Annotated in this window: 32 protein-coding genes and 1 pseudogene; 21 read left to right on the top strand and 12 right to left on the bottom strand. The window is 70.5% G+C overall.

Features of this window, described 5'->3' with window-relative positions; translation table 11 throughout:
- Positions 1-143 precede the first annotated feature (143 nt).
- Positions 144-486 (top strand): annotated as a pseudogene (locus HW130_RS24435) (DUF6584 family protein); the annotation flags it as partial.
- A gap of 225 nt (positions 487-711) precedes the next feature.
- Here the strand turns inward: HW130_RS24435 and HW130_RS24430 are convergent.
- Entirely contained in the window at positions 712-2241 is a 1530-nt protein-coding gene (locus tag HW130_RS24430; protein ID WP_177151838.1) for a UDP-N-acetylglucosamine 1-carboxyvinyltransferase, read from the bottom strand.
- 564 nt (positions 2242-2805) lie between these two features.
- Here HW130_RS24430 and acnA point away from each other — a divergent pair.
- Positions 2806-5523, top strand: a complete 2718-nt coding sequence (acnA, locus tag HW130_RS24425) for an aconitate hydratase AcnA (protein WP_177151837.1) — start codon at positions 2806-2808, stop codon at positions 5521-5523.
- A gap of 76 nt (positions 5524-5599) precedes the next feature.
- Here the strand turns inward: acnA and HW130_RS24420 are convergent, their stop codons facing one another.
- Together HW130_RS24420 and HW130_RS24415 are read right to left on the bottom strand one after the other, a co-directional pair.
- Positions 5600-6535 carry a VCBS repeat-containing protein gene (locus tag HW130_RS24420; protein WP_309140552.1) on the bottom strand — a complete coding sequence of 312 codons (936 nt, stop codon included), beginning with the start codon at positions 6533-6535 and terminating at the stop codon, positions 5600-5602.
- A gap of 146 nt (positions 6536-6681) precedes the next feature.
- Positions 6682-10524, bottom strand: coding sequence for a GH92 family glycosyl hydrolase (locus HW130_RS24415; RefSeq protein ID WP_177151835.1), 3843 nt, complete (start codon positions 10522-10524; stop codon positions 6682-6684).
- A gap of 503 nt (positions 10525-11027) precedes the next feature.
- Between HW130_RS24415 and ngcE the strand changes: the two genes are divergently transcribed.
- The 10 genes from ngcE (at position 11028) to HW130_RS24365 (ending at position 23836) form a co-directional block, all read left to right on the top strand.
- Positions 11028-12470 (top strand): N-acetylglucosamine/diacetylchitobiose ABC transporter substrate-binding protein, encoded by a 1443-nt coding sequence (ngcE, locus tag HW130_RS24410; RefSeq protein WP_177151834.1) that lies wholly within the window; start codon positions 11028-11030, stop codon positions 12468-12470.
- Positions 12471-12500: 30 nt separating this feature from the next.
- Positions 12501-13433, top strand: a complete 933-nt coding sequence (locus HW130_RS24405) for a carbohydrate ABC transporter permease (RefSeq protein WP_177151833.1) — start codon at positions 12501-12503, stop codon at positions 13431-13433.
- 14 nt (positions 13434-13447) lie between these two features.
- Positions 13448-14392 carry a carbohydrate ABC transporter permease gene (locus HW130_RS24400; RefSeq protein ID WP_256356303.1) on the top strand — a complete coding sequence of 315 codons (945 nt, stop codon included), beginning with the start codon at positions 13448-13450 and terminating at the stop codon, positions 14390-14392.
- 247 nt (positions 14393-14639) lie between these two features.
- Positions 14640-15839, top strand: coding sequence for an ROK family transcriptional regulator (locus tag HW130_RS24395; RefSeq protein WP_177151832.1), 1200 nt, complete (start codon positions 14640-14642; stop codon positions 15837-15839).
- 169 nt (positions 15840-16008) lie between these two features.
- Positions 16009-17073: a substrate-binding domain-containing protein gene (locus tag HW130_RS24390; protein ID WP_177151841.1), complete on the top strand. Its 1065-nt coding sequence runs from the start codon at positions 16009-16011 to the stop codon at positions 17071-17073.
- 210 nt (positions 17074-17283) lie between these two features.
- Complete coding sequence (locus HW130_RS24385) at positions 17284-18072, top strand: ATP-binding cassette domain-containing protein (protein WP_177151831.1); 789 nt, start codon at positions 17284-17286, stop codon at positions 18070-18072.
- Positions 18069-19358, top strand: a complete 1290-nt coding sequence (locus HW130_RS24380) for a sugar ABC transporter permease (RefSeq protein ID WP_177151830.1) — start codon at positions 18069-18071, stop codon at positions 19356-19358. The genes HW130_RS24385 and HW130_RS24380 overlap by 4 nt, the downstream gene beginning before the upstream one ends.
- Before the next feature lie 215 nt (positions 19359-19573).
- Positions 19574-21481 carry a 1-deoxy-D-xylulose-5-phosphate synthase gene (gene dxs, locus HW130_RS24375; RefSeq protein ID WP_177151840.1) on the top strand — a complete coding sequence of 636 codons (1908 nt, stop codon included), beginning with the start codon at positions 19574-19576 and terminating at the stop codon, positions 21479-21481.
- Between the two features lie 149 nt (positions 21482-21630).
- Positions 21631-23142, top strand: a complete 1512-nt coding sequence (locus tag HW130_RS24370) for an amino acid permease (RefSeq protein WP_177151829.1) — start codon at positions 21631-21633, stop codon at positions 23140-23142.
- A gap of 199 nt (positions 23143-23341) precedes the next feature.
- A complete protein-coding gene (locus tag HW130_RS24365) occupies positions 23342-23836 on the top strand; it encodes a hypothetical protein (protein ID WP_177151828.1) in 495 nt (164 codons plus the stop codon).
- A gap of 48 nt (positions 23837-23884) precedes the next feature.
- Here the strand turns inward: HW130_RS24365 and HW130_RS24360 are convergent, their stop codons facing one another.
- Both HW130_RS24360 and HW130_RS24355 read right to left on the bottom strand, forming a co-directional pair.
- On the bottom strand, positions 23885-24283 hold the full coding sequence (locus HW130_RS24360; protein ID WP_177151827.1) for an NTP pyrophosphohydrolase: 399 nt from the start codon (positions 24281-24283) through the stop codon (positions 23885-23887).
- A 41-nt stretch (positions 24284-24324) separates the two neighbouring features.
- Positions 24325-25425, bottom strand: a complete 1101-nt coding sequence (locus HW130_RS24355; protein WP_177151826.1) for an LCP family protein — start codon at positions 25423-25425, stop codon at positions 24325-24327.
- A gap of 199 nt (positions 25426-25624) precedes the next feature.
- Here HW130_RS24355 and galU point away from each other — a divergent pair, with 199 nt between their 5' ends.
- The 7 genes from galU to HW130_RS24320 all read left to right on the top strand — a co-directional run bounded on the left by galU (position 25625) and on the right by HW130_RS24320 (position 37701).
- Complete coding sequence (gene galU / locus HW130_RS24350; RefSeq protein ID WP_218183930.1) at positions 25625-26545, top strand: UTP--glucose-1-phosphate uridylyltransferase GalU; 921 nt, start codon at positions 25625-25627, stop codon at positions 26543-26545.
- 161 nt (positions 26546-26706) lie between these two features.
- Entirely contained in the window at positions 26707-28425 is a 1719-nt protein-coding gene (locus HW130_RS24345; protein ID WP_177151824.1) for a PIG-L family deacetylase, read from the top strand.
- Between the two features lie 195 nt (positions 28426-28620).
- The gene (locus HW130_RS24340; protein WP_177151823.1) at positions 28621-30240 is read left to right on the top strand and encodes a stealth family protein; all 1620 of its coding nucleotides are present in this window, start codon (positions 28621-28623) and stop codon (positions 30238-30240) included.
- 15 nt (positions 30241-30255) lie between these two features.
- Positions 30256-31878 (top strand): sugar phosphotransferase, encoded by a 1623-nt coding sequence (locus HW130_RS24335; protein WP_177151822.1) that lies wholly within the window; start codon positions 30256-30258, stop codon positions 31876-31878.
- Entirely contained in the window at positions 31875-33638 is a 1764-nt protein-coding gene (locus tag HW130_RS24330; RefSeq protein WP_177151821.1) for a stealth family protein, read from the top strand. The genes HW130_RS24335 and HW130_RS24330 overlap by 4 nt, the downstream gene beginning before the upstream one ends.
- Complete coding sequence (locus HW130_RS24325) at positions 33635-35731, top strand: glycosyltransferase family 4 protein (protein ID WP_177151820.1); 2097 nt, start codon at positions 33635-33637, stop codon at positions 35729-35731. Before HW130_RS24330 ends, HW130_RS24325 begins: the two co-directional genes overlap by 4 nt.
- Entirely contained in the window at positions 35728-37701 is a 1974-nt protein-coding gene (locus HW130_RS24320) for a PIG-L family deacetylase (protein ID WP_177151819.1), read from the top strand. Before HW130_RS24325 ends, HW130_RS24320 begins: the two co-directional genes overlap by 4 nt.
- A gap of 68 nt (positions 37702-37769) precedes the next feature.
- Here the strand turns inward: HW130_RS24320 and HW130_RS24315 are convergent, their stop codons facing one another.
- From HW130_RS24315 to HW130_RS24295, 5 genes are all read right to left on the bottom strand, one after another.
- On the bottom strand, positions 37770-39899 hold the full coding sequence (locus HW130_RS24315; RefSeq protein ID WP_177151818.1) for a 3-hydroxyacyl-CoA dehydrogenase NAD-binding domain-containing protein: 2130 nt from the start codon (positions 39897-39899) through the stop codon (positions 37770-37772).
- On the bottom strand, positions 39896-41122 hold the full coding sequence (locus tag HW130_RS24310; RefSeq protein ID WP_177151817.1) for an acetyl-CoA C-acyltransferase: 1227 nt from the start codon (positions 41120-41122) through the stop codon (positions 39896-39898). Before HW130_RS24310 ends, HW130_RS24315 begins: the two co-directional genes overlap by 4 nt.
- A 579-nt stretch (positions 41123-41701) precedes the next feature.
- Complete coding sequence (locus HW130_RS24305; protein ID WP_177151816.1) at positions 41702-42988, bottom strand: ribonuclease D; 1287 nt, start codon at positions 42986-42988, stop codon at positions 41702-41704.
- Between the two features lie 79 nt (positions 42989-43067).
- Positions 43068-43730, bottom strand: a complete 663-nt coding sequence (locus HW130_RS24300; protein WP_177151815.1) for a response regulator transcription factor — start codon at positions 43728-43730, stop codon at positions 43068-43070.
- Between the two features lie 264 nt (positions 43731-43994).
- Positions 43995-44666 carry a DUF3000 domain-containing protein gene (locus tag HW130_RS24295; RefSeq protein WP_177151814.1) on the bottom strand — a complete coding sequence of 224 codons (672 nt, stop codon included), beginning with the start codon at positions 44664-44666 and terminating at the stop codon, positions 43995-43997.
- Between the two features lie 113 nt (positions 44667-44779).
- Here HW130_RS24295 and hemE point away from each other — a divergent pair, with 113 nt between their 5' ends.
- Positions 44780-45862: a uroporphyrinogen decarboxylase gene (hemE, locus tag HW130_RS24290; protein ID WP_177151839.1), complete on the top strand. Its 1083-nt coding sequence runs from the start codon at positions 44780-44782 to the stop codon at positions 45860-45862.
- Between the two features lie 75 nt (positions 45863-45937).
- On the opposite strand, the gene HW130_RS24285 is transcribed toward hemE, so the two are convergent.
- On the bottom strand, positions 45938-47320 hold the full coding sequence (locus HW130_RS24285) for an FAD-dependent oxidoreductase (protein ID WP_177151813.1): 1383 nt from the start codon (positions 47318-47320) through the stop codon (positions 45938-45940).
- A 28-nt stretch (positions 47321-47348) separates the two neighbouring features.
- A complete protein-coding gene (locus HW130_RS24280; RefSeq protein WP_177151812.1) occupies positions 47349-48275 on the bottom strand; it encodes a DUF4349 domain-containing protein in 927 nt (308 codons plus the stop codon).
- A 141-nt stretch (positions 48276-48416) separates the two neighbouring features.
- Between HW130_RS24280 and hemG the strand changes: the two genes are divergently transcribed.
- Positions 48417-49257 (top strand): protoporphyrinogen oxidase (hemG, locus tag HW130_RS24275; RefSeq protein ID WP_177151811.1); only part of this gene is annotated, 841 nt, incomplete at its 3' end.

The following is a 49257-nucleotide window of genomic DNA, read 5'->3' as shown; positions in this document are numbered from 1 at the left end:
GCGGCGTGGACGCCTGGGTCGCGGGCGCCGTCGTCGAAAGCGACAGCATCGAGCGCGGTGACCGTGCCGTGGGCGCCGAGCTGACCGGCGACTACGCGAGCTGATCGCAACACCGGTTGCGTCTGCTTGAATTTGCAGACTCCCGATACCGGCTCTACGGCGACGCCGCCGAGGCTGGACGCTGGATGTACCTTGAAGAGGACCGGAAACGCCGACGAGACCGCCGCCTTCGAGGCGCGGTACGGGTCCCCCGGGTGGCGGATGAAGGCCCTCGCCTGGCACGGCCCTGAGGCGAAGGCCGCCACCGCCTTCGCGGAGGAGCAGCTGGTCGCGGTGCGGACCGCCTGCGCCGAGGAGTTGGGGCACCCCGTCGACTGGGACGACCCCGCCTCCTACCGGGACGACCTGGAAGGGGAGTACGAGGCGCCCTCCGAGCCGTGGACGGTCGGCGGTGTGCTGGCGGGCGTCGGCTGCCTGGTCTTCTAGCGGCGGCCACCGTGCTTGACCTCTACATGCGGGTGATGCACCGCTGAACCAGTGCGAGTGGCTTCCAGCAGGCGGTGCTGCTGGAAGCCACTCGTTTTTCCTTGTTTCGACGCCGTACTTGCCACACAGGAGTGGTGCCGGCGGAACGTCTTCCGCAAGGGCGACGACACGGCCGACGGCCCACAGACGGCCCAGGTTGGAGAAAAGGCCCTGACCGGGGATGCCTCAGATGTCCCGGAAGATCTCGATCTGCGCCCCCACCGTGTTCAGCCGCTCCGCCAGGTCCTCGTACCCCCGGTTGATGACGTACACGTTCCGCAGCACCGACGTGCCCTCCGCCGCCATCATCGCGAGGAGGACGACCACCGCGGGGCGCAGTGCCGGCGGGCACATCATCTCCGCCGCGCGCCAGCGGGTGGGGCCCTCCACCAGGACCCGGTGCGGGTCGAGCAGCTGGAGCCGGCCGCCCAGGCGGTTGAGGTCCGTGAGATAGATCGCACGGTTGTCGTAGACCCAGTCGTGGATCAGCGTCTGGCCCTGCGCCACGGCCGCGATCGCCGCGAAGAACGGCACGTTGTCGATGTTCAGGCCGGGGAACGGCATGGGGTGGATCTTGTCGATCGGCGCCTCCAGCTTGGACGGCCGCACGGTCAGGTCCACCAGACGGGTGCGCCCGTTGTCCGCCGCGTACTCGCCGGAGCGGTCGTGGTCGAGGCCCATCTCCTCCAGGACCGCCAGCTCGATCTCCAGGAACTCGATGGGCGCCCGGCGGATCGTCAGCTCCGACTCGGTCACCACGGCGGCGGCGATCAGGCTCATCGCCTCGACCGGGTCCTCGGAGGGGGAGTAGTCGACGTCCACGTCGATGTTCGGCACGCCGTGCACGGTCAGCGTCGTGGTGCCGATGCCCTCGACCTTGACGCCCAGCGCCTCCAGGAAGAAGCACAGGTCCTGGACCATGTAGTTGGAGGAGGCGTTGCGGATGACGGTCACGCCGTCGTGGCGCGCGGCGGCCAGCAGCGCGTTCTCGGTCACCGTGTCGCCGCGCTCGGTCAGGACGATCGGCCGGTCCGGCGATGTCGAACGGTCCACCCGGGCGTGGTAGATGCCCTCGGTCGCCGTGATGTCCAGGCCGAAGCGACGCAGGGCGATCATGTGGGGCTCGATGGTCCGGGTCCCGAGGTCGCAGCCACCGGCGTACGGCAGGCGGAACGTGTCCATCCGGTGCAGCAGCGGCCCGAGGAACATGATGATCGAACGCGTGCGGCGCGCGGCGTCGGCGTCCATGGAATCCATGTCGAGACCGGCGGGCGGCACGATCTCCAGGTCCATGCCCTCGTTGATCCAACGGGTACGCACACCGATCGAGTTGAGCACTTCGAGCAGGCGGTAGACCTCTTCGATGCGGGCCACGCGCCGCAGCACGGTCCGCCCCTTGTTGAGCAGCGAGCCGCACAGCAGCGCCACGCACGCGTTCTTGCTCGTCTTGACGTCGATGGAACCGGAGAGACGGCGTCCGCCGACGACCCGGAGATGCATGGGCCCCGCGTAACCGAGCGAGATGATTTCACTGTCGAGCGCCTCACCGATGCGCGCGATCATCTCAAGGCTGATGTTCTGATTGCCGCGCTCGATACGGTTGACGGCGCTCTGGCTGGTGCCGAGCGCCTCGGCGAGCTGACTCTGTGTCCAGCCACGATGCTGACGGGCGTCACGGATGAGCTTGCCGATACGTACGAGGTAGTCGTCTGCCATGGCTGGAGGCTATCTCACATATGAGATGTGATCGTGCGGGCGTGGGCTGTTGGAGTGATGCCGCCCTCCGGGTGGCCGTTCGCCTGTTGGCGTGTATTCGGGGTGAGTTCATCCTCTTGTGCCCGAAATCTGACAGAACACACCGGAAACGTCCGCGTAGTCGGCGTCGACTGCGCCGGGAGCGTCGCTGCGCAGGCCACGACGCGCGGTCCAGCGCCTGGCGCCTCGGCGGGCCGGCCGGGGCGGGCGATGTCTGACGGGGTGTCGGTTGCGTGCCAAGGGGCGCGTCGGGGCCGGCCCCCTCGTGGGCGGAGCATGTACCGGAGAGTTTCTCCGGTACGGGGGCTGGTCAGTAGCTGGTCGGCGGCCGGGAGGAGGGTGTCCGGGCATGACCGCGCGGCGGTCATGTACTAGAGTTATCTCGACATCGAGATATCTGCCGAAGGCGTACCGCAAGCCGCCTATCGGTAAGGGTTACCTAACTAAGCCTTACCTTAGCGGATCGGCGAGGAGCCGTGGCGGCAGCATTGAGGTAGTACGCGCACATTGATGAAGGAGACTGTCGTGTCGGCGAACAGCTTCGACGCCCGCAGCACGCTGCGCGTGGGCGACGAGTCGTACGAGATCTTCAGGCTGGACAAGGTCGAGGGCTCCGCGCGCCTCCCCTACAGCCTCAAGGTCCTCCTGGAGAACCTGCTCCGCACCGAGGACGGCGCGAACATCACCGCCGACCACATCCGGGCCCTCGGCGACTGGGACTCCCAGGCCCAGCCCAGCCAGGAGATCCAGTTCACGCCGGCCCGCGTGATCATGCAGGACTTCACCGGTGTTCCCTGTGTCGTCGACCTCGCCACCATGCGCGAGGCCGTCAAGGAGCTCGGCGGCGACCCTGCGAAGATCAACCCGCTGGCCCCGGCCGAGCTGGTCATCGACCACTCCGTCATCGCCGACAAGTTCGGCACCGCGGACGCCTTCGGCCAGAACGTCGAGCTCGAGTACGGCCGCAACAAGGAGCGCTACCAGTTCCTGCGCTGGGGCCAGACCGCCTTCGACGAGTTCAAGGTCGTCCCGCCCGGCACCGGCATCGTCCACCAGGTGAACATCGAGCACCTGGCCCGCACCGTCATGGTCCGAGGCGGCCAGGCGTACCCGGACACCCTCGTCGGCACCGACTCGCACACCACCATGGTCAACGGCCTCGGTGTGCTCGGCTGGGGCGTCGGCGGCATCGAGGCCGAGGCCGCCATGCTCGGCCAGCCGGTCTCCATGCTCATCCCGCGCGTCGTCGGCTTCAAGCTGACGGGTGAGCTGCCCACCGGCACCACCGCCACCGACCTCGTGCTCACCATCACGGAGATGCTGCGCAAGCACGGCGTCGTCGGCAAGTTCGTCGAGTTCTACGGCGAGGGCGTCGCCGCCACCTCGCTCGCCAACCGCGCCACCATCGGCAACATGTCGCCGGAGTTCGGCTCCACCGCCGCCATCTTCCCGATCGACGGCGAGACCCTGAAGTACCTCAAGCTCACCGGCCGCTCCGAGCAGCAGGTCGCGCTCGTCGAGGCGTACGCCAAGGAGCAGGGTCTCTGGCTCGACCCGGCCGCCGAGCCCGACTTCTCCGAGAAGCTGGAGCTCGACCTCTCCACGGTCGTCCCCTCGATCGCCGGCCCGAAGCGCCCGCAGGACCGTATCGTCCTCGCGAACGCCGCCGAGCAGTTCAAGCAGGACGTCCGCAACTACGTCGACAGCGTGGACGAGGCGGGCCAGGAGTCCTTCCCGGCCTCCGACGCCCCCGCCGTCGCCCCGAACGGCGCCCCGAGCAACCCGGTCACCGTCACCGCCCCCGACGGCTCGACCTACACGATCGACCACGGCGCCGTCACCGTCGCCGCGATCACCTCCTGCACCAACACCTCGAACCCGTACGTCATGGTCGCCGCCGCGCTGGTGGCCAAGAAGGCGGTCGAGAAGGGCCTGACCCGCAAGCCGTGGGTCAAGACCACCCTCGCCCCGGGCTCCAAGGTCGTCACCGACTACTTCGACAAGGCGGGCCTGACCCCCTACCTCGACAAGGTCGGCTTCAACCTCGTCGGCTACGGCTGCACCACCTGCATCGGCAACTCCGGCCCGCTGCCGGAGGAGGTCTCCAAGGCGGTCAACGACCACGACCTCGCGGTCACCTCGGTGCTGTCCGGCAACCGCAACTTCGAGGGCCGGATCAACCCCGACGTCAAGATGAACTACCTCGCCTCCCCGCCGCTGGTCGTCGCGTACGCCCTCGCCGGTTCGATGAAGGTGGACATCACCAAGGACGCGCTCGGCACCGACACCGAGGGCAAGCCGGTCTACCTGGCCGACATCTGGCCGACCGAGGCCGAGGTCAACGACGTCGTCGCCAACGCCATCGGCGAGGACATGTTCTCCAAGTCCTACTCCGACGTCTTCGCGGGCGACGCCCAGTGGCAGGCGCTGCCGATCCCGACCGGCAACACCTTCGAGTGGGACCCGCAGTCCACCTACGTGCGCAAGCCCCCGTACTTCGAGGGCATGACGATGGAGACCACCCCGGTCGCCGACATCGCCGGCGCGCGCGTCCTCGCCAAGCTCGGCGACTCGGTCACCACCGACCACATCTCCCCGGCCGGCGCCATCAAGGCCGACACCCCGGCCGGCAAGTACCTCACGGAGCACGGCGTCGAGCGCCGCGACTTCAACAGCTACGGCTCGCGCCGCGGCAACCACGAGGTCATGATCCGCGGTACGTTCGCCAACATCCGCCTGCGCAACCAGATCGCGCCGGGCACCGAGGGCGGCTTCACCCGCGACTTCACGCAGGACGGCGGCCCGGTGTCGTTCATCTACGACGCCTCGCAGAACTACCAGGCCGCCGGCATCCCGCTGGTGATCCTGGCGGGCAAGGAGTACGGCTCCGGCTCGTCCCGTGACTGGGCCGCCAAGGGCACCGCGCTCCTCGGCGTCAAGGCCGTCGTCGCCGAGTCGTACGAGCGCATCCACCGCTCGAACCTCATCGGCATGGGCGTCCTGCCGCTCCAGTTCCCCGAGGGCGCCTCGGCCGAGTCCCTCGGCCTGACCGGTGAGGAGACCTTCTCCATCTCCGGCGTCACCGAGCTGAACAACGGCACCACGCCGCGCACGGTCAAGGTCACCACCGACACCGGTGTGGAGTTCGACGCGGTCGTCCGCATCGACACCCCCGGTGAGGCGGACTACTACCGCAACGGCGGCATCATGCAGTACGTGCTGCGCAACCTCATCCGTGGATGAGCACAGCCGCGGCTGACGCCGCGGACAGGCCGAAGGGCCGCACTCCTCACCGAGGAGTGCGGCCCTTCGCATTCCGTCAGAACAGCAGGCGGTAGGTGTTCCAGCCGCTGGTGCCGATCTTCACGCGGGGCTTGAACGGGGCCGCCGCGCTGCCGGTGCCCTTGTACAGGTAGAGGGCACCGAGCGTGTCCCGGGCGATCAGGTCCGTCCGGCCGTCGATGTCGATGTCACCGACGGAGACGAGGGCGTTGAACTGGTTCCAGCCCGTGCCGATCCTGGTGCGGGTGGCGAACGGCGCCGAGTGGCTGCCGGTGCCCTTGTAGAGCCACAGCGTGCCGGAGCCGTCGCGGGCGACGATGTCGGCCTTGCCGTCGCCGGTCAGGTCGCCCTTGCCGGTGATCTGGTTGTAGATCTGCCAGCCGCCGCCGACCTTCTTGCGGGTGTTGACCTTGCCGTTGCCGTAGCCCAGGTAGATCCACAGCGCACCGGAGCCGTCCCGCGCGATCAGGTCGTCGGCCACGCCGCCCGCGAGATTGCCGGGCGAGACCATCTTGTTGTAGATGTGCCAACCGGATCCGATGGAGAAGGGCTGCTGGCCCCAGCCGCCGTAGTACACACCGCCGGTGCCGGTGATCTGCCAGAAGCCGTCGGAGTTGCCGTCGGCGTCGTTGTCCACCTGGGTGGCGTGCTTGATGATGTCCCAGCCGTCCCCGCTCCAGATGCGGCTGTCCAGGCCGCCGCTGCCGTTCGGCGGGTAACCGTACACGTCGCCCGGGGAGTTGACGCCGTAGAGGGCGTTGACCGGGGCGTCGCCGGGCTCGGCCTGGATGCCGAAGGCGGAGCCGCCCGACGAGGGCGTGCTCACGGCGTTGGCGGCGGGCGCCGGAGTCGGCCTGTCGGCGGCGGAGGCGGCACCGGCGGCCGTGCCGGTGACGAGCAGGGCGACAGCGGTCGCCGCGGCGGCGAGGCGGATTCGTGCCCGGCCGCGCTTGAGGCCAGAAAGTTCGGCCACGTAGTTCTCCCAACGGAAAGATCGACAGAAGTGGCTCGCCCCGCGAGGCGAGGCGAGCCACAGGATCACCATAGACCTTCCACCGGACATTCACGTATGAATACGTGTCGTGGCGCAAGGAGTTGTACGCGACAGGTGAGCCCTCCCTACCGGCCGAGCAGTTCCACCTCCGCGAGCGACACCTCGTCCTGGGCCACCAGCCGGTAGTGCGCGTACGCCCCCGGCTTCTCGACCGTGAACACCCGTGTCTGCCGGTCCCAGCCGAACGACTCGCCCGACCGCTTGTCCAGGTCCGTCCACGACCGGCCGTCGGCCGAGCCCTGCAGGACCCAGCCCGTCGGCGCCTTGTCCTTCGCCGCCGACGTCAGCGTGTACTCCACCGCCCGGGTTCCCGGCGCCACCGGCAGGTCGACCGACGTGAAATCCGCCGACGTGCGCGAGGTGTTGTCGAGGAGCGGGCCGCCGGCCGTGGTCATGTCGCGCCGCGGGGCGGGGACCTTGTCGTCCTTGGTGAGGGAGACGGGCGCGGCGTCCTTGCCCGTGCCCCACGTGGACGGCTCGGCGCCCATCGCGAACTCCAGTGTGCCGCCCTCGGCGATCACCTCGTGCGGCAGCGACGTGGAGTCCCACTTCTCGCCGTTGACCTTCAGGCCCTGTACGTAGATGTTCCGCGCGCTGTTCCTCGGGGCCTTCACGACCAGTTCGCGCCCGTTGTCGAGGTGCACGGTCGCCTTCGTGAACAGGGGGGAGCCGATGGTGTACTCCCCGCTGCCCATCACCAGCGGGTAGAACCCGAGCGCGGAGAACAGGTACCAGGCGGACTGCTCGCCGTTGTCCTCGTCGCCGTGGTAGCCCTGGCCGATCTCGCTGCCCGTGTACAGGCGCGACAGCACCTCGCGCACCTTCTCCTGCGTCTTCCACGGCTGGGACGCCGCGTTGTACATGTAGGTGACGTGGTGGGCGACCTGGTTCGAGTGGCCGTACATGCCCATCCGCACGTCGCGCGCCTCGGTCATCTCGTGGATGACGGAGCCGTACGAGCCGACGAACTCCGGCGACGCCGTCTCGGGCGTGGCGAAGTAGGTGTCGAGCTTCTTGCCGAGGCCCGAGCGGCCGCCGTAGAGGTTGGCGAGACCACGCGAGTCCTGGGGCGCGGTGAAGGCGTAGCCCCAGCCGTTGGTCTCGGTGTAGTCGTAGCCCCACACCCGCGGGTCGTACCGGTCCGACGGAACGCGCCAGTCGCCCTTGAGGTTGCGGCCCTGGAAGAAGCCGGCCTCGGAGTCGAAGAGCGTGACGTAGTTGCGGGCGCGGTTCAGGAAGTACTCCGACTCCTCCCGGTAGCGCGCCTTCTTCGTCTTCTCGTACAGCGCCTTGCCCATCTCGGCGAGCCCGTAGTCGTTGAGGTAGCCCTCCAGCGACCAGGACAGGCCCTCGTGGGTCTCGGTGGAGGCGTAGCCGAGGAACGGCGAGGTCTCCATGCCCTTGCGGCCCACGCCCGACGACGGCGGGACCACGGTCGCGTTCTTCAGCGCGGCCTCGTACGCCGCCTCCGCGTCGAAGTCCACGCCCTTGACGTAGGCGTCGGCGAAGGCCACGTCCGAGCTGGTGCCGGTCATCAGGTCCGCGTAGCCCGGGGAGGACCACCGGGAGATCCAGCCGCCGTCCTTGTACTGCTGGACGAAGCCGTCCACCAGCTCGCCCGCCTTCTTCGGCGTCAGGAAGGAGTACGCGGGCCAGGTCGTACGGTAGGTGTCCCAGAAGCCGTTGTTGACGTACACCTTGCCGTCGACGATCTTCGCGCCGGTCCGGGTCGGGGTGTCGGGCCCGGGCATCGGCGAGAAGGGGCTCGCGTACTGGTACCGGGGCTTCTGCTTGCTGCCGGTGTTCTCGAAGCCCGAGTTCGGGTACAGGTACAGCCGGTACAGGCTGGAGTAGAGCGTGGTCAGCTGGTCGTGCGTGGCGCCCTCGACCTCGACCCTGCCCAGCAGGTCGTCCCACGCGTCCTGCGCCTTGCCGCGGACGCGCTCGAAGCCGGTGCCCGCCGGGATCTCGTCGGCGAGGTTCTTCTTCGCCTGGTCCACGCTGATCAGCGAGGTGGCGATGCGCAGGGTCACCGTGCGGTCGTCGCCCGCGTCGAAGCGGAGCCTGCCGCTGACGCCGTCGGCCGCCGAGTCCGTGACCGGCGCGTCGAAGACACCGTGGACGAACAGCCGCGTGGCACCCGTGGACAGACCGCTCTTGACGTCGGAGAAACCGGTGAAGGACCGGTTCGCGGGATCGAGGGTGAGACCGCCCTGCTTGGTCACGTTGTCGAAGATCACGCTCGCGTCGTCACCGGGGTAGGTGAACCGCATCATCGCCGCGTGGTCGGTCGGCGTCATCTCGGCCTTGAGGCCGTTCTCGAACGTCACGCCGTAGTAGTGCGGGCGCGCCGTCTCGTTCTCGTGCCGGAAGGGCAGCGCCCGGCCGGTGCGCGAGGTGTCCGGGGTGCCCGCCGCGGCGGACGGCATCAGCTGGAACGTCTGCCGGTCGCCCATCCACGGGCTCGGCTCGTGGCTGGTGCTGAACGCCTGCACGGTCGGGAGGTTGTCCGCGTTGTTGCCGCGCGCGTACTCGTAGAGCCAGCTCTGGGAGCCCGCGTTGGTGACCGGCGTCCAGAAGTTGAAGCCGTGCGGGACCGCGGTGGCGGGGAAGGTGTTGCCGCGGGAGAAGGAACCGCTGGAGTTGGTGCCGCGCGTCGTGGAGGCGTAGTCCGACAGGTGCTCCAGCCGCTTCTCGGGCACCTTGGGCCTGATCGTGACGTCGTCGATCCAGCCCTGGAACTTCGCCGGCCCCTTGGGGGAGTCGTACGCCACCAGGACGCGGTCGACGGTCTTGCCGGCCGCGACCGTGCCGATGCCGGAGGCGACGGCGTTCCACTGGTTGACGTACAGCCGCTTGGCGGCGCCCTGGCCCTGAGGGGTCAGCAGCCCGCCGTGCGAGTCGACGGCCTTCAGGTCGCTCAGGTAGGTGCCGTCGGTGAAGGCGAGGTCCACGGCCACGTTCGTGGCGGGGTAGCCGAGGTCCGTCTCCGCCATGGCCGGGAAGACCTTGTACGACAGCTCGGTGTCGCGCCGCACGGCGATGTCGACGTCGAAGACCTTGTTGTACGAGTAGGCGCGGCCGTCCGGCGTGTGGGTGCCCGCGTACCGCAGCGCCCGCTTGCCGGTGAAACCGGCCCCGGCCTTGGCGGTGGGGGAGCCGCCGGGACCGCGGTCGACCTGGGTGCGCATGTCGTCCGGAACGGGGGTGCTCGTGTCGCCGTTCGAGAACTGGACGTCCGCGAGCTGGGTGATCCCGGACGCGCCGTTGTTCTTCGTGATCTCCAGGCGGTAGTGCGCGTACGCCGTCACCTCGGACGGCGAGCCGATGTCGTACGTCTTGGTCTCGAAGCGCTTGGCGAAGGTCTCGCCCGCACGCGTGTCGAGGACGGTCCACGTCTTTCCGTCGGCCGAACCCTTGAGCGTCCAGTCCCTGGGGTCGCGCTCGGCGAAGTCGTTGGCGGACGTGAGGGCGTAGGTGGCGACCTTGACCGGCTCGTCCGTGTCGAACTCGACCCATCCCGTGGGCTCGAAGGTGAGCCACTTGCTGCCCGGCAGGAGGTCGACGAGATTTTCCTTCGTCTCGCCGGCGCCGGTGTTCTCACCGCTGGCGCGCAGTTCGATCACCTTGTCGGTGACATTGCCCGGTATTCCGCTCGAGAATCCGCCGTCCACGCCCGACGACCGCTTCTTTCCGTCGGTGCCGACTTCGACGGTATTACGCCAATTGGGCTGTTTCTCATCCGCTTCGAAGGACGAGGTGAATTCCCGGTCCGCGGCGGGGGATTGCCCGGGCTGAGCGGGAAGGGCGACGGCGGCGGAGGGAGCCGTCAACATGAGGAGTGAGGCGCTCACCGCGAGGGTGACCGCGTGGACTGGTCTCTGCCGGGGTCGGAGTCTGGGCTGCATCCCGGGTCATTCCTCCAGGGGAAAGGCGCGTTGGACAACGTTGTCAGGCGCGAGGCGCAGGATCCAGTAGGGAGCCAAGCTTCCTTCGGTGTCAAGGGTGTTGGCGATGCGCACGGGTCGGAATATGGTGTTCCGCGAAGATTGCAGCGGTCGTAAGGGTGTGCAGGGGTCGTATGTATCCGCGAGGTCTCAACTCGGGAAAGACTGCCGGCCAACCTTGCATTCGATCTTGCTCACTTGGCGGGAAGTGGACTATACCTGTCGGCGTCCGTAAAGCAGTTACAGGTTGCGGGCAGGGGGGACGAGCGGCGGTCGGGGCCACGCGGACCGGCGGCCGTGAAACGGTCCGTTCCCGCTGCCGGCCGGTGCACGACCCGAGCTTCACTGGGTTTCCCTTCGGGAAAACACAGCAACCGACAGCGGTAACGGGGCCCTTCGCCTGAGGCGAGCAGTACGGGCGACCGGTACGCCGCCTGAGTCCTGGAGAAGGCGAGGACTTGAGCATGGGATCCACCTCCGCCCACGACAACAATGAGGGCCTCAGCCGTCGAAATCTGATCAAGCGGTCGGCCGCACTCGGTCTGATTGCCGTCCCGACGATGAGTTTCCTGTCCGCGTGCGCCAGCAGCGGCAGCGGTGACGACCAGGAGAAGCAGAAGGGCGAGGTGACGAAGGACAACCCGTTCGGCGTCGCCAAGGGCGGCACGCTTGACGTCGTCATCTTCAAGGGGGGCTTCGGCGACCAGTACGCCATCGAGTGGGAGAAGCTGTACCAGGCCAAGTACGGCCCGAAGATCAGCCACCTGGGCACGCAGGAGATCACCGGCAAGCTCCAGCCGCGCTTCAACGCGGGCAACCCGCCGGACGTGGTCGACGACTCCGGCGCCCAGCAGATCAAGCTCGACGTGCTGCACAAGAACGGTCAGCTCGCCGACCTCACCGAGCTCCTCGAGGCGCCGTCCGTCGACGACCCGAACAAGAAGGTCAAGGACGTCCTGATCCCGGGCACCGCCGACAAGGGCTTCATCGGCGGCAAGATGCACGCGCTCAACTACGTCTACACGGTCTGGGGCGTCTGGTACTCCGGCAAGCTCTTCAAGGAGAAGGGCTGGGAGGTCCCGAAGACGTGGGACGCCTTCCTGGGGATCATGCAGGAGGCCAAGAAGGACGGCATCGGCGGCCTCGCCCACCAGGGCAAGCACCCCTACTACATCAACGTCATGATCATGGACCTGATCGCCAAGACCGGCGGTCTGGACGCCATGAAGGCGATCGACAACCTCGACCCCAAGGCCTTCGTCGGCAGCGACGTGGCCAAGCAGTCCATCGAGGCGATCTACGAGATCGTCGACAAGGGCCTGCTCATGCCCGGCACCAACTCCCTTGACCACATCGAGTCGCAGACCGCGTGGAACGAGGGCAAGGCCGTCTTCATCCCCTCCGGCTCCTGGCTGGAGAACGAGCAGCTGAAGCAGACCCCGGCGGACTTCGACATGAAGTTCCTGCCGATGCCGCTGCTGCCGGACAGCAAGCTGCCCTTCGAGGCCATCCGGGCCGGTGCGGGTGAGCCGTACATCGTCCCGGAGAAGGCCAAGAACAAGGCGGGCGGCCTGGAGTTCCTCCGGATGATGCTGTCCAAGGAATGGTCGACGAAGTTCGCCCAGGTGGCCAACTCCCTGACGATCCTTCAGGACGGTGTCGACAAGAGCGTGTCCCTGCGCCCCGGCACCAAGTCGGCCGTCGAGGCCGTCGACGCCTGTCCGGTCGAGCAGCGCTTCGACTACTTCTACACCACCTGGTACAGCGAGATGGACGAGTCCATCCGCACCGCCTCCGCCGAGCTCATGGCCAAGCGCATTCAGCCGAACGAATGGCTCAAGCGGGCGCAGGCCGCGGTCGACAAGGCGGCCAAGGACCCGGCGAGCAAGAACAACAAGCGTCAGTAGCCGAGGCCGGGAAACCAGGGACAGGGTGCCATGCAACAGGGAAAGTACCGGTTCGTCACCGGATTTCTGATCGTTCCGGTCGTGCTGTACGCGGTCTTCATGATCTGGCCGTATCTGCAGACCTTCGGATACTCCTTCACGAACTGGCAGGGCCAGTCGCAGGAGATGAGCTTCGTCGGACTCGACAACTACACCGCGCTGTTCTCCGACGAGGTGTTCCTGAAGGCCCTGTGGCACAACATCCTGCTCCTGATCTTCCTGCCGATCGCGACCATCCTGCTCGCCCTCTTCTTCGCCTTCATGGTGAACGTGGGCGGGCGGGGTGGCTCCGGCGGAATCCGCGGAGTGAAGGGATCGGGCCTCTACAAGATCCTGTTCTTCGTCCCGCACGTGCTCTCGATCGCCATCCTCGCCGTGCTCTGGCGGGCGATCTACCGCGGTGACGTCGCCGGCCTGATCAACGGCATCTTCGTCAAGCTGGGTCTGTCCGACCCCGCGCATCCGATCGAATGGCTCAACGAGCCCGATCTCGTGCTGTGGTGCGTGGCCTTCGTACTGCTGTGGTGGGGCGTCGGCTTCTACCTCGTGCTGTTCTCCGCCGCGATGCAGTCGGTGCCGAAGGAGATCTACGAGGCCGCGCTGCTGGACGGCGCGAGCCGGACGCAGTCCTTCTTCCGGGTCACGCTGCCCCTGCTGTGGGACACGGTGCAGACGGCCTGGGTGTACCTCGCGATCCTCGCCATGGACTGCTTCGCCCTCATCTCCGTCATGACACCGGGCAACAGCTACGGCGGCGGCCCCGACCACAACAGCGAGGTCATGGCGACCTACCTGATGCGTAACTTCCTCTCCTTCGGAAAGAGCGGTTACGCCTGCGCCATGGGCGTCGTCATCCTCGTCCTCACGCTGATCCTGTCCCTCGTCACGCTGCGGGTCAGCCGCCGCGAGCGCATCGAATACTGAGCGGGGAACACGCCATGTCGAACACCCGGTTGATCCCCGGCGTCGAGAAGGACGCCGTGCCCGGCCCGCGCCGATCGCAGAACGGTGTGGACGGCCGCACCGGATCCGTCGGCGGCGACGGCGAGGGCAGGGTCCTCAACGTCTTCTCGCACGGCTTCCTGATCCTGTGGGCCGTGATGATCGTGCTGCCGCTCTTCTGGCTGCTGATCGGCTCCTTCAAGACCGACACGGAGATCGGCGCCAGCGCCTGGTCGTGGCCGTCGAACTGGAACTTCGACGCCTTCGGCCGCGCCTGGGAGAAGGGGATCGGCGACTACTTCGCCAACACCCTGATCGTGCTCGCCTTCTCCATCCCGCTGACGATGCTGCTCGGCGCGATGGCGGCGTACGTGCTCGCCCGCTACGAGTTCCCGGGCAACCGCTTCTTCTACTACTTCTTCGTCGCCGGCGCGATGTTCCCGGTCTACCTGGGCCTGGTGCCGCTGTACTTCCTCGTCGACATGCTCGGCATGCTCAACACGTACCAGGGTCTGATCCTGGTGTACGTCGCCTACTCGCTGCCGTTCACCGTCTTCTTCATGCACGCGTTCTTCCGGACGCTGCCCACGGCCATCCACGAGGCCGCGGTCATCGACGGCGCCTCCCACAGCCGGATCTTCTTCCAGGTCATGGTCCCGATGGCCAAGCCCGGCCTGCTCAGCGTCGGGATCTTCAACGTGCTCGGCCAGTGGAACCAGTACATCCTGCCCATGACCCTGATGCAGCAGCAGAGCGGCTTCGACAAGGACCGTTCGGTGCTCACCCAGGGCCTGGTGCTGCTGAACCAGCAGCAGGGATACGAGGGCGACCTGCCGGTGATCTTCGCGGGCATGACGATCGCCATGCTCCCCGTGATCGTCGTGTACCTGTCCTTCCAGCGGCAGGTCCAGTCCGGTCTCACCGCGGGCACGCTCAAGTAACGAAGACGACTCCGCCGCCTGCCGCGGTACGCGCCCGGGCCCCGTTCGACGCCGCGTCGAACGGGGTCCGGGCGTTGGTGCGCCCTGGTGCCGGGCCCTGCCGCCCTTGCTCAAGGTCTTGACGCGAAAGGCCCCCGAGAGTTGAGCTTAGGGTTCACAAGTTGGAGAGATGTCGGGGTTCCCTCGCGGTTGCCCCGGCCGGGGGCGGTCGTCGTGCCGCCCACCGGGGGCAGGAGTGGATGGGTCAATGGAGACTCCGGGATCGCAGACATCACTGCACCGGGCCAACCTCGAGCGGGTCGTGCGCGCGGTGCGCATGGCCGGCTCGCTCACGCAGGCGGAGATCGCCAGGAGCACCGGCCTCTCCGCGGCCACGGTCTCCAACATCGTCCGCGAGCTCAAGGACGGCGGCACGGTCGAGGTGACGCCCACCTCCGCGGGCGGCAGGCGCGCCCGCAGTGTCTCCCTGAGCGGCGACGCGGGCATCGTGATCGGGGTCGACTTCGGCCACACCCACCTGCGGGTCGCGGTCGGCAACCTCGCCCACCAGGTGCTGGCGGAGGAGGCCGAGCCGCTGGACGTGGACGCCTCGTCGGCCGAGGGCTTCGACCGGGCCGAGGCGCTGGTCAACCGGCTCGTCGAGGCCACCGGCATCGGCCCCGGGAAGATCATCGGCGTCGGTCTCGGCGTACCCGGCCCCATCGACGTGGAGTCCGGCACGCTCGGCTCCTCGGCCATCCTGCCGGGCTGGACCGGCATAAACCCCAGTGACGAGCTCTCCGGGCGCCTGGGCGTCCCGGTCTACGTCGACAACGACGCCAACCTCGGCGCGCTCGGCGAGCTGGTGTGGGGCAGCGGACGCGGGGTCAAGGACCTCGCCTACATCAAGGTGGCCAGCGGTGTGGGCGCCGGGCTGGTCATAGACGGTCAGATCTACCGCGGGCCCGGCGGCACCGCGGGGGAGATCGGGCACATCACGCTGGACGAGTCGGGTCCGGTGTGCCGCTGCGGCAACCGGGGCTGCCTGGAGACCTTCGCGGCCGCCCGGTACGTGCTGCCGCTGCTGCAGCCGAGCCACGGCGACGGGCTGACCATGGAGAAGGTGGTGCGGCTCGCCCGCGAGGGGGATCCCGGCTGCCGGCGCGTGGTGGCCGACGTGGGCCGCCACATCGGCAGCGGCGTGGCGAACCTGTGCAACCTGCTGAACCCGAGCCGGGTGGTGCTGGGCGGCGATCTGGCGGAGGCTGGAGAGTTGGTACTGGGACCCATCCGCGAGTCCGTCTCGCGCTACGCGATCCCCAGCGCGGCGAGGCAGCTCTCGGTGGCGCCGGGAGCGCTCGGCGGACGCGCCGAGGTCCTTGGAGCCCTCGCCCTCGTGCTCAGCGAAATGGGTGATTCGACCCTTCTGGAGAGCGCGATGCCCACCCGGACTCCTGCCTTCACTTAGATAACGGATGGCACCGTTGTCATCTCGTTAAGGATTTACTCCTTGACGCTGGCGGCGGGGCCGAGTTGACTTCCAGCCACCTCGGCCGCAGCGACGCGGCCTCGTCAGGGAGGTTTACATCGTGAACGCACATCTGCGTCGTGCCGCCATCGCTGCCGCTGCCACCGCAATGGCCGTCTCGCTCGCCGCCTGCGGCCAGGCGGGGGAGTCGGGCGACGCCGCCGACGAGACCGGCGCGAAGAAGGGCGACGACCTCACCATCGGACTGCTCCTGCCGGAGAACCAGACCGCGCGCTACGAGAAGTTCGACAAGCCGCTCATCGAGAAGAAGATCAGCGAGCTCACGGGTGGCAAGGCCAAGGTCGTCTACGCCAACGCCAAGCAGGACGCCACGCTGCAGACGCAGCAGGTCGACACCATGATCACGAACAAGGTCGACGCCCTGATCGTGGACGCCGTCGACGCGAAGGCCATCGCCGGCAGCGTCAAGAAGGCCAAGGACGCCGACATCCCGGTCGTCGCCTTCGACCGCCTGGCAGAGGGCCCGATCGACGCCTACACCTCGTTCGACAACGAAGAGGTCGGCCACGTCCAGGGCAAGGCCCTGCTGGAGGCCCTCGGCGACAAGGCCAAGGACGGCCAGATCGTCATGATGAACGGCGCCATCACGGACCCGAACGCCGCGCTGTTCAAGAAGGGCGCCCACGCCGAGCTCGACGGCAAGGTGAACATCGGCAAGGAGTACGACACCAAGGAGTGGAAGCCGGAGAACGCCAACGCCAACATGGAGGCCGCGATCTCGGCCCTCGGCAAGGACAAGATCATCGGCGTCTACTCCGCGAACGACGGCATGGCGGGCGGCATCATCACCGCCCTCAAGGCCGGCGGCTTCTCCAAGCTCCCGCCGGTCACCGGCCAGGACGCCGAGCTCGCCGGTGTGCAGCGGATCGTGGCGGGCGAGCAGTTCATGAGCGTCTACAAGCCGTACGCGCCGGAGGCCGCCGCCGCGGCCGAGATGGCCGTGGCGCTCGCCAAGGGCGAGTCGCTCGACTCGATCGCCAAGGAGAAGGTGGACAGCCCCACCAACCAGGGCATCCCGTCGGTGCTCGTCCCGGTCGTCTCGCTGACCAAGGACAACATCAAGGACACGGTGATCAAGGACGGCGTCTACACCGTCCAGGAGATCTGCACCCCGAAGTTCAAGGCCGCGTGTGACCAGCTCGGCCTGAAGTAAGGCCGCACGCCGGAGCACCGGTCCCCGGCGCTCCGGCCTCTGCCCGGGGACGGTCCCGTCCCCGCAGAAACCTTCCGGTGCCTTCTCCCGCCATTCAGCCCCCGCTGCGGGAGGGGCACCGGTCGGAACACTTCTGCATATCTGCTCTGCTCAGCCTCCGCGCCGCCTACCCCGTGGCGCGGCATCCCCGCCGGTCAGGCGGCGAAGGAGATGGTTCACGTGTCCGCTACGCCCGTGTTGGCGTTGCGCGGGGTCTCCAAGCGGTTCGGTGCCGTCCAGGCGCTCACCGACGTAGAGCTCGAGATCCACGCCGGTGAGGTGGTCGCCCTGGTCGGCGACAACGGCGCCGGAAAGTCCACGCTGGTCAAGACGATCGCCGGCGTGCATCCCATCGATGAAGGCGTCATCGAATGGGAGGGCAGGGGCGTGTCGATCAACCGCCCCCACGACGCCCAGAACCTCGGCATCGCGACGGTCTACCAGGACCTCGCGCTGTGCGACAACATCGACGTCGTCGGCAACCTCTACCTCGGCCGCGAGCTCCGCAAGCGCGGTGTGCTCGACGAGGTCGAGATGGAGCGCCGCGCCCTCGAACTGCTGAAGACGCTGTCGATCCGCATCCCCAGCGTCCGCATCCCGATCGCCTCGCTGTCCGGCGGTCAGCGCCAGACCGTGGCCATCGCGCGGTCGATGCTCGGCGAGCCCAAGCTCGTCATCCTCGACGAGCCCACCGCCGCCCTGGGCGTCGAGCAGACCGCCCAGGTGCTCGACCTCGTGGAGCGGCTGCGGGAGCGCGGCCACGCCGTGATCCTGATCAGCCACAACATGGCCGACGTCAAGGCGGTCGCCGACAAGGTCGCCGTACTCCGGCTCGGCCGGAACAACGGCGTCTTCGAGGTCAAGTCGACCTCGCAGGAAGACATCATCTCCGCCATCACCGGCGCCACGGACAACGCCGTGACCCGCCGTGCGGCGCGCAACGCGGAGGTTCAGAAGTGAGCACCGAGAAGACCTCCACCCACGTCGAGGCGCCCGTCGTCAATCCGGACGCCGCACACGACGCGGTCACCGCGGTCGACCCCCGCCTGCTGGTGCGCGAGCAGGGCCTCAAGGGCTACGTCTCCGAGTTCCGGCGGAAGATGCACGCCGGTGACCTGGGCTCGATCCCGGTCGTCCTGGGCCTGGTGATCATCGCGATCATCTTCCAGAGCCTGAACTCCGCCTTCCTCTCGGCGGAGAACCTGAGCAACATCGCCGTCACCATGGTCGGCACGGGCATGATGGCCGTCGGCATCATCTTCGTCCTGCTGCTCGGCGAGATCGACCTGTCGGTCGGCTCGGTCAGCGGTGTCGCGGGCGCCATCGTCGCCGTCATGAGCGTCAGCCACGGGATGAACGAGTGGCTCGCCGTCCTCGTCGCCCTCGGAGGGGGCGCGGCCATCGGCGCCCTGCACGGCTTCTTCTTCGCCAGGATCGGTGCCCCCGCGTTCGCCGTCACGCTGGCGGGCCTGCTGTTCTGGCTCGGCTTCATGCTCCAGCTCCTCGGCGACGCCGGAACGATCAACCTGGACTCCGAGGGTGTCGTCGGCAAGCTGACCACGTACTACTTCTCGGACATCGCGGCCGCCTACGGCCTCGCCGCCGTGGCCGTAGGCGTGTTCTTCCTGACGTCGTTCTTCGACAACCGCCGCCGGGAAGCCGCGGGCGTTCCGTCCCGGCCGGTGTCCGACATCGTGCTGCGCACGGTGCTCCTCGCGATCGTCGCCTTCGCGGCGGCGGCCATGTTCAACCAGTACAAGGGTCTGCCGCTGGCGCTGGTGCTGTTCCTCGCGGTCCTCGTGATCACGGACTTCGTGCTCCGCCGCACCGCCTACGGCCGCAAGATCTTCGCGCTGGGCGGCAGCGTCGAGGCGTCCCGCCGTGCCGGTATCAACGTCACCGCGGTCCGCGTCTCGGTCTTCGCCCTGGCCGGGTTCTTCGCGGCGGTCGGCGGCCTGTTCTGGGCCTCCAAGATCGCCGCCGCCAACCAGAGCGCCGGCACCGGTGACCTGCTGATGAACGTCATCGCGGCGGCCGTCATCGGCGGCACCAGCCTCTTCGGTGGCCGGGGCCGCACCTGGAACGCCCTGCTCGGCGTCATGGTGATCGTCTCGATCCAGTACGGCCTCGCCCTGGAGGGCATCGCTACACCCGTCGTCTACATGATCACCGGCGGTGTGCTGCTCGCCACGGTCGTGATCGACTCCATCACCCGCAAGACCCAGAAGACCGCTGGTCGCGCCTGATACGGCCCCCAGTGCCCGGCACCGCACGGCGGTGCCGGGCACTGCTGCGTGCGGCCGCGGCGTGACCGACAACGCACGGCCGCGCGTCGTAGATCACGACCGGAACATTAGACTCGGGCAATCGGCAAGGCTCGATCAGCTCGAAGCAAGGAGGCAGAGTGACGCAGCCGCGCGAAGCGCGCCCTACACGGGTGGTGGTGGGCGACGGGTGGGGTCTGCTTTCCCGTATCAAGGGACCGCGCGACCTGGACCGGCTCGGCCCGGAGCAGTTGGAGCAGCTGGCCGCGGAAATCAGGACCTTCCTGGTGGACGCCGTCTCCAAGACCGGCGGCCACCTCGGCCCCAACCTGGGTGTGGTCGAGCTGACGATCGCGCTCCACCGTGTCTTCGAATCCCCCAAGGACAAGGTCCTCTGGGACACGGGTCACCAGAGCTATGTGCACAAGCTGCTGACCGGCCGCCAGGACTTCTCGAGGCTGAAGATGAAGGGCGGCCTGTCCGGTTACCCCTCGCAGGCGGAGTCCGAGCACGACATCATCGAGAACTCGCACGCCTCCACCGTTCTCGGCTGGGCCGACGGACTCGCCAAGGCCAACCAGGTCCTGAAGAAGGACGACCACGTGGTCGCCGTCATCGGCGACGGCGCGCTCACCGGCGGCATGGCCTGGGAGGCGCTGAACAACATCGCCGCGGCCAAGGACCGCCCGCTCGTCATCGTCGTCAACGACAACGAGCGCTCCTACGCCCCCACCATCGGTGGCCTCGCCGACCACCTGGCCACCCTGCGCACCACCGACGGCTACGAGCGCTTCCTCGCCCGCGGCAAGGACATCCTGGAGCGCACCCCGGTCGTCGGCAAGCCGCTCTACGAGACGCTGCACGGCGCCAAGAAGGGCCTGAAGGACTTCATCGCCCCGCAGGGCATGTTCGAGGACCTCGGCCTGAAGTACGTCGGCCCCATCGACGGCCACGACATCGAGGCCCTGGAGTCCGCTCTCGCCCGCGCCAAGCGCTTCGGCGGGCCGGTCATCGTGCACTGCCTCACCGAGAAGGGCCGCGGCTACCAGCCCGCCCTGGCGGACGAGGCCGACCGCTTCCACGCCGTGGGCAAGATCCACCCCGACACCGGCCTGCCCATCTCCAGCTCGGGCCTCGACTGGACCTCGGTCTTCGGCGAGGAGATGGTCAAGCTCGGCAAGGAGCGCGAGGACATCGTGGCCATCACGGCGGCGATGCTGCAGCCGGTCGGCCTCGACAGGTTCGCCAAGGCCTTCCCCGACCGGGTCTACGACGTCGGCATCGCCGAGCAGCACGGCGCCGTGTCCGCGGCGGGCCTCGCCACCGGCGGCCTGCACCCCGTCTTCGCCGTGTACGCGACGTTCCTGAACCGCGCCTTCGACCAGGTCCTCATGGACGTGGCCCTGCACAAGTGCGGCGTCACGTTCGTCCTCGACCGGGCCGGCGTCACCGGCACCGACGGCGCCTCCCACAACGGCATGTGGGACATGTCGATCCTCCAGGTCGTCCCCGGCCTGCGGATCGCCGCGCCCCGCGACGCCGACCAGGTCCGCGCCCAGCTGCGCGAGGCCGTCGAGGTCGACGACGCGCCGACCGTGGTCCGCTTCTCCAAGGGCGCAGTCGGCCCCGCCGTGAAGGCCGTCGGCACCGCCGGGGGCATGGACGTCCTGCGGTACGCGGACAGCGAGCGGCCGGACGTGCTGCTGGTCTCCGTCGGCGCGCTCGCCCCCATGTGCCTGGAGATCGCCGACCTGCTCGACGCGCAGGGCATCTCCACCACGGTCGTCGACCCCCGCTGGGTCAAGCCAGTCGACGAGGCGCTCGCCCCGCTCGCCGAGCGGCACCGCGTCGTGGTCACCGTCGAGGACAACAGCCGCGTGGGTGGTGTCGGCTCCGCGGTGTCCCAGACCCTGCGGGACGCGGGCGTCGACGTACCGCTGCGCGACTTCGGCATCCCGCCGCGCTTCCTCGACCACGCCTCCCGCAAGGAGGTCCTCGCGGAGATCGGGCTGACCGCGCCCGACATCGCCCGCCAGGTCACCGGACTCGTCTCCCGGCTGGACGGCCGGATCGACAGCGAGGCGGTCGAGCCCGCCCGCGACTGAGCTCACCCATCTGCGCACACGTTGGGCCGGACGGAGCACCCCCAGGGGTTTCCGTCCGGCCCTTTCGTGTGAAACGCACTGCGAGGGCGGGCGCGGCCCTGCCCCCTTCTCGATCATGGGTATACGGCCATGGCTACGGAGGTACGCCGGTGAGCACAGAGCAGCAGCGCCCCCAGAGCACCGGGGTGTTCCGCACCAAGACTGTGGAACAGTCCATCCGCGACACCGAGGAGCCCGAGCATGCGCTGAAGAAGAGCCTGTCCGCATGGGACCTCACGATTTTCGGTGTCGGCGTCATCATCGGCACGGGCATCTTCGTCCTCACCGGCATCGCGGCCCGCAACAACGCCGGACCCGCCACCGCACTCTCCTTCGTGGCCGCGGGCATCGTCTGCGCCCTCGCGGCGCTCTGCTACGCCGAGTTCGCGTCCACCGTGCCGGTGGCCGGCTCGGCGTACACCTTCTCCTACGCCTCGATCGGGGAACTGCCCGCCTGGATCATCGGCTGGGACCTGGTCCTCGAATTCGCTCTCGGCACCGCCGTGGTGGCGGTCGGCTGGTCCGGGTACGTGCGCTCCCTCATGGACACCAACCTCGGCTGGGAGATGCCCGTCGCGCTGTCCGGGCCCGACGCAGGAGGAAGCTTCGACCTGCTGGCCTTCCTGCTCGTCCTGGTGCTGACCGCCATCCTGGTCGTCGGGACGAAGCTCTCGGCCCGGATCACCGCGATCGTGGTCGCCGTCAAGGTCACAGTCGTGCTGATGGTCATCGTCGCGGGTCTGTTCTTCATCAAGGCCGACAACTACTCCCCGTTCGTTCCCCCGGCCGAGCCGCAGGCCGCGGGGAGCGGCCTCAAGGCGCCGCTCATCCAGGTGCTCTTCGGCTACGAGCCCACCAACTTCGGCGTCATGGGCATCTTCACCGCGGCCTCCCTCGTCTTCTTCGCCTTCATCGGTTTCGACGTCGTGGCCACCGCCGCCGAGGAGACCAGGAATCCCCAGCGGGACATGCCGCGCGGCATCCTCGGCTCGCTGTTCGTCTGCACGGTGCTCTACGTGGCCGTGACGCTGGTGGTCACCGGTATGCAGTTCTACAGGGAGATGTCGCCGACGGCCCCGCTCGCCGACGCCTTCAAGTCCGTGGACCAGCCCTTCTTCGCGGGTGCGATCAGCCTCGGCGCGGCCGTCGGCCTCATCACCGTCTCCATGATCCTGCTGCTCGGCCAGACCCGGGTGTTCTTCGCGATGAGCCGTGACGGGCTGCTGCCGCGCTTCTTCTCCATCACCCACCCGAAGTACCGCACCCCCTACCGTGCGACCCTCCTGCTCGGTGTGGTGATCGCCGTCATCGCGGGCTTCACCAGCCTGGAGAATCTCGCGGAACTGGTGAACATCGGAACGCTCTTCGCCTTCGTCGTCGTTGCGCTCGGCGTCATCATCCTGCGCCGCACCCGGCCCGATCTGCACCGAGCCTTCCGTACCCCGTGGGTGCCGCTGATCCCGATCCTGTCGATCGCGGCCTCGCTCTGGCTCATGCTCAACCTGCCGACCGAGACCTGGCTCCGGTTCGGCATCTGGATGGCCGTCGGCATCGTCGTGTACTTCATCTACGGACGGTCCCGCAGCCGTCTCGGGCGACTCGGACCCGACGCCAAGTTCTGACGGCTCCCCCGTTCCCGGCCCCGTACGCCTCCGGGTGTGCGGGGCCGGAGCGCGTCCTGGGAGTTGTCTTCGTGTGTGGGGGAGATGCCGCCGGACGGATGAACCGAGCACTCTTGATGCGTTTGAGAATTGACGCTCCATCGCACGATGAGAATTCTTGGGCGCACCCGAAGACCCCGCGTTCATCAGGCGAGGAAGAATGCAATCCATTTCGAAGTGGAGCGTGGTGGCGGCAACGGCGTTGTCGCTCGCGACTCTCGCCGGTTCCGCCTCTGCGTCCCATGAGCCGTACCGCCTGGACTGGGGCATGGACGTCAAGCGCAAGGAAGTCATCAGCCTGACGTCCATGGGCACAGGAACCACGGTGGTCGACAATGGGACACCTGGACGCGGGGTCGGTGATCAGATCATCATCACCGCGAACCTCTTTCGCGGAGGTGTCGGCTATGGCACCGAGGGCGCAGTGTGCACCCGAGTGGCAGCGCAAACCACTCACTGCACAGGCACTTTCAGCCTTCCCCGGGGGCAGGTGACGTGGCAGCACCTGCAGACCACCCCTGCCGGCGCCCCGCCCAGCGACTTCGATCTCGCCATCACCGGCGGCACCGGCGCGTACGCCACTGCCCGTGGCCATGCTCACGTCGCACGCATCTCTGAGTCAGGTGGAGCCCTCACCCTCTATCTCGTGCACTGACCTGGGGTGTTGCCCGGGTCAGTGCAGGGACTTGGCCGTTCGCAGCGGTTACCGAGGCCCGGCGCAGGGGGGATCGGTCCGCCGGCGCACCGAGCGGGGGCCGGCGCAGTCGGCTCCGGCTGCCGCCACGCGTGCCCTCAGGCCGCGGTCGGCCGTGACCACGACGCAGGGCCGGCCGGCGGCTGCCGCCGTGGCCGCAAGTTCGGTGATCAGGTCGTCACCGCTCCCGGAAGCGGACTCGACCCGGACCCCCGGAACCGACGCGACGCCCCGCGCGGCCCCCTCGACGACCAGGACGACCTCGACCGGACCGGCCACGGCCGACTGTCCGCCGGGGGCCGCCAGCGAGTCGCGCAGCCGTTCGGCGGCTCCACGCCGGTCCTGCCACCACCGGTCCGGAACCGAGCCGACGACATTGGCTCCGTCCACGACGAGAAGGGTCTCCATCACCTCAGCCTCGCATGGCCCGCGCCGTGACCCAGAGAGCATCAGCCACCCTGTGCGGGGGACTTCTTGGCCGACTCCGGGATCGCGGTGTCGTTGCGTATCGCCTTCCACAGCTCGGTGGCCTGGGGCTCCGCGGCGACGACGCGGTTCGGGTCCTGGGTGTCGTACCGCACCGGCAGCATGAGCGTCTCCATGGAGGCCGGGTCGACGCCCTTCATGCTGCGGGCGAAGTCGGCCAGCGCGGTGAGCGAGGCCAGCTCGGAGTCGGTCGTCAGCGACTTGGTGGCGGCGTCGGCGATCGTGTACGTCTTGCTCGGGCTGCCCAGCAGGTCCTGCTTCTTGACCTCGCTGAGCAGGGCGACCAGGAACTGCTGCTGCAGCCCGATGCGGCCGAGGTCGCTGCCGTCCCCGACGCCGTGCCGGGTCCGTACGAAGGCCAGCGACTCGGTGCCGTCCAGCCGGTGCGAACCGGCGCCGATGTCGAGGCCGCTCGACGTGTCGCGGATGGGCTCGTCCACCTCGACGGTGACGCCGCCGATCGCGTCGACCAGGTCCTTGAACCCGGCGAAGTCGATCTCCAGGTAGTGGTCCATGCGCACGCCGGACATCTTCTCGACGGTCTTCACGACACAGGCCGGACCGGCCAGTGAGTAGACCGAGTTGAACATCACGCGCTGCCGGGACGGCAGGGTGGAGCCGTCGGACTCGAGGCACTCGGGCCGGGTGACCAGCGTGTCCCGCGGGATGCTGACCGCGACGGCGCTGGACCGGCCCTCCGGTATGTGGATCATGAGCGCCGTGTCGGACCGGGCTCCGCCGGGATTGCCGCCCGCAAGGCCGGAGTTGCTGCCGGCGCGCGAGTCCGAACCCAGAACGAGCAGGTTCCGACCGGTGGTCGGGAGTTTCTGCGGCCGGTCGTCACCGATCGCCTGGTTCAGGTCGACGGCCTTGATGTTTGCGTCGAGGCTGCTGTAGAGCCACCAGGCCGTACCGCCGGCCGCGAGCAGCAGAACGAGCAGGACCAGGCCGATCGTTCTGCGCAGCCGCCGGCCGCGTCCGGCGCGGCGCCGACGCCCTCCGTCCCCGCCTGCGTCGGCGCGCCGGCTCCGGCGCGCACCGGGTGTCGTGACGGTGTCGGTCATGCTCCTCGAGTCCTCTGCTCAAAAGCCCGCCGCGGCGGGGGTGGGGACTCGGGTGGGGGGTGCCGGTCCACGGAATACAGGTGGCTGACCGTGCACTATAGACAGATTTTCGACTCGTCGTGGTCCCGGTTACATTCTTTGCGTTCACCGGATGGACACATCGCCTCCACGGTGTCGCCGCACACCGCACAACTCGTACATGGAGCAGGACATTTTCGTGACTGAAGCACGCCCCGGAGTGGCCAAGGCCGTCATCCCCGCCGCGGGCCTGGGCACCAGGTTCCTGCCCGCCACCAAGGCGACGCCCAAGGAGATGCTGCCCGTCGTCGACAAGCCGGCCATCCAGTACGTGGTCGAGGAGGCCGTGGCCGCCGGGCTCGGTGACGTGCTGCTGGTGACGGGCCGCAACAAGCGGGCGCTGGAGGACCACTTCGACCGAAACTACGAGCTGGAGCACGCGCTCCGCCGCAAGGGCGACGGTGAACGGCTGTCGATGGTCCGTGAGTCGGCGGACCTCGCCACCGTGCACTACGTGCGCCAGGGCGACCCGCGAGGGCTGGGGCACGCGGTCCTCTCGGCCGCCGCCCATGTGGGCGACGAGCCGTTCGCGGTGCTGCTCGGGGACGATCTGATAGACCCCCGCGACCCGCTGCTCGCCCGGATGATCGAGGTCCGCGAGGCGCTGGGCGGCAGTGTCGTCGCGCTCATGGAGGTCGCCCCCGAGCAGATCCACCTCTACGGCTGCGCGGCCGTGGAGGCCACGGCCGACGGCGATGTCGTGCGTGTCACGGGCCTGTTGGAGAAGCCCGCGCCCGGCGAGGCGCCCAGCCGCTACGCCGTCATCGGGCGCTATGTCCTCGACCCCACGGTCTTCGAGGTCCTGCGCCGTACGCCTCCGGGGCGCGGCGGCGAGATCCAGCTGACCGACGCGCTCCAGGAGCTGGCCGTCCGTCCGGAGGTGGGCGGTCCGGTCCATGGGGTGCTCTTCACGGGCCGGCGGTACGACACCGGCGACCGCGGGGACTACCTGCGGGCCATCGTCCGGCTCGCCTGCGAGCACGAGGACCTCGGACCCGGATTCCGGGCGTGGCTGCGGAGCTGGGTCCGCGAGGAGCTCTGAGCCTCCGGGCCTCCGGGCCTCCGGGCCTCCGGGCCTCCGGGCCTCCGGGCCTTGCCGGGGTGTCGGGTACCGCACAGAAATAGTTTCCTGCTCAACGGAAAGGAACGTCCGGATGTGTGTAATGTGATGGTCCTGTGAATAGCGAGTCAGGGAGCGGGTAGGTGGGGCGGGCCACTAGGGAAGAGCGCCGACCGGCGGGCCGGGGGCGGCGCAAGGCCGCACCCCGTCGTACCGTCGCCGGGCACAGCGCCCAAGGGGCCGGCAGGCGGGGCGGTGTCCTCCACGTCGTCGCCCACCCTGCCGACGTGCTGTCCCTCACCGGGGCCGAGGCCGGGCCCGCCCTCGACGAGCCGGGCCGCCCGCTGACCGTGGTCTGCCTCGCGGCCGGTGACGCCGCGGGCCGCGCCGCGCTCCTCGACACGCTTGGCGTCGGCGCGGGCTGGAGCCGCCGTGGAGAACGGCTGCCGGACGGCACGTCCCTGGACATCCACACCCTCTCCCCGGCATCCCGCATCGAGGTCTGCTTCGTCGACGCGGCCGGTCGCCTCGCCCGCGGCGCCGAGCAGGAACGGGCCCGCCTCGCCGCCGCGCTGCTGGAGCGTTTCCCGGCGGCAGTGCTCCGCACCACCGACCCCGACCCCGAACACATCGCCTGGGACGCAGAGGTCGCCACCTACGCCGATCACCCCGAGCACACGGCCGTCGCCGAGGCCGTCCTCGAAGCCGTACGGCTGCGCGCCGACAGGCCGGAGACCGCCGGGCTCGTCGTCGAGTGCTTCCGTGCCGCCGCGCCCTGCGACGAGCCCGGGGCCCCCGGCTCCGTGGTGAACCGGTACCCGGGCCGCCGTGTCTGGCTCACCCGCGGCGCCGACGGGCGGCTCGCCGCCTACGCCGCCGTGGGCGGCGGCATCGTGCGCTGGACCGAGGAGATGCCGGGCGGTCCCGGCTGGACCGAGTGGCGGTCGCCCGACACGCCGTCCCTCCTCCCGGTCCTGGCCGTGGCCCAGAGCCCCGAGGGCTGGGTCCATCTCGTCTCGCTGCGCCGGACGCCGGACCCGGCCGGGGGAGCCCTGGTCGAGGTCATGCACGCGGTGCAGTACCAGAGCGGCCGGCCCGCCGCCCCATGGCGGTCCCTCGGCAATCCCAACGGCAGTCACCCCGTGAAGAGCCGTGAAGTGGGCGTTCCCGCCGTCGTCGTGGACGCCGACGGCTGCCCGCACCTCTTCGCCCGCAACTTCGGACGGGGCGTCAGCTCCCGCTCGCAGGCCAAGGACGGATCCTGGGGCGGCTGGACCGACCGGCAGGGCTCGGGCGTGACCGACGGTCTCGCCGCCGTGCTCGACGACCAGGGCGCACCCGAGGTCTTCGCCCCGTCGGACGAGGGAGTGCTGCGCTGGCACCGCGCCCCCGACGGGGACGGCCTGGTCCGCAGCCCGCATCCACTGCCGCTGCTCCCGGTGCCCGGCTCGCCGCTCGCGGCCCAGCCGACCGGCGGCGGCCGCATCACGGTGTACGGCTCGGACGCCCGTGACGGCGCGCTCTGGGCGCTGCGCACGGACGGCGCCGCGACACGGATAGGGGGCGCCGGGGGAGCGGGCGTCACCCTCGCCCGGGCGGCGATCGACGGATACGACTGCACGGTGCTGCTCCAGCGCGCCCCCGAGGGCGAGACGGCGATCGCCGCGTATCCGACGGAACACGAAGCCTCGGACCTGTGGTGGGAGCGGACGGGCGGACAGGGGGTCCGCGAACCGGCCGCAGCCGTCGACGCGTACGGCCGGCTGGTCGTCGCATCGCTGGACCCGGAGGGCCGCCTGCGGGTGGCGCGCCAGGACACCACGGCGCCAGGTCTGCTGCTCGGCGGGTGGGTGACCGTCTGACACGAGGGGGGTCCCTGGGGAGGGGTTCACGTCGGGGGCGGCAGGGGGCCGCCGCCGACGAGGGGCGCGGGTTCCGCGGAGCGGAACGCACGCGGCCCGTATTTGTCGATTGATCGTCATTCTTCTTCACTCGCGGCGTCGTCCGGCTGTCCGGAGGCGGGCGCGAGTCGACGACACCTTTGCACGGAGGGGCTCATGACCATGTCTGGGCATGTGGCACACGCGGGGGCGGGGAGCGGTCGGGTCACGGACGCGGACGGGCACGACCGCCTGCCGCCGCCGCCCAGGATGCGGGTCGGCGAGGCCGACGACGAGGCGTACGTGTACCCGTCCGCGCGTCCGCTCGCCGCCCGGGAGATGAACCGTGCGGCCGTCGCGGAACTGCTCGAACACGTCGGCGTCCCGTACTTCGCGGTCCGCGGCACCTCCGACCACGGCACCGTCGTGGCCGTCGCCGAGGACGACCGCGACCGGGTGCTGGGCGGGATCTTCCGCTACATGTCGGCGTACCCCGGCCACATCACCGTGTTCCCTCCGGAGCCCGCCGCGGCCGGCCGCGCCGTCCCCAGCAAGGACCCACGGGCGTGGCGTGACATCCGCACCGCCGTGGCCGTCCGGCTGAGCTGGCTCCAGACCGACCCCGGCGGGCATCTGGTCCTCGGCCACGAGTACGGCGGCACGATCGAGTTCTGGGGCAGGCAGGGCGGCAGCCTCGTCGCGCCCCGGGCCAACCGGGTCACCTGGTCGGTCGCGGCCGACGGCACCGACGTCGGCGGTGCCGGCAGGCTGTTCAGCCGCTTCGTGTCCGACCACACACCCGCCGAGGACGCGCCCGCCCTCCTGACCCGGCCCGAGTTCCTCGTGCCCTCCGTCGAGGACATCTCCTTCCCCGTCGACGCCGTCTACACCTGGGTCGACGGCCAGGACCCGGCCTGGCAGCAGCGCAAGGCCACCGCCAAGGGCGAGGTCTACCACGCGGAATCGGCCAGCGACGCGCGCTTCATCAGCCGCGACGAACTGCGGTACTCGATCCGGTCGCTGCACCTCTTCGCGCCCTGGATCCGCACGGTGTACGTCGTCACCGACGACCAGGTCCCGGCCTGGCTGCGCGAGGACGTGCCCGGCATCCGCGTCGTCAGCCACCGCGAGATCTTCCGCAACCCGGCCGACCTGCCGACGTTCAACTCGCACTCCATCGAGAGCCAGCTGCACCACATCGACGGGCTCGCCGAACACTTCCTGTACTTCAACGACGACATGTTCATCGGCCGGCCCGTCGCGCCGCACGCGTTCTTCACGCCCACCGGCACCGCCCGCTACTTCCCCTCCCGCAACCGCATCCCGCAGGGCCCCGTCGTGGCGACCGACACCCCTGTCGACGCCGCGTGCAAGAACAACCGGGCGCTGCTGCTGAGCCGTTTCGGCCGCGTGATCACCCAGCCCATGGAGCACATCCCCTACGCCCTGCGCCGCAGCGCCATGTACGAGGCGGAGGCCGACTTCCCCGAAGCCTGGGCCCGCACCTCCGCCAGCCGCTTCCGGGCCATGACGGACCTGTCGCCCACCTCCTCCTTCGCCCTCTACTACGCGGCGCTCACCGGACGCGCCCAGCCGGGCTCGATGCCCTTCACCTATCTCCAGCTGGCCGTACCGGACCTCGAGGACCGCCTCAAGCGGCTGCTGGAGGGCCGCACCCAGGACTCTTTCTGCCTCAACGACGCCTTCTCCACACCGGAGGACCTTCAGGCGCAGCAGGAGGTCCTCGACGGATTCCTCAACGCGTACTTCCCGACCCCGAGCCCGTACGAGAGATGAACAGGAGCCCATGCCATGTCTGAACCGGGGTCGATGAGCTCCGCCGCGGGCGTCTACCAGAAGGTCGTCCCGCAGCCCATCCGGGCCCTCGCGGCCACCCGCGTACCGCCGCGCGTGCGCCGCAGGGTCAAGTCGCGCCTCGCCCGCACCCTGGCGAGCCGCGAGTCGCGGCTGCACCGCCGCAGCCTCAAGCAGGTCAGGGACGCCCGGTTCGCCTCCCGGCCCGAGGGGCGGACCCTGACGGACGACGGGCGCGTCGCCCACGTCCACGCCCAGCTCACCGCGGACCGCGCGCGCCGGCTCGACCACGACCTGGTCACCACCGCGTTCGACGTCGCGGGCATTCCGTGGTTCTCGGTGCCCCCGCTGGACGACCGGCGCACGGCGCTCGCCGTGCCGAAGGAGCACAAGGCCGCCGTACGGCGCGTGCTGCGGGCCCTGCTGGAGGAGCAGACGGGCTACCTCTGCTCGGTCTCCCCGGCCGACAACGCACGGATCCTGATCCCCGGCAGCCATGTCAAGGCGTGGAAGCACTTCGCCAAGGCCCGCGTCATCCGGGTCATGTGGCTGCGCACCGAACCGACCAGGTCCCTGCTGATCGGCGAGGACCAGGGCGTCGAGATCGAGTTCTGGACCCTCAACACCGATCTCGCCGCACCGCGGCTCGTCGGGCCGCGCCCCAACCGCGTCCAGCGCGTGGTCCCCGCCGGGACCGCGACCGTCGGGATCGACCACCACCGGCTGACCGGATACGCCGACCTCGCCGCCGCGGGCGCGGCGACCCGGGTCCCCGAAGGCTTCGACATCGTGCGGGTCGAGGAGGTCACCTTCCCCGTCGACGCCGTCGTCCTCTGGCAGCACACCGGGGCATGGGCCGAGGAGCTGCTGCGGGCCACCCTGCGCTCGCTGCACCAGTACGCCCCGTGGCTCGACGCCGTCCATCTCGTCGCGCTCGCCCCGCTGCCGCAGTGGGTGCGGTCCGGGGACTGGCTGACCGTCGTCGGCGCGGGACGGGAGGCGGAGGCACAGCTGCACGAACTGCCCGGCCTCGCCGAGCACTTCCTGCTGCTGCGCCCGGGCGCGGTTCTCGCCCGGCCGGTCCGTCCCTTCGACTTCTTCACCCCCCTCGGCGGCACGCGCCCGCGGCGCGGACCCTGGACGGCGGAGGAGGCCGCCGCGCCGTGGACCAGGACCGCGTACGCCTTCACCACCCGGGCCGTCGCCCATGGATTCGCCTGCGGCGTCCAGCCGTACAACCTCACCGTCCTGCGAGCGATCGCCGACGGCTACGACTGGACCGAGTACCTCGTCGACACCCAGACGGCAGCCCAGCTGACCGGCACCCACCCGCTCGACGGACTCGTCCACCACGCCGCCCACTGCTCCGGCTACGCCGACCCGTCCGGCGCGGCCACCCTCGGCCTGCACGCCGCCATGCCCGGCGTGCAGCGCTGGCTCGACCGGCTCCTGGTGCGCAGGGACGCCCAGCAGTTCCAGCTGTTCGGGCTCGCCACGGCCGAGGCGCGCAGCCGCGGCGGCACCGCCGCCGTGGTCGAGTTCCTACGGCGCTACTTCCCGGTCGAGAGTCCCTTCGAGCACCCGGCCGACGCGGACGCCGGCGAGGACGGCAGCCGATGACCGCGCTCAACCCCGAGGCGTCCTCGGCCGTCGGCGCCTACCGCGCCCTGCTGCCGGCGTCCCTGCGCCGCACGATCGCACGCCGCGTGCCCACGGGCCTGCGCGCCTTCGTCAAGCGGCTGCTGCGCCGCATCCAGCTCGGCATGGGCCTGTCCCGCGCCCTGCGCGCCGTCCGGGCCCGCCGCCGCTGGCCGCACCTGTTCGCCCAGGGGGAGCGGCTGGCCGCGCTCGTCGACCGCGGCTCGCAGATCGCGCTCGTGCGCCCCACCGCGTCCCCGCTCGGGCTGCGGGAGGCCAACCTCGAACTGGTCGTCTCCGCCCTCGAAGCGGCGGGCGTCGACCACTTCGCGGTGCGCGGCACCTCCGAGTTCCGCACCTGCCTCGCCGTGTCCGCGACCGACCGGGCGCGGGTCGGCGAGGCCGTCGCCGCGGCGGGCCGGTCCACCCCGCTGTACGTGGCGCGGTGCGAGGGCCCCGACGCCCACGGGCGCGCCGCCCTCGGCGGCTCGCGCCGCGGCCGGGCGACGGTCGCCGAGGCGTCCGCCGTACGCGTCGGCATGGTCTGGCGCGACCCGGGGGGCTCGCTGTCCCTGGGGCTCGAGTACGGCTGCGACATCGAGTTCTGGCGGCCCGAGGACGACCGGCTCGTCGCCCCGCGCCCCAACCGGACCACCGAGTACGTCGCCGCGGACGCGCCCCACGTCCTCGTCCCCGTCAGCCGGCTCACCGGCTTCGCGGCGCTGCACACCCGGCGGACCCGCGCGGTGCGCACCATCGTGCCCTGCTCCGTCCCCCTGCCCGAGGACGTCCGCTTCCCCGTGGACGTCGTCTACACATGGGTGGACGGCAACGACCCGGCGTGGCAGGAGCGGCGCAGCCGGTACGGCGACGGCGGCTACCACGCCGAATCGGCCAACGCCGCCCGCTACATCAGCCGGGACGAACTGCGCTACTCGCTGCGCGCACTGGAACAGCACGCGCCCTGGGTGCGCCGGATCTACCTGGTGACCGACCGGCAGCGGCCGCACTGGCTCGACCCTCGCCATCCGCGCATCCGGGTCGTCGACCACACCGAGATCTTCGACGACGCCGACGCGCTGCCCACCTACAACTCGCACGCCATCGAGAGCCGTCTGCACCACATCGACGGCCTCTCGGAGCAGTTCCTCTACTTCAACGACGACATGTTCCTCGGCAGGCCCGTCACGCCCCAGGACTTCTTCCTGTCCAACGGCATGACACGGGTCTTCCTGTCGCCCTCCCAGGTCCCGCAGTGGGAACTCTCCCTCGGCGACCGGCCGGTGGACGCGGCCGGAAAGAACAACCGCAGGATCCTGGAGGCGAGCTTCGGCTCGACGATCGTGCAGAAGATGCGGCACGCGCCCTACCCGCTGCGCCGCAGCGTGCTCTTCGAGATCGAGCGCGAGTTCGCCGAACAGCACCGGGCCACCATGCTCAGCCGGTTCCGCAGCGCCACCGACATCTCCATCCCCTCGTCGCTGTACCACTACTACGCGTACTTCACCGGCCGGGCCGTGCCCTCCGACATCGAGTTCGCGTACCTGGACCTGGCCCGCCCCGAGATCGAGCGGCGCCTCGGCATCCTGCTGGCCCGCCGCGACCGGCAGGCCTTCTGCATCAACGACACCGTCTCCGACGGGCGGGACACCGACCGGCAGTCGCGCATGCTCAGCCGCTTCCTGCAGGCGTACTACCCCATCCCCAGTCCCTTCGAGCTGAAGGAGCCCCAGGAACGATGAAGGTCTCCTTCCTGATCAACAACATCTACGGCATCGGCGGCACCAACCGGACCGTGATCAACCTCGCCGAGGCACTGTCCGCCCGCCACGAGGTGGAGATCGTCTCCGTGTTCCGCCGCGCGGCCGCCCCCAAGTTCGAGATCTCCCCGCAGGTCACCGTCCGGGCGCTGGTCGACCTGCGCGCGGGCAGCGGCGCCGACCGGGGCGCGGCCGGCCTCGACGAGCCGACCGGCGTCGTCCCGCGCCAGGAGGAGTTCTACGCGCAGTACAGCAAGCTCTCCGACGAACGCGTCATCGGCCACCTGAAGAAGACCGACGCGGATGTGGTCGTCGGCACCCGGCCCAGCCTCAACCTCTTCGTCGCCCGCTTCACCCGGGACGGGGCCCTGCGTGTCGCGCAGGAACACATGACCCACCTCGCCATCCCGCCCGCCGTGCGCGAGGAGATGGCCCGGGTCTACCCCCGCCTGGACGCCGTCACCACCGTCACCGACGCCGACGCCCGCTCCTTCATGGAGCACACCCCCATCGCGGGCGTGCCCGTCGTCGGCATCCCCAACAGCGTGCCGCAGCCCGTCGTCACGCCGTCCGACGGCAGCCGCAAGGTCGTCGTCAGCGCCGGCCGCATGCACCACATCAAGCGGTACGACCTGCTGATCCGCGCCTTCGCCCGGATCGCGGACGACTTCCCCGACTGGCAGCTGCGCATCTACGGCGACGGCAACGAGGCGGCCAAGCTGCGCGCCCTGGTCACCGAACTCGGCCTGGCGGGCCGGGCGTTGCTCATGGGCGGCTTCTCGCCGATCGAGTCGGAGTGGGCCAAGGGCTCCATCGCCGCAGTGACCTCCAGCGCCGAATCGTTCGGCATGACCCTCGTCGAGGCCATGCGCTGCGGACTGCCCGTGGTGTCCACGGACTGCCCCGTCGGCCCCCGGGAGATCCTGCGGGACGGCGAGGACGGCATCCTCGTCCCCAACGGCGACACCGAAGCCGTCGCCGCCGCGCTGCACCGGCTGATGGCCGACGACGCCCTGCGGCGCGCCATGGGCACGGCCGCCCTGCGCAACTCCGCCCGCTACGACCCCGGAGTCGTCGCCGACCGCTACACCGAACTCTTCGAGTCGGCCGCCGAGCGCCGCGCCGCGGCTGCGCCCAAGTACCGCAGGCCGTCGGCCAAGGCGCTGGGCCGGGGGCCGGGCAGCGACGCCCCGCCCGCCACCGTGCGCACCGCGGTGGTGCACACCGTCGCCGACGACGCCGGCTGGCTGCGGTTCACCGCCGACGGCCCCGACGACGGCAAGCACCGCTGGAACCTCCAGCTGCGCCAGAACCCCACCGGCGGCCGGCGCCTGCCCGACATGCCGTTGCGCACCACCCGCAGACCCCTGCCGTCCGGCGGCACGCGCTACACGGCCGCGCTCACCCCCTCCGCCCTCGAGGAACTCGGCGACGGCCGCTGGCGCGTCATGATGGTGTCCGCCAAGGGCGAGGCCGTCCACATGAAGGCCGGGATACGCGACACCCGGGCCCTCATGGCCGCCCGGGCCCGGCTCCTCGCCTCGCCCGCCGGCACACCGGTCGTCTGGAACCTCCCGTACGCCCAGCAGGGCGGCAAGCTCATGCTGCGCACCGTCCACCGGGCCCAGCACGTGGAGTGCACCGCCGTCGACGTCACGGACGACGCCATCAGCGTCCGCGGCGTCCTGTGCGCCGAGCGTGCCGTCCTCCCGGGCGCCCGCTTCGTGCTCGTGCGCCGCGGCCACCACCGCGCCGAGATCTCCGTACCCGCCCACGCCACCGACGAGCGCACCTTCCACGCGGAGGTACCGCTCCGCCAGGTCGTCGACGACCGGCTGGAGCGCTGGGAGGACTGGGACTGGTGGCTGCAGCCCAGCCCCGCCGACCGCCGCAGGGTGCGCGTCTGCCACCTCTTCGAGGACTTCCCCGACGTGAAGGGCGCCTACGCCTACCCCGCCGTCCCGGTGGCCGACGAGCTGTCGCGCTTCGTCGTCGTGCACCCCTCCCGTCCCGTACGGGTCCGTCCGTACTGCTCAGCCTCTGGAGCCATGGCCATGAATGTGGTGGACCGATGAACCGAGAACCGCGCTCGATCCTGCACATCGTCGCCCACCAGGACGACGACCTGTACTTCATGAACCCCGACCTGGTGCGCGCCCTCCAGGACGGCGACCGCATCACCACCGTGGTGCTCACCGCCGGCGAGGGCGACGGGATCAACGTCGACACCGACAACCCCCAGCGCGGCTCCGTCCAGCCCGACTTCGCCGGCTACAGCACCGCCCGCGGCTGCGGACTGCGCTCCGCCTACGCCCGGATGGCCACCGGCGACCGGACCAGCCCGTGGCGCCGCGAGCCCGTCGAGCTCGTCCCCGGGTTCGCCGTCGAACGCTTCACTCTGGCGGCGCGGGAGAACGTGCAGATGTTCTTCTGCCAGCTGCACATGGGCGCACCGACTCCCCAGGGCACCCGCACCCGCATCACCGACCTGTGGGCCGGGCAGATCCGCACCCAGGCCACCCTGCCGGTCCGCGGCTCGACCGTCGCCGAGGTGCAGCACGTCTCCCGCGAGCAGGTCGTCGGCGGACTCGTGTCGCTGCTCGCACACATCGGGCCGACCACCGTGCGCACCATGGACCCCGACCCCGAACACGACGGCGGCAAGCAGGGGTTCGTCATGTCGGACCACCTCGACCACACCGCCACCGCGCGGTTCGCGCTCGCGGCCCTCGCCCGCCACCGGGAGACGGCCCCCGCCCCGCCCGTCGTCGAGCACTTCAGGGCGTACGCCAACCGGTTCTGGGGCTACAACCTGGACGCGGGCGCCGTCGAGGAGAAGGCCGCCTACCTCGCGACCTACGCGGGACTGGACGCCACCACCGCGTGCCCGCAGGGCACCTGCGACGCGTGCGGGGACCGTCAGCTCGGCCCCAACCCCTACCGCAGTACCCACATGCGCAGCGCCGCCTACCGCTACTCGCCCGCCACGAACTGGCTGCGGCTCGGACCCGGCGGCCGGCTCAACGCGTTCGCCGTCCTCGGGGGCCGGCTGGCGTTCTGGACGGAGACCGGCGCGGCGACGGGGGAATGGCAGGGCCCGTTCACGCTCGGGGACGGATGGATCGCGCCCACCCTGGCGGTGGCCGGGGAACCGGGCGGGCCTGCCCACCTGGTGGCCCTGCGCCGCCGGGAGATGCCCGGCGGCGAGGTGAGCGTCGATCTCGTCCACACGACGCAGGACCCAAAGGGCGGCGGGTTCTACGACTGGGAGAGCCTGGAGAACCCGGACTGGCACCACACGGACCCGCGGGTCCAGCGCGAGACGGGTGTGCCGTCGGCCGCGGTGGACGGCGCCGGCCGGCTCCACGTCTTCGTCCGCAACTTCAGCCAGGGCATCAGCATGCGTCGCCAGGACGATCACGGCGGCTGGGGGCCGTGGGAGGACCTCGGCGGCTCCTTCGTCCAGGACGCCGGCACGGCGATACGCAACGACCTGGGGGCCGTCGAGCTCTACGTCCCCGGGAAGGGCTCCGTGCACCGCTACCACCAGGCCGACATGGGCGCGCCCTTCGTCCGCGACGACACCCTGACCACGGGCAAGGTCGCCACGGGCGGGATCACCGCCGTCAACTCCGGCGGCAACCGGACCTGTCTCTACTTCCGCGAGGCCGCCACCGGCCAGGTGATGGCCTACCGCCAGCACGAGAACGGGCGCTGGCCCGGGGCCGGAGCGGGTGTCGGCGGACACGCCGGCACCGGCGCGGTCGCCGCCCTGTGGGCGCCCGAACGCGGCGCCCGCGAGGCGTACCTGGCGCACCGCGGATCCCGCGGCCGGCTCGTCGTCTCCCTGCCGGTCCGCGACAAGGACGCCGCCGGAGCGCACTGGCGCGAACGCGGCGACATGCTCACGCACGCCCCGGCCATGGCGCTCGACGCGGCCGGCGCCCTCGTGATCACCGCCGTCGGAACGGACGGCAGACTCCACGTCCACCGCCAGCTCGTGCCGGAGACCGGCAGCCCCCTGGGACCGGTCCGCATCGTGTGACGGCCCGCGGACACGCGAACGGGCCGTACGGATACGTCCGTACGGCCCGTTCGTCTGACGATGACGCCTTACGCGGGGACGCTGGCGACGCCCTGCGCCAGGAACCGCTTGCCGTTCACGCGCTCGGAGACGCCCTCACGGTCCAGGTACGGCGTGATGCCGCCCAGGTGGAAGGGCCAGCCGGCGCCCGTGATCAGGCACAGGTCGATGTCCTGCGCCTCGGCCACGACACCCTCGTCCAGCATCAGGCCGATCTCCTGCGCCACCGCGTCCAGGACGCGGGCACGCACCTGCTCCTCCGTCAGGACGGTGTCGCCCTGCTTCAGGAGCGCGGCGACCTCCGGGTCCAGCTCCGGCTTGCCGGAGTCGTAGACGTAGAAGCCGCGCTTGCCGGCCTCGACGACCGCCTTCAGGTTGGGGGAGACCTTGAAGCGGTCCGGGAAGGACCGGTTGAGGGTCTCGGAGACGTGCAGACCGATGGCCGGGCCGACGAGCTCCAGCAGGACCAGCGGCGACATCGGCAGACCGAGCGGCTCGACGGCCTTCTCGGCGACGGCGACCGGGGTGCCCTCGTCGATGACGTTCTGGATCTCGCCCATGAAGCGGGTCAGGATGCGGTTCACGACGAACGCCGGGGCGTCCTTGGTGAGGACCGCGGTCTTCTTCAGCTTCTTCGCGACACCGAACGCGGTGGCGAGCGACGCGTCGTCCGTCTTCTCGCCGCGGACGATCTCCAGCAGCGGCAGGACCGCGACCGGGTTGAAGAAGTGGAAGCCGACCACGCGCTCCGGGTGCTTGAGCTTGGAGGCCATCTCGCTGACCGACAGCGAGGAGGTGTTGGTGGCGAGGATCGCGTGCGCCGGGGCGACCGCCTCGACCTCCGCGAATACCTTCTGCTTGACGGACATCTCCTCGAACACGGCCTCGATGACGAAGTCCGCGTCCGCGAAGCCCTCGGCCTTGTCGAGCACACCGGTCACCAGGGCCTTGAGGCGGTTGGCCTTGTCCTGGTTGATGCGGCCCTTGCCGAGCAGCTTCTCGATCTCGGCGTGGACGTAGCCCACACCCTTGTCGACGCGCTCCTGGTCGATGTCGGTCAGCACGACCGGCACCTCCAGGCGGCGCAGGAACAGCAGCGCGAGCTGGGAGGCCATCAGACCGGCGCCGACGACGCCGACCTTGGAGACCGGGCGGGCCAGGCTCTTGTCGGGGGCGCCGGCCGGGCGCTTGCCGCGCTTCTGGACCAGGTTGAAGGCGTAGATGCCGGAGCGCAGTTCGCCGCCCATGATCAGGTCGGCGAGCGCGGTGTCCTCGGCGTCGAAGCCCTTCTGCAGGTCGCCGTCCTTGGCGGCCTCGATGATGTCGAGGGCGCGGTAGGCGGCGGGCGCGGCGCCGTGCACCTTGGAGTCCGCGACGAAGCGGCCACGGGCGACGGCCTGGTCCCAGCCCTCGCCGCGGTCGACGTCGGCACGCTCGACCGCGATCTGACCGGTGAGGACCTTGGCGGTCCACACCAGGGACTGCTCCAGGAAGTCGGCGCCCTCGAAGATCGCGTCGGCGATGCCGAGCTCGAAGACCTGCGCGCCCTTGAGCTGCTTGTTCTGGTTGAGCGAGTTCTCGATGATGACCGAGACCGCGCGGTCCGCGCCGATCAGGTTCGGCAGGATCGTGCAGCCGCCCCAGCCCGGGACGAGACCGAGGAAGACCTCGGGCAGCGAGAACGCCGGGATCGCCTTGGAGACGGTGCGGTACGTGCAGTGCAGGCCGACCTCGACGCCGCCGCCCATGGCCGCGCCGTTGTAGTACGCGAAGGTCGGCACGGCGAGGCCCGCGAGGCGCTTGAAGACGTCGTGGCCGCCCTTGCCGATGGCGAGCGCGTCCGAGTGCTGCTTGAGCAGCTCGACACCCTTGAGGTCGGCGCCGACGGCGAAGATGAACGGCTTGCCGGTGACACCGGCACCGACGATCGCGCCCTCGGCGGCCTCCTTCTCGACCTGGTCGATCGCCGCGTTGAGGTTGGCGAGCGACTGCGGTCCGAAGGTGGTCGGCTTGGTGTGGTCCAGGCCGTTGTCCAGCGTGATGAGCGCGAAGCGCCCGGCGCCCGCGGGGAGGTCGAGGTGGCGCACGTGCGCCTGCGTGACGACCTCGTCCGGGAACAGCTCGGCCGCGCCCTTCAGGAGCTCAGTGGTGGTGCTCACTTGTTGCCTCCGGCGTCCTTGTGGTGCGGGTTCTCCCAGATGACCGTGGCGCCCATGCCGAAGCCGACGCACATGGTGGTCAGGCCGTAGCGGACTTCCGGCTGCTCCTCGAACTGGCGGGCCAGCTGCGTCATCAGACGCACGCCGGAGGAGGCCAGCGGGTGGCCGAAGGCGATGGCGCCGCCGTACTGGTTGACGCGCGCGTCGTCGTCGGCGATGGCGTAGTGGTCCAGGAAGGCCAGGACCTGGACGGCGAACGCCTCGTTGATCTCGAAGAGGTTGATGTCCTCGATCGCGAGGCCCGCCTTGGCGAGGGCCTTCTCGGTCGCCGGGATCGGACCGTAGCCCATGACCTCCGGCTCGACGCCGGCGAAGGCGTACGAGACGAGGCGCATCTTGACCGGGAGGTTGTTCTCGCGGGCGAAGTCCTCGGAGGCGATGATCGACGCGGTGGCGCCGTCGTTGAGGCCCGCGGCGTTGCCGGCGGTGACGCGGCCGTGGACGCGGAACGGCGTCTTCAGACCGGCCAGGCTCTCCAGGGTCGTCCCCGGGCGCATCGGCTCGTCGGCGGTGACCAGGCCCCAGCCGGTCTCGCCGGCCTCGGGGTTGGTGCGGCGGACCGAGACCGGCACGAGGTCCTGCTGGATCTTGCCGTCGGCGTACGCCTTGGCGGCCTTCTCCTGCGAACGCACGGCGTACTCGTCGGCGCGCTGCTTGGTGATGTGCGGGTAGCGGTCGTGCAGGTTCTCCGCGGTCATGCCCATGAAGAGGGCCGACTCGTCGACGAGCTTCTCGCTGACGAAGCGCGGGTTCGGGTCGACGCCCTCGCCCATGGGGTGACGCCCCATGTGCTCGACACCGCCGGCGATGACGGCGTCGTACGCACCGAAGGCGATGGAGCCGGCGACGCTGGTCACGGCGGTGAGCGCACCGGCGCACATGCGGTCGATGGAGTAGCCAGGCACGGACTGCGGCAGCCCGGCGAGGATGCCCGCGGTACGGCCGAGGGTCAGGCCCTGGTCACCGATCTGCGTGGTCGCCGCGATGGCGACTTCGTCGATCTTCTTCGGGTCGAGGGCCGGGTTGCGCCGCAGCAGCTCCCGGATGGCCTTCACGACGAGATCGTCGGCGCGGGTCTCGTGGTAGATGCCCTTCGGGCCCGCCTTGCCGAACGGGGTGCGGACGCCGTCGACGAAGACGACGTCCCTGACGGTACGAGGCACGATGGCTCTCCTCCAGGGTGCGGGGTTGCACTGCTGCGGCGCGCACACCTGAGCGTGCGCTTGCTTCTCCCATGCTACTTGTGGGTAACCATGCTGCCCAGTCCCCTGGGGGCGGGGCGGTGAAGGTCACACGTCAGGGTGGTGGTCTGCGGGCTCGCCCCGGCGGGGATCGCGGCTTTCGGGATGCGGCGTGAGGGGGGTGCGCCCCGGCGGGGCGGGGGCCGCGCCCGGAGGGGCGGCCGCGGAGCGACAGAGGAGATGTCGCCCGTTACGGGGGCCGCTCTGCCAAGGCCGCTCGGGCGGCCGACGCCGTGCTCACTGCGCCGACGGCGCTCCGGCCGAGCCGCCCGTCGGGGTGGCGACTCACCGCCGGATGGGCGCAGGGGGCCGGATCGCTGTGGGCGTGGAAGAACACCGTGGCCCTGGTGGGCACAGGGCTCGGCGCGGCGAGCGGGCACGCCGTGGCGCCGCAGCGCCGGGCGGGCACCGTTTCCCGGCCCGGCGGGAGCATCCGACACCCGGCCCGGCCGAGGCCGCGTGCGCCCCGCCTGTCCCGGGGAACCCGGGACAGGCGGGGCGCTACGCCGGGCCCGCGATCAGCGCAGCCGACAGGAGGGGGGCCACCAGTTCGATCTGCCACTGCCTCGCGCCCAGCGAGCCCAGCATCTCCGCGACCGAGTCCGGCGTGACCGGCGACGGCGGTTCCCAGCAGACCCTGCGCACCGTGTCCGGGGTGATCAGGTTCTCCTGGGGCACGTTCAGTTCCTCGGCCAGCGCCGACACCGCCGCGCGGGCGGCCGACAGGCGGGCCGCCGCCGCGGGGTCCTTGTCGGCCCAGGCGCGGGGCGGCGGCGGGCCCGCCACCGGCAGACCGGGCTGCGGGAGCTCGGAGTCGGGCAGAGCCTTCGCCCGGTCGACGGCCGCCTGCCACTGCTCCAGCTGACGCCGTCCCATCCGGTGCCCGAAACCTGGCAGCGCCGTCAGGGCGTGCAGGTTGGCCGGCAGCGCGAGCGCCGCCTCCACGATCGCCGCGTCGCCGAGCACCTTGCCGGGCGACACGTCACGCCGCTGCGCGACCTTGTCGCGGGCCGTCCACAGTTCCCGTACGACCGCCATCTGACGGCGTCGGCGCACCTTGTGCATGCCCGACGTCCGCCGCCACGGGTCCTTCCGCGGCGGCGCCGGCGGGGCCGCCGCGATCGCGGCGAACTCCTGGACCGCCCACTCCAGCTTCCCCTGGCGCTCCAGCTCCTTCTCCAGCGCGTCGCGCAGGTCGACGAGCAGCTCCACGTCGAGCGCGGCGTAACGCAGCCACGGCTCGGGCAGCGGACGGGTGGACCAGTCGACCGCGGAGTGGCCCTTCTCCAGCGCGTAGCCGAGGACGCCCTCCACCATCGCGCCGAGCCCGACGCGCGGGAAACCGGCGAGGCGGCCGGCCAGCTCGGTGTCGAACAGCCGCGTCGGCACCATGCCTATTTCGCGCAGGCAGGGCAGGTCCTGGGTGGCGGCGTGCAGGATCCATTCGGCGTCGGCGAGGGCCTCGCCGAGCCCGGACAGATCGGGGCAGCCCACCGGGTCGACGAGCGCGGTGCCCGCGCCTTCTCGGCGCAGCTGCACGAGGTAGGCACGCTGGCCGTAGCGGTAGCCCGAGGCGCGTTCCGCGTCGACGGCCACGGGGCCGGTGCCCGCGGCGAAGGCCGCGATCACCTCGGCGAGCGCATCCTCGTCGGCGACCACCGGCGGGATGCCGTCACGGGGCTCCAGCAGGGGGATCGGCAGCCCGTCGGCGGGTACGCCGTCGTCCGGAGGAGCGCCCCCGGTGGTTCGCAGTGATGTCTGCGCTGCGGTCTCTTGGGCGTCGGTCACGTGTCAAGGGTATCTGTGAACGGATCGCGCCCGCCGACGGAACGTTCCGTCGACGGGCGCGGAAGATGCGTCGAGAGTTTCAGTGGATGATGCCGGTCCGCAGGGCCACCGCCACCATTCCGGCCCTGTCGCCCGTGCCCAGCTTGCGGGCGATACGGGCGAGGTGGCTCTTGACGGTCAGTGCGGACAGGCCCATCGAGACGCCGATCGCCTTGTTCGACTGGCCCTCCGCCACCAGGCGCAGTACCTCGACCTCGCGGCCGGACAGCTCGCGGTAGCCGCCCGGGTGGCTCGGGGCACCCGGGGGGCGGCGGTGCATGCGGCCGGCCGCGGAGCCGATGGGGGCGGCGCCGGGTCGGGCAGGGTGTCCGATGTTGGTGCGCGTACCGGTGACGACGTAGCCCTTGACGCCTCCGGCGAGGGCGTTGCGCACGGCGCCGATGTCGTCGGCGGCGGACAGCGCGAGGCCGTTCGGCCAGCCCGCGGCACGCGTCTCGGACAAGAGGGTCAGCCCGGAACCGTCGGGCAGGTGAACGTCGGCCACGCAGATGTCGCGGGGGTTGCCGACGCGGGGACGGGCCTCCGCGATGGACGACGCCTCGATCACGTCACGGACTCCGAGCGCCCACAGGTGGCGGGTGACGGTGGAACGGACGCGCGGGTCGGCCACGACGACCATGGCCGTCGGCTTGTTGGGGCGGTAGGCGACCAGGCTTGCGGGCTGCTCGAGAAGAACGGACACCAGGCCTCCTGGAAAGGTGCGGGACGGAGCCGGCTCGGGGAAGAAGCCGGGGCGAACCGTGCAGTTAGGTCATTGACCTCTTCGGCATCAAACCCGTCCGCCTTTAGGGAATGATCACGATTTGGTGAGTAATTATCAGGACAATTCGGACAGGCGATCGATCATCCTACGAGCGAGCACGTGCACGTGCACCTGCCCGTGTACGAGCGGGGCAGGGCGTCACACGGCCCGCGTCAGTGTCCCGCGGACGAGCCGTTCCGCTCCTCAGGGCTGCTGCGGTCCGCGCCGCTGCGGAAGGCTCACCACGCCCGTCGTGCCGTCGGCGGCACCGGCCGGCGACGGGGGCAGTCCGGCGACCTGGCAGAGGAGATCGCACCAGGCCGCGAGGTGCGTGGCGGTGTCCGGGACGCCCCCCGCCCCCTCCTGCGGAGTCCACGACGCACGGATCTCGATCTGGGTCGCGGGACGGCGGTCGGCGAGTCCACCGAAATAGTGAGACCCCGCGCGGGTGACGGTGCCGCTCGGCTCCCCGTACGCCAGCCCGCGGGCCTCCAGCGCGCCCGTCAGCCAGGACCAGCAGACCTCCGGCAGCAGAGGGTCGGCGGCCATCTCCGGTTCCAGCTCCGCCCGCACCAGCGTGACCAGACGGAACGTGCCGTGCCAGGCCTCGTGGCCCGCGGGATCGTGGAGCAGGACGAGCCGGCCGTCCGCGAGATCCTCCTCGCCGTCGACGACCGCGGCTTCCAGGGCGTAGGCGTGCGGGGCGAGCTTCTGCGGCGGCCGGGTCGGATCGATCTCGATCTCCGCCCGCAGCCGGGCGGACCGCAAGGCCTCGACCGCCTGGCGGAATGCGCGCGGCCCCCCGCCCTGCTCCGTGCTTTCCGGCGCATCGACGCCGTTGGAATGATCGGAAAAATGTCCCTGAGCCGCAGCCATGCGGGGAAGAGTAGGCGGAACGAGGCCGTCGCGCAGGGAGGGACACCCTGCCCGGGGCGGCCACTTCTTCCTCACGTGCGAAGATTCTGGGCGTGAGCGCCAACGACCTTCCCCTGACTCGAGGCTCCGCCCGAGCCGGGGACACCCCGTCCCAGGGCCAGCCGACGAAGACGTACGACTCCGCTTTCCTGAAGGCGTGCAGGCGCGAACCCGTGCCGCACACGCCGGTCTGGTTCATGCGGCAGGCCGGGCGCTCGCTTCCCGAGTACCTGAAGGTGCGCGAGGGCATCCCGATGCTCGAGTCGTGCATGCGGCCCGAGCTCGTCACCGAGATCACGCTGCAGCCGGTGCGGCGGCACAAGGTGGACGCGGCGATCTTCTTCAGCGACATCGTGGTGCCGCTGAAGGCCGTCGGTGTCGACCTCGACATCAAGCCGGGCGTCGGCCCGGTCGTCGCCGAGCCGATCCGCACGCGCGCCGATCTGGAACGGCTGCGCGATCTGACGCCCGACGACGTCGCCTACGTCACCGAGGCGATCGGGATGCTCACCGAGGAGCTCGGCGAGACCCCGCTGATCGGCTTCGCGGGTGCGCCGTTCACCCTCGCGAGCTATCTGGTGGAGGGCGGGCCCTCCCGCAACCACGAGCACACCAAGGCCCTGATGCACGGCGACCCGCAGCTGTGGGCCGACCTGCTGGACCGGCTCGCGGACATCACCTCCGCCTTCCTGAAGGTCCAGATCGAGGCCGGGGCGTCCGCCGTCCAGCTCTTCGACTCCTGGGTGGGCGCGCTGGCCCCCGCGGACTACCGGCGCTCGGTGATGCCGGCGTCGGCGAAGGTCTTCGCGTCGGTCGCGTCGTACGGCGTCCCGCGCATCCACTTCGGTGTGGGCACCGGGGAGCTGCTGGGGCTGATGGGCGAGGCGGGCGCGGACGTGGTCGGCGTCGACTGGCGCGTCCCGCTCGACGAGGCCGCCCGCAGGGTGGGTCCGGGCAAGGCGCTCCAGGGCAACCTGGACCCGGCCGTGCTGTTCTCCTCCCCGGAGGCGGTGCGCACCAAGACCCGCGAGGTCCTGGAGGCCGCCGCGGGTCTGGAGGGGCACGTGTTCAACCTCGGGCACGGGGTGCTGCCCACGACGGACCCCGACGCGCTGACGCGTCTGGTGGCCGACGTCCACGAGACGACCGCGCGCTGAGCGCATCCGGACACACCGCTCGTCGCGGGGCCCGGCCGGCCCCGCGACGAGCACCGGCAGCGAGTCCTCGCCGCCTTACGTCCGGCCTTCCGCCCGCACCGCCGCCGTCGCCTTGCGCGCGGCCACCAGGACCGGGTCCCACACGGGTGAGAACGGCGGCGCGTACCCCAGGTCCAGCGCCGTCATCTGCTCCACCGTCATCCCCGCGGTCAGCGCCACCGCCGCGATGTCCACGCGCTTCGCCGCGCCCTCGCGGCCCACGATCTGAACGCCCAGCAGCCGCCCCGTGCGGCGTTCGGCGAGCATCTTGACCGTCATCGGCGCCGCCTCCGGGTAGTAGCCCGCGCGGCTCGTCGACTCGATCGTCGACGTCACGTACTGCAGACCCACCTCCCGCGCGTCCTTCTCCCGCAGACCCGTGCGGGCGATCTCCAGCTCGCAGACCTTGCTCACCGCGGTGCCCACCACGCCGGGGAACGTGCCGTAGCCGCCGCCCGCGTTCGCGCCGATGATCTGGCCGTGCTTGTTCGCGTGGGTGCCCAGCGCGACATGGCGTTCGCGGCCCGAGACCAGGTCCAGCACCTCGACGCAGTCCCCGCCCGCCCAGATGTTCTCGTGACCGCGCACCCGCATCGACAGGTCCGTGAGCAGGCCGCCGTACCGGCCGAGGGGCAGGCCCGCGGCACCGGCCAGGGCCGTCTCCGGCTCGACTCCTATTCCCAGGACCACCACGTCCGCCGGGTACTCGGCGTCGTCGGTCGCCACCGCACGGACCCGGCCGTCCTCACCCGCGAGGATCTTGGTGACGGCCGAACCGGTCACCGTGGTGATGCCCAGCCCGTCCATCGCCCGGTGCACCAAGGCGCCCATGTCGGGGTCCAGCGTGGCCATCGGCTGCCGGCCGCGCGTCACCACGGCCACCTCGTAGCCACGCTTGAGCAGCGCCTCCGCCATCTCCACGCCGATGTATCCGGCGCCCACGACCACGGCGCGCCGGCCCTCCGTACGCGTCAGCGTGTCCAGGAGCGCCTGGCCGTCGTCGAGCGTCTGCACCCCGTGCACGCCGGCCGCGTCGATGCCGGGCAGCGGGGGGCGCACCGGGCGGGCGCCGGTGGCGACGACCAGCTTGTCGTAGCCCGTCCACGCCTCCTCGCCCGTCTCCAGGTCGCGGGCGCGCACCCGGCCGCCCGCCGTGTCGATCTCCGTCACCTCGGTGCGCATGCGCAGATCGATCCCGCGGGCGCGGTGCTCCTGCGGCGAACGGGCGATCAGTTCGTCCCGCTCGGACACGTCCCCGCCCACCCAGTAAGGGATGCCGCACGCCGAGAACGAGCTGAAGTGCCCGCGCTCGAACGCCACGATCTCCAGCTCGTCCGGGCCCTTCATCCTGCGTGCCTGCGATGCGGCGGACATGCCCGCCGCATCGCCCCCCACGACCACCAGTCGCTCCGTTGTCATGAGGAACACGCTACGGCGCAGGGTCGGTTCAGTCCCGCGCCCCGGAAGGAGATGTCACCTCCGCACCCGGCGCCGGACGGGGCCGCAGCCGCGGCCGGACCAGCCACCGCCACACCGCGTACAGCAGGCCCAGCAGGGCGGCGAACGGCGCCACCGCACCGATCGCCACCGTGATCCACCGGAGCGTCGCCACCAGCGCGTCCCAGCCGCCGCCGAGCGCGTCCAGGAAACCGGGGTCGTCGTCCTCCTTCACGTCCGGCGTCTCCGCCTCGGTCAGCGTCAGCGTGATCGTCGCCAGCGTCGTCCGGTCCTTCAGCGAGGCCTGCCGCGCCAGCAGGGACTCCAGCTCCGCCTGACGGCTGCTCAGCTGTCCCTCCAGCGTGACCACGTCGGACAGAATCGTCGCCCGCTCCATCAGCTCCCGGACCCGCGCCACACTCGCCCGCTGGGTCGCGATACGGCTCTCCACGTCCACCACCTGGTCGGTGACGTCCTTCGCGTCGGCCTTGCGGGAGAGCAGTTTTCCGGCACCCGCGAGCTCCGTGAGGACCGGCCCGTACTGCTCCTGCGGTACGCGCAGGACGACATGCGAGGTCACGTGGGTGTCGTCGACGCGTTCGGTGGTCTCGTTCTCGACCCGGCCGCCCACCCGCTCCGCCACCGCGCGCGCGTTGGCGAGCGCCTTGACCGCATCCTTCACCTCCACGTCGAGCGCGGCGGTGCGGATGATGTGCGCCGCGGGCGGCGCCGAGGGCTTGGCCGTCCCGTCCCGGTCCGCTCCCTCGGCGGGCTTCTCGGCGGACTCGTCCGCCGCGTAGCCGGATCCGGCGGCCCCCCTGCCGCCGTCGTGTGCGGCCGACTTGGCGTCGCCGGACGCGGAATCGTTCGCGCCGCAGCCGACGAGGCCGAGCGACGCGGTGAGCAACAGGACCGCGAGCGTTCGTCGTGCACCCATGAGACCCCCCTGGGCTGGAATGGTGAGCAGTTGCCGGTTCGACGGCTCACCCCTGGTGACGGGTTGCCCGAATCCGGTCCCGAACCGGTCACGGTCAGGACTCGTTACGGGGGCCGTTCGGGCGTTTGAGAGAGTTGCCTCATGAACGTGGACACAGCGGCGCGTCATGTCGTCGTCATCGGGGGCGGCATCGCCGGTCTGGCCGCCGCCCACCGCCTGGTCACCGCCGGCGTGCGCGTCACCCTCGTCGAGGCCACCGACCGCCTCGGCGGCAAGCTCGAGGGCGGCGAGATCGCGGGCGTCCCGGTGGACCTCGGCGCCGAATCGATGCTCGCGCGCCGCAGCGAGGGCACCGATCTGGCCCGTGCGGTCGGTCTCGGTGACCGGCTCCAGCCGCCCGCCGTCGCGACCTCCGCGGTCTGGACCCGCGGCTCCCTGCGTCCCATGCCCAAGGGCCACGTCATGGGCGTGCCCGGCACCCAGGAGGCCCTGGCCGGCCTGATCTCGCCCGAGGGGATCGACCGCATCGGGCGCGAGAAGGACCTGCCGCCCGTCGAGGTCGGTGACGACGTCGCCGTCGGCGCGTACGTGGCCGAGCGCATCGGCCGCGAGGTCGTCGACCGGCTCGTCGAACCGCTGCTCGGCGGGGTGTACGCGGGCGACGCCTACCGCATCTCGATGCGCGCCGCGGTCCCCGGCCTCTTCGACGCCCTGCGCCGCCACGCCACTCTGCTCGACGGCGTACGCGAGGTCCAGGCCAAGGGAGCCGCGCAGCAGGGCGCCGGGCCCGTCTTCATGGGCCTCGACGGCGGGATGGGTACGCTGCCCGCCGCCGTCGCCGCGTCCGTACGCGAGGGCGGCGGCGACATCCGCACCTCCACCGCCGTTCTCGGGCTGACCCGCACCGGCTCCGGCTGGCGGATCCGCACCGACCGCGAGCCGCTGACCGCCGACGCCGTCGTCCTCGCCACCCCGGCCTGGT

This window comes from Streptomyces sp. PKU-EA00015 (assembly GCF_013387495.1).
GTDB lineage: Bacteria > Actinomycetota > Actinomycetes > Streptomycetales > Streptomycetaceae > Streptomyces.
The sequence above is the reverse complement of the archived record's forward strand: the minus strand, read 5'-3'. Positions and strand labels throughout refer to the sequence as shown.

Bases quoted from the DNA above. Each gene is read 5' to 3' on its own strand.
- HW130_RS24430 (WP_177151838.1), bottom strand. From the start codon at position 2,241: ATGGCAGACGACTACCTCGTACGTATCGGCAAGCTCATCCGTGACGCC.
- HW130_RS24415 (WP_177151835.1), bottom strand. From the start codon at position 10,524: ATGCAGCCCAGACTCCGACCCCGGCAGAGACCAGTCCACGCGGTCACC.
- ngcE (WP_177151834.1), top strand. From the start codon at position 11,028: ATGGGATCCACCTCCGCCCACGACAACAATGAGGGCCTCAGCCGTCGA.
- HW130_RS24405 (WP_177151833.1), top strand. From the start codon at position 12,501: ATGCAACAGGGAAAGTACCGGTTCGTCACCGGATTTCTGATCGTTCCG.
- HW130_RS24400 (WP_256356303.1), top strand. From the start codon at position 13,448: ATGTCGAACACCCGGTTGATCCCCGGCGTCGAGAAGGACGCCGTGCCC.
- HW130_RS24395 (WP_177151832.1), top strand. From the start codon at position 14,640: ATGGAGACTCCGGGATCGCAGACATCACTGCACCGGGCCAACCTCGAG.
- HW130_RS24390 (WP_177151841.1), top strand. From the start codon at position 16,009: ATGGCCGTCTCGCTCGCCGCCTGCGGCCAGGCGGGGGAGTCGGGCGAC.
- HW130_RS24385 (WP_177151831.1), top strand. From the start codon at position 17,284: ATGGTTCACGTGTCCGCTACGCCCGTGTTGGCGTTGCGCGGGGTCTCC.
- HW130_RS24365 (WP_177151828.1), top strand. From the start codon at position 23,342: ATGCAATCCATTTCGAAGTGGAGCGTGGTGGCGGCAACGGCGTTGTCG.
- HW130_RS24360 (WP_177151827.1), bottom strand. From the start codon at position 24,283: ATGGAGACCCTTCTCGTCGTGGACGGAGCCAATGTCGTCGGCTCGGTT.
- HW130_RS24355 (WP_177151826.1), bottom strand. From the start codon at position 25,425: ATGACCGACACCGTCACGACACCCGGTGCGCGCCGGAGCCGGCGCGCC.
- galU (WP_218183930.1), top strand. From the start codon at position 25,625: ATGGAGCAGGACATTTTCGTGACTGAAGCACGCCCCGGAGTGGCCAAG.
- HW130_RS24340 (WP_177151823.1), top strand. From the start codon at position 28,621: ATGACCATGTCTGGGCATGTGGCACACGCGGGGGCGGGGAGCGGTCGG.
- HW130_RS24335 (WP_177151822.1), top strand. From the start codon at position 30,256: ATGTCTGAACCGGGGTCGATGAGCTCCGCCGCGGGCGTCTACCAGAAG.
- HW130_RS24330 (WP_177151821.1), top strand. From the start codon at position 31,875: ATGACCGCGCTCAACCCCGAGGCGTCCTCGGCCGTCGGCGCCTACCGC.
- HW130_RS24325 (WP_177151820.1), top strand. From the start codon at position 33,635: ATGAAGGTCTCCTTCCTGATCAACAACATCTACGGCATCGGCGGCACC.
- HW130_RS24320 (WP_177151819.1), top strand. From the start codon at position 35,728: ATGAACCGAGAACCGCGCTCGATCCTGCACATCGTCGCCCACCAGGAC.
- HW130_RS24295 (WP_177151814.1), bottom strand. From the start codon at position 44,666: ATGGCTGCGGCTCAGGGACATTTTTCCGATCATTCCAACGGCGTCGAT.
- HW130_RS24285 (WP_177151813.1), bottom strand. From the start codon at position 47,320: ATGACAACGGAGCGACTGGTGGTCGTGGGGGGCGATGCGGCGGGCATG.
- HW130_RS24280 (WP_177151812.1), bottom strand. From the start codon at position 48,275: ATGGGTGCACGACGAACGCTCGCGGTCCTGTTGCTCACCGCGTCGCTC.